56 protein-coding genes, 2 tRNA genes and 1 riboswitch (2 of these 59 running past the window's edge) are annotated in these 56,422 nt (G+C 66.2%); of the genes, 17 read left to right on the top strand and 41 right to left on the bottom strand.

All coding sequences use genetic code 11. The annotated features are described in order from the left end of the window. A protein-coding gene (locus IFS44_RS05195; protein WP_446740839.1) for a HoxN/HupN/NixA family nickel/cobalt transporter crosses the window boundary here: on the bottom strand, positions 1-639 show its 5' portion. Its footprint begins 399 nt before the window's first position; the window shows 639 of its 1,038 coding nt (coding positions 1-639); it begins with the start codon at positions 637-639; the stop codon falls past the left edge of the window. 179 nt (positions 640-818) lie between these two features. Further along, positions 819-1,031, bottom strand: a riboswitch (cobalamin riboswitch). A gap of 237 nt (positions 1,032-1,268) precedes the next feature. Between IFS44_RS05195 and IFS44_RS05190 the strand changes: the two genes are divergently transcribed. Both IFS44_RS05190 and lexA read left to right on the top strand, forming a co-directional pair. Continuing rightward, positions 1,269-2,453 carry a molybdopterin molybdotransferase MoeA gene (locus IFS44_RS05190; protein WP_192097731.1) on the top strand — a complete coding sequence of 395 codons (1,185 nt, stop codon included), beginning with the start codon at positions 1,269-1,271 and terminating at the stop codon, positions 2,451-2,453. A gap of 68 nt (positions 2,454-2,521) precedes the next feature. Then, the gene (gene lexA / locus IFS44_RS05185) at positions 2,522-3,247 is read left to right on the top strand and encodes a transcriptional repressor LexA (protein WP_056406218.1); all 726 of its coding nucleotides are present in this window, start codon (positions 2,522-2,524) and stop codon (positions 3,245-3,247) included. Positions 3,248-3,751: 504 nt separating this feature from the next. Here the strand turns inward: lexA and IFS44_RS05180 are convergent. Beyond that, positions 3,752-5,959: a ComEC/Rec2 family competence protein gene (locus tag IFS44_RS05180; protein WP_244649937.1), complete on the bottom strand. Its 2,208-nt coding sequence runs from the start codon at positions 5,957-5,959 to the stop codon at positions 3,752-3,754. Between the two features lie 19 nt (positions 5,960-5,978). Here IFS44_RS05180 and gltX point away from each other — a divergent pair, with 19 nt between their 5' ends. The 3 genes from gltX to IFS44_RS05165 are packed head-to-tail and all read left to right on the top strand — an operon-like array spanning position 5,979 to position 8,995. Then, positions 5,979-7,484 (top strand): glutamate--tRNA ligase, encoded by a 1,506-nt coding sequence (gene gltX, locus IFS44_RS05175; RefSeq protein WP_081877730.1) that lies wholly within the window; start codon positions 5,979-5,981, stop codon positions 7,482-7,484. A gap of 25 nt (positions 7,485-7,509) precedes the next feature. Then, positions 7,510-8,793 (top strand): citrate synthase, encoded by a 1,284-nt coding sequence (locus IFS44_RS05170; RefSeq protein ID WP_192097730.1) that lies wholly within the window; start codon positions 7,510-7,512, stop codon positions 8,791-8,793. A gap of 1 nt (position 8,794) precedes the next feature. After that, positions 8,795-8,995, top strand: a complete 201-nt coding sequence (locus IFS44_RS05165) for a hypothetical protein (RefSeq protein ID WP_031395754.1) — start codon at positions 8,795-8,797, stop codon at positions 8,993-8,995. Here IFS44_RS05165 and IFS44_RS05160 read toward each other — a convergent pair. From IFS44_RS05160 to IFS44_RS05145, 4 genes are all read right to left on the bottom strand, one after another. Further along, a complete protein-coding gene (locus IFS44_RS05160) occupies positions 8,951-10,369 on the bottom strand; it encodes a sensor histidine kinase (RefSeq protein WP_192097729.1) in 1,419 nt (472 codons plus the stop codon). The two genes, IFS44_RS05165 and IFS44_RS05160, sit on opposite strands and share 45 nt — an antisense overlap. After that, the gene (locus IFS44_RS05155) at positions 10,366-11,496 is read right to left on the bottom strand and encodes a DUF2336 domain-containing protein (protein WP_031394560.1); all 1,131 of its coding nucleotides are present in this window, start codon (positions 11,494-11,496) and stop codon (positions 10,366-10,368) included. The genes IFS44_RS05160 and IFS44_RS05155 overlap by 4 nt, the downstream gene beginning before the upstream one ends. Positions 11,497-11,530: 34 nt before the next feature. Next, positions 11,531-12,712: a hypothetical protein gene (locus tag IFS44_RS05150; protein WP_037527531.1), complete on the bottom strand. Its 1,182-nt coding sequence runs from the start codon at positions 12,710-12,712 to the stop codon at positions 11,531-11,533. Positions 12,713-12,792: 80 nt separating this feature from the next. Then, positions 12,793-13,086: an Hpt domain-containing protein gene (locus tag IFS44_RS05145; protein WP_192071237.1), complete on the bottom strand. Its 294-nt coding sequence runs from the start codon at positions 13,084-13,086 to the stop codon at positions 12,793-12,795. Between the two features lie 182 nt (positions 13,087-13,268). Here IFS44_RS05145 and IFS44_RS05140 point away from each other — a divergent pair, with 182 nt between their 5' ends. Continuing rightward, positions 13,269-15,464: a hypothetical protein gene (locus IFS44_RS05140; RefSeq protein WP_342366336.1), complete on the top strand. Its 2,196-nt coding sequence runs from the start codon at positions 13,269-13,271 to the stop codon at positions 15,462-15,464. Between the two features lie 23 nt (positions 15,465-15,487). Here the strand turns inward: IFS44_RS05140 and IFS44_RS05135 are convergent, their stop codons facing one another. The 26 genes from IFS44_RS05135 to relB form a co-directional block, all read right to left on the bottom strand. Continuing rightward, positions 15,488-15,769, bottom strand: a complete 282-nt coding sequence (locus IFS44_RS05135) for a DUF1467 family protein (RefSeq protein ID WP_031393778.1) — start codon at positions 15,767-15,769, stop codon at positions 15,488-15,490. A 4-nt stretch (positions 15,770-15,773) separates the two neighbouring features. Beyond that, positions 15,774-17,411 (bottom strand): ribonuclease J, encoded by a 1,638-nt coding sequence (locus tag IFS44_RS05130; protein WP_159512398.1) that lies wholly within the window; start codon positions 17,409-17,411, stop codon positions 15,774-15,776. A 63-nt stretch (positions 17,412-17,474) separates the two neighbouring features. Continuing rightward, the gene (locus tag IFS44_RS05125) at positions 17,475-18,251 is read right to left on the bottom strand and encodes a type III pantothenate kinase (RefSeq protein WP_192097727.1); all 777 of its coding nucleotides are present in this window, start codon (positions 18,249-18,251) and stop codon (positions 17,475-17,477) included. A gap of 72 nt (positions 18,252-18,323) precedes the next feature. Next, on the bottom strand, positions 18,324-19,091 hold the full coding sequence (locus IFS44_RS05120; protein ID WP_192097726.1) for a biotin--[acetyl-CoA-carboxylase] ligase: 768 nt from the start codon (positions 19,089-19,091) through the stop codon (positions 18,324-18,326). Then, the gene (gene nuoN, locus IFS44_RS05115; protein WP_192097725.1) at positions 19,058-20,503 is read right to left on the bottom strand and encodes an NADH-quinone oxidoreductase subunit NuoN; all 1,446 of its coding nucleotides are present in this window, start codon (positions 20,501-20,503) and stop codon (positions 19,058-19,060) included. Before nuoN ends, IFS44_RS05120 begins: the two co-directional genes overlap by 34 nt. Continuing rightward, the gene (locus tag IFS44_RS05110; RefSeq protein ID WP_192097724.1) at positions 20,503-22,035 is read right to left on the bottom strand and encodes an NADH-quinone oxidoreductase subunit M; all 1,533 of its coding nucleotides are present in this window, start codon (positions 22,033-22,035) and stop codon (positions 20,503-20,505) included. The genes nuoN and IFS44_RS05110 overlap by 1 nt, the downstream gene beginning before the upstream one ends. Next, the gene (gene nuoL / locus IFS44_RS05105) at positions 22,035-24,143 is read right to left on the bottom strand and encodes an NADH-quinone oxidoreductase subunit L (protein WP_192097723.1); all 2,109 of its coding nucleotides are present in this window, start codon (positions 24,141-24,143) and stop codon (positions 22,035-22,037) included. Before nuoL ends, IFS44_RS05110 begins: the two co-directional genes overlap by 1 nt. Before the next feature lie 5 nt (positions 24,144-24,148). Beyond that, positions 24,149-24,457, bottom strand: a complete 309-nt coding sequence (gene nuoK / locus IFS44_RS05100) for an NADH-quinone oxidoreductase subunit NuoK (RefSeq protein ID WP_031393835.1) — start codon at positions 24,455-24,457, stop codon at positions 24,149-24,151. Then, complete coding sequence (locus IFS44_RS05095) at positions 24,454-25,065, bottom strand: NADH-quinone oxidoreductase subunit J (RefSeq protein WP_031440949.1); 612 nt, start codon at positions 25,063-25,065, stop codon at positions 24,454-24,456. Before IFS44_RS05095 ends, nuoK begins: the two co-directional genes overlap by 4 nt. A gap of 119 nt (positions 25,066-25,184) precedes the next feature. Beyond that, entirely contained in the window at positions 25,185-25,670 is a 486-nt protein-coding gene (nuoI, locus tag IFS44_RS05090; RefSeq protein WP_031393837.1) for an NADH-quinone oxidoreductase subunit NuoI, read from the bottom strand. Next, positions 25,667-26,716 (bottom strand): NADH-quinone oxidoreductase subunit NuoH, encoded by a 1,050-nt coding sequence (gene nuoH, locus IFS44_RS05085; protein WP_031393838.1) that lies wholly within the window; start codon positions 26,714-26,716, stop codon positions 25,667-25,669. The genes nuoI and nuoH overlap by 4 nt, the downstream gene beginning before the upstream one ends. Continuing rightward, positions 26,713-28,707, bottom strand: coding sequence for an NADH-quinone oxidoreductase subunit NuoG (nuoG, locus tag IFS44_RS05080; RefSeq protein WP_192097722.1), 1,995 nt, complete (start codon positions 28,705-28,707; stop codon positions 26,713-26,715). The genes nuoH and nuoG overlap by 4 nt, the downstream gene beginning before the upstream one ends. Continuing rightward, entirely contained in the window at positions 28,707-30,008 is a 1,302-nt protein-coding gene (nuoF, locus tag IFS44_RS05075) for an NADH-quinone oxidoreductase subunit NuoF (protein WP_056050371.1), read from the bottom strand. Before nuoF ends, nuoG begins: the two co-directional genes overlap by 1 nt. After that, positions 30,008-30,676: a complex I 24 kDa subunit family protein gene (locus IFS44_RS05070; RefSeq protein WP_192097721.1), complete on the bottom strand. Its 669-nt coding sequence runs from the start codon at positions 30,674-30,676 to the stop codon at positions 30,008-30,010. Before IFS44_RS05070 ends, nuoF begins: the two co-directional genes overlap by 1 nt. Next, positions 30,676-31,887: an NADH-quinone oxidoreductase subunit D gene (locus IFS44_RS05065; protein ID WP_197975229.1), complete on the bottom strand. Its 1,212-nt coding sequence runs from the start codon at positions 31,885-31,887 to the stop codon at positions 30,676-30,678. The genes IFS44_RS05070 and IFS44_RS05065 overlap by 1 nt, the downstream gene beginning before the upstream one ends. A 20-nt stretch (positions 31,888-31,907) precedes the next feature. After that, positions 31,908-32,756, bottom strand: a complete 849-nt coding sequence (locus IFS44_RS05060) for an NADH-quinone oxidoreductase subunit C (RefSeq protein ID WP_056674793.1) — start codon at positions 32,754-32,756, stop codon at positions 31,908-31,910. Then, positions 32,753-33,322: a NuoB/complex I 20 kDa subunit family protein gene (locus IFS44_RS05055; RefSeq protein ID WP_037527518.1), complete on the bottom strand. Its 570-nt coding sequence runs from the start codon at positions 33,320-33,322 to the stop codon at positions 32,753-32,755. The genes IFS44_RS05060 and IFS44_RS05055 overlap by 4 nt, the downstream gene beginning before the upstream one ends. Then, positions 33,313-33,687, bottom strand: coding sequence for an NADH-quinone oxidoreductase subunit A (locus IFS44_RS05050; RefSeq protein WP_031393845.1), 375 nt, complete (start codon positions 33,685-33,687; stop codon positions 33,313-33,315). The genes IFS44_RS05055 and IFS44_RS05050 overlap by 10 nt, the downstream gene beginning before the upstream one ends. Before the next feature lie 251 nt (positions 33,688-33,938). Next, positions 33,939-34,751: an inositol monophosphatase family protein gene (locus IFS44_RS05045; protein WP_031393846.1), complete on the bottom strand. Its 813-nt coding sequence runs from the start codon at positions 34,749-34,751 to the stop codon at positions 33,939-33,941. 162 nt (positions 34,752-34,913) lie between these two features. Further along, complete coding sequence (gene efp, locus IFS44_RS05040; protein ID WP_037527514.1) at positions 34,914-35,477, bottom strand: elongation factor P; 564 nt, start codon at positions 35,475-35,477, stop codon at positions 34,914-34,916. Positions 35,478-35,550: 73 nt separating this feature from the next. Next, entirely contained in the window at positions 35,551-36,159 is a 609-nt protein-coding gene (locus tag IFS44_RS05035; protein WP_192097720.1) for a M23 family metallopeptidase, read from the bottom strand. Between the two features lie 4 nt (positions 36,160-36,163). Then, the gene (locus IFS44_RS05030; RefSeq protein ID WP_192097719.1) at positions 36,164-37,180 is read right to left on the bottom strand and encodes a L,D-transpeptidase family protein; all 1,017 of its coding nucleotides are present in this window, start codon (positions 37,178-37,180) and stop codon (positions 36,164-36,166) included. A 126-nt stretch (positions 37,181-37,306) separates the two neighbouring features. Beyond that, on the bottom strand, positions 37,307-37,993 hold the full coding sequence (gene thiE, locus IFS44_RS05025; protein WP_031440955.1) for a thiamine phosphate synthase: 687 nt from the start codon (positions 37,991-37,993) through the stop codon (positions 37,307-37,309). A 75-nt stretch (positions 37,994-38,068) separates the two neighbouring features. Next, positions 38,069-38,989, bottom strand: coding sequence for a class I fructose-bisphosphate aldolase (locus IFS44_RS05020; protein ID WP_192071250.1), 921 nt, complete (start codon positions 38,987-38,989; stop codon positions 38,069-38,071). Between the two features lie 13 nt (positions 38,990-39,002). Further along, positions 39,003-39,314, bottom strand: a complete 312-nt coding sequence (locus tag IFS44_RS05015; RefSeq protein ID WP_037527513.1) for a type II toxin-antitoxin system PemK/MazF family toxin — start codon at positions 39,312-39,314, stop codon at positions 39,003-39,005. A 14-nt stretch (positions 39,315-39,328) separates the two neighbouring features. Beyond that, positions 39,329-39,559, bottom strand: a complete 231-nt coding sequence (gene relB, locus IFS44_RS05010; protein ID WP_037527511.1) for a type II toxin-antitoxin system RelB family antitoxin — start codon at positions 39,557-39,559, stop codon at positions 39,329-39,331. A gap of 154 nt (positions 39,560-39,713) precedes the next feature. On the opposite strand from relB, the gene IFS44_RS05005 reads away from it, so the two are divergent. Then, the gene (locus IFS44_RS05005) at positions 39,714-40,223 is read left to right on the top strand and encodes a TlpA family protein disulfide reductase (RefSeq protein ID WP_446740837.1); all 510 of its coding nucleotides are present in this window, start codon (positions 39,714-39,716) and stop codon (positions 40,221-40,223) included. Here the strand turns inward: IFS44_RS05005 and IFS44_RS05000 are convergent. From IFS44_RS05000 to gap, 3 genes are all read right to left on the bottom strand, one after another. Then, complete coding sequence (locus IFS44_RS05000; RefSeq protein WP_192097718.1) at positions 40,220-41,410, bottom strand: phosphoglycerate kinase; 1,191 nt, start codon at positions 41,408-41,410, stop codon at positions 40,220-40,222. The genes IFS44_RS05005 and IFS44_RS05000 overlap by 4 nt on opposite strands. Continuing rightward, positions 41,407-41,817, bottom strand: coding sequence for an MOSC domain-containing protein (locus IFS44_RS04995; RefSeq protein ID WP_183936445.1), 411 nt, complete (start codon positions 41,815-41,817; stop codon positions 41,407-41,409). Before IFS44_RS04995 ends, IFS44_RS05000 begins: the two co-directional genes overlap by 4 nt. Positions 41,818-41,992: 175 nt before the next feature. Continuing rightward, a complete protein-coding gene (gene gap, locus IFS44_RS04990) occupies positions 41,993-43,003 on the bottom strand; it encodes a type I glyceraldehyde-3-phosphate dehydrogenase (protein ID WP_031396568.1) in 1,011 nt (336 codons plus the stop codon). Between the two features lie 144 nt (positions 43,004-43,147). Between gap and IFS44_RS04985 the strand changes: the two genes are divergently transcribed. From IFS44_RS04985 to IFS44_RS04970, 4 genes are all read left to right on the top strand, one after another. Next, positions 43,148-43,372, top strand: coding sequence for a hypothetical protein (locus IFS44_RS04985; protein WP_031396567.1), 225 nt, complete (start codon positions 43,148-43,150; stop codon positions 43,370-43,372). Further along, positions 43,372-43,680, top strand: a complete 309-nt coding sequence (locus IFS44_RS04980) for a cell division protein ZapA (protein WP_031440961.1) — start codon at positions 43,372-43,374, stop codon at positions 43,678-43,680. The genes IFS44_RS04985 and IFS44_RS04980 overlap by 1 nt, the downstream gene beginning before the upstream one ends. Positions 43,681-43,896: 216 nt before the next feature. Further along, positions 43,897-44,430 carry a 5-formyltetrahydrofolate cyclo-ligase gene (locus IFS44_RS04975; RefSeq protein WP_192097717.1) on the top strand — a complete coding sequence of 178 codons (534 nt, stop codon included), beginning with the start codon at positions 43,897-43,899 and terminating at the stop codon, positions 44,428-44,430. Next, positions 44,427-44,627 (top strand): DUF2842 domain-containing protein, encoded by a 201-nt coding sequence (locus IFS44_RS04970; protein ID WP_031396564.1) that lies wholly within the window; start codon positions 44,427-44,429, stop codon positions 44,625-44,627. Before IFS44_RS04975 ends, IFS44_RS04970 begins: the two co-directional genes overlap by 4 nt. Positions 44,628-44,699: 72 nt before the next feature. Here the strand turns inward: IFS44_RS04970 and IFS44_RS04965 are convergent. The 4 genes from IFS44_RS04965 to IFS44_RS04950 all read right to left on the bottom strand — a co-directional run bounded on the left by IFS44_RS04965 (position 44,700) and on the right by IFS44_RS04950 (position 48,099). Then, positions 44,700-44,776 (bottom strand) — tRNA-Asp (locus IFS44_RS04965). An 89-nt stretch (positions 44,777-44,865) separates the two neighbouring features. Then, positions 44,866-44,942 (bottom strand) — tRNA-Asp (locus IFS44_RS04960). A 55-nt stretch (positions 44,943-44,997) separates the two neighbouring features. Further along, positions 44,998-46,146: an AI-2E family transporter gene (locus IFS44_RS04955; protein WP_081874318.1), complete on the bottom strand. Its 1,149-nt coding sequence runs from the start codon at positions 46,144-46,146 to the stop codon at positions 44,998-45,000. Positions 46,147-46,389: 243 nt separating this feature from the next. After that, positions 46,390-48,099 (bottom strand): class I adenylate-forming enzyme family protein, encoded by a 1,710-nt coding sequence (locus tag IFS44_RS04950; protein ID WP_192097893.1) that lies wholly within the window; start codon positions 48,097-48,099, stop codon positions 46,390-46,392. A 187-nt stretch (positions 48,100-48,286) separates the two neighbouring features. On the opposite strand from IFS44_RS04950, the gene IFS44_RS04945 reads away from it, so the two are divergent. The 6 genes from IFS44_RS04945 (at position 48,287) to IFS44_RS04920 (ending at position 55,550) form a co-directional block, all read left to right on the top strand. Beyond that, complete coding sequence (locus IFS44_RS04945) at positions 48,287-49,516, top strand: serine hydrolase domain-containing protein (protein ID WP_192097716.1); 1,230 nt, start codon at positions 48,287-48,289, stop codon at positions 49,514-49,516. Between the two features lie 30 nt (positions 49,517-49,546). Continuing rightward, positions 49,547-51,577 carry a 3-hydroxyacyl-CoA dehydrogenase NAD-binding domain-containing protein gene (locus tag IFS44_RS04940; RefSeq protein WP_192097715.1) on the top strand — a complete coding sequence of 677 codons (2,031 nt, stop codon included), beginning with the start codon at positions 49,547-49,549 and terminating at the stop codon, positions 51,575-51,577. Between the two features lie 122 nt (positions 51,578-51,699). Further along, complete coding sequence (locus IFS44_RS04935; protein WP_192097714.1) at positions 51,700-52,881, top strand: acyl-CoA dehydrogenase family protein; 1,182 nt, start codon at positions 51,700-51,702, stop codon at positions 52,879-52,881. Positions 52,882-52,971: 90 nt separating this feature from the next. Continuing rightward, positions 52,972-54,099, top strand: a complete 1,128-nt coding sequence (locus IFS44_RS04930) for an acyl-CoA dehydrogenase family protein (protein ID WP_192097713.1) — start codon at positions 52,972-52,974, stop codon at positions 54,097-54,099. 73 nt (positions 54,100-54,172) lie between these two features. After that, a complete protein-coding gene (locus IFS44_RS04925) occupies positions 54,173-55,060 on the top strand; it encodes an acyl-CoA thioesterase (RefSeq protein WP_192097712.1) in 888 nt (295 codons plus the stop codon). A gap of 76 nt (positions 55,061-55,136) precedes the next feature. Next, positions 55,137-55,550 (top strand): BLUF domain-containing protein, encoded by a 414-nt coding sequence (locus tag IFS44_RS04920; RefSeq protein ID WP_192097711.1) that lies wholly within the window; start codon positions 55,137-55,139, stop codon positions 55,548-55,550. Between the two features lie 10 nt (positions 55,551-55,560). On the opposite strand, the gene IFS44_RS04915 is transcribed toward IFS44_RS04920, so the two are convergent. Further along, complete coding sequence (locus tag IFS44_RS04915) at positions 55,561-56,373, bottom strand: SDR family NAD(P)-dependent oxidoreductase (RefSeq protein ID WP_197977763.1); 813 nt, start codon at positions 56,371-56,373, stop codon at positions 55,561-55,563. Positions 56,374-56,386: 13 nt separating this feature from the next. Next, a protein-coding gene (locus IFS44_RS04910; RefSeq protein ID WP_192097710.1) for an SDR family NAD(P)-dependent oxidoreductase crosses the window boundary here: on the bottom strand, positions 56,387-56,422 show its 3' portion. Its footprint extends 729 nt past the window's final position; the window shows 36 of its 765 coding nt (coding positions 730-765); its start codon lies beyond the right edge, outside the window; it ends in the stop codon at positions 56,387-56,389.

The raw sequence follows: 56,422 nt of genomic DNA, 5'->3' as shown, positions 1-56,422 counted from the left end.
CGACAGGCCGAGGATCGCGACTTCGGTGGCGGTGTCGAACCCCAGCCCGAACAGGAAGCCGAGCGGCGCCATGTGCCAGCTGCGCGTGACCAGCCGGAACATCGGCCGGAACAGCCGCGCGAGCAGCCCGCGATTGCCGAGCAGCAGGTCGAGATCCTCCTCGACATAGCGCCCCCCGCCGCGGACATGGGCGAAGGTCCGCCACACCGATCGCAGGATGATCAAGTTCATCGCCGCGATCGTGAACAGGAACAGCGCGGATATCAGCGTCGCGATCACCCCGCCCGCCTGCTTGAACGCCTCGAACTGCGCCAGCGCACTCGCGGTCAGCGCGATGGCGACCGCGGCGATCAGGACGATCCCCGAATGGCCGACCGCGAACCAGAAGCCGACCCCGATCGGCCGTTGCCCGTCCTGCATCAGCTTGCGCGTCACATTGTCGATCGCCGCGATATGATCGGCGTCGACCGCATGGCGCAGGCCCAGCCCCCAGGCGAGCATCGCGGTGCCCAGCATCAATGGCTGCGCCTGGAACAGCGCGAACGCCCATCCCCAGGCGGCGATATTGGCCGCCACCAGCATCGCGAACATCCAGCCGATCCGGTGTCGCGTCGAACGACCGGCGGTCCGCCCGGTCATGATCTTGGTCATTGGCACATCCCCGGCGTCCGACGAGGACGGGGGCCTGCCGCGAACGACCGGGACGCGCGCCGACCGGACGCCCTGAGCGGCCGGCATGCGTCGCCGATGCGGCCCCCGCCGCATGGTCGTCGCTCAGACGGCGTTCACCGTGCCTCGGCCACCCCCTGGACCGGGACAAGAGCGACCAGACGCCGGCAGGTCTCCTGGCTCGCGGGTCAAGGCTCGACGCACACCTTCCCAGGCCATCGGCCCAGTGGCTGCCCCCGTCGCAGGGGGCGCGTGCGTGTCGCTCGCCGCTTACAGTTGCAGGGACAGCTGCGGTCTTGGGGCGAACCCCGCACCGCATTCCCATTCAAGCCCCGAGGGGCACCGACGCGATCTGTGCGGATCCGGCTTGCGTCGGACCTGCGCCATAGGGCTAGCGCGTTTTGCCTGCGCTGACGACAGGATTTGCGTGCGACGCAACGCAGGGCATGTCGTCCCATCTCACCGCAACGTCTGCCGCACCTCGTACGTTGACCACGTGACCGACCGGCCTCCCGCCGGTCGCGGCGTTGCCCGCTTTCCGCCCCGCGGCATTCGTGCGAGCAGCGCAGACCTTCATCGCCCCGCTGAACGGAGCCCGCATGCGCCCTCTCGTCCCCGTCGCCGAAGCCCAGTCCCGCCTCTTCGCCATGGCATCGCGCGTGCCGGCCGAAACCGTGCCGCTGCGCTCCGCGATGGGTCGCTGGGCGGCGGAGGACATTCTCGCCCGCCGCACCCAGCCTGCGACCGACCTTTCGGCGATGGACGGCTATGCGATCCGCTACGCCGATCTGCCCGGCCCCTGGACCGTCATCGGCGAGAGCGCGGCCGGCCGCCCCTTCGCCGGCACGCTCGCCCCGGGCGAGGCGACGCGCATCTTCACCGGCGCGGCGATGCCGCCCGGCGCTGATACCGTCCTTGTTCAGGAAGAGGCCGCGCGCGACGGCGACCGGCTGATGCTCGACGGCGAAGGCCCCGCCTTTGAAGGCCGCAACACACGCCGCAAGGGGCTCGACTTCGCGACCGGCACGCGGCTGATCGCGGCCGGCGATCGGCTGACGCCCGCGCGCATCGCGGTCGCTGCGACCGGCGGACACGGCACGCTGTCGGTCGGCCGCCGGCTGCGCGTCGCGGTCGCCGCGACGGGGGACGAGCTCGTTCCGCCCGGCTCGACCAGCGACCCCGTCCTGCTACCGGAATCAAACGGCATCATGCTCGCCGCGATGCTCGCCGACCTGCCCGTCGACATTATCGATCTCGGAATCCTCCCCGACCGGCTCGACACGCTGCGTGACGCCTTTGCCGGGGTCGACGCCGATCTGCTGGTAACCACGGGGGGCGCGTCGGTCGGCGATCACGATCTCGTCCGCCCCGCAATCGAGGCGGCGGGCGGCAGCATCGACTTTTGGCGGATCGCGCTGCGCCCGGGCAAGCCGATGATGGCGGGCGCGCTTGGCCGGACGATGCTGCTCGGCCTACCTGGCAACCCGGTCTCCGCCTTCGTCACCGCCATCCTCTTCGTCCGCCCCGTGGTCGCGCACATGCTCGGCGCGCGCGATCCCCTGCCGCAGACGACGCACGCGCTGCTCGGCGAGGATCTTCCGCCCAACCAGTCGCGGACCGACTATATGCGCGCCGAACTGCGCGAGGGTCGCGCCTATGCCTCGACCATCCAGGACAGCTCGATGCTGCTGACGCTCGCCCGCTCGTCCTGCCTGATCGTCCGCGACGGCGACGCGCCTGCGGCAAGGGCGGGCGACTCGGCGGAAATCCTCGTCATCGCGTGACGTCACCGCTTGACGAAGCTGCAAGTGTTCCATAGAAGTTCCTCGTCTGTTCCGGACGGAGAACCGTTATGCTCACGCGCAAGCAGCACGAGCTTGTCTGCTTCATCAATGACCGCCTCGCCGAGACGGGCGTGTCGCCCTCGTTCGAGGAGATGAAGGACGCGCTCGACCTGAAATCGAAATCGGGCGTACACCGTCTGATCAGCGCGCTTGAGGAGCGCAACTTCATCCGGCGCCTGCCCAACCGGGCGCGCGCGCTCGAAGTGCTGCGGATGCCCGAGCGTCCCGAGTCTGCAACAGGGCAGACGGCGGCGAAGTCGGGGCCGAAGGTGGCGGCATCGGCCGACACCGTATCTGCGCCGAACACGGCCAGCGCCACGCCCGCGTCGCCCGATCGCATCGCGGCGAACGACGTCGTCGAGATCCCGCTGCACGGCCGGATCGCCGCCGGCGTCCCAATCGAAGCCTTTGAAGGCAGTTCGATGCTGGCCGTTCCGGCCGCACTGCTTGGCACCGGCGAGCATTATGCGCTGGAGGTTTCGGGGGACTCGATGGTCGAAGCCGGCATCCTTGATGGCGATTACGCGCTGATCCGCCGCACGGAAATCGCACGCGACGGCGAAATCGTCGTCGCGCTGATCGAGGACAGCGAAGCGACGCTTAAATATTTTCGCCGCGAAGGCGCGATGGTCCGGCTTGACCCCGCCAACCGTGCCTATGACCCCCAGCGTTATGCGCCCGCACAGGTCCGGGTTCAGGGCAAGCTGTCGGGTATCCTGCGCCGCTACGACTGACGAATGCCGGGGAGCGCTGGCGGTCATCACCGCCGCGCAACCGGCTGGCGTGGCGTTCAGTGGGCCGCGACCAATGACATCGCCACGAAAAGCGCGCCGCCGACAAGCGTCGAATATTGGCGGACTTAGTAGCAGCTTGCTTTGCATAAGACCGGCATAATCCAGCTCCAACGTTGGCCACCGTCCCGAATACCCGGACGAAGCCAACGGTGGAGGCAGGTCGCACGCGCATTAAACCAGCAAGCCCCCGTCCCACCTCCCCCGTCATCCTGACGAAAGTCAGGATCGAGAGCCCGGCACGCAATCCTCGTGACCTTGGGCTCTAATCGCAGCCTGGATGACGGTTGGCGCGAAATACGTCTCGTCGAAACTACGGACTGACAGAGATGTCGATCCGACGCGCTGACCAACGGCCAAGCATCATCGTCCGCGCTCCTGAACCGCGGCTTCCCGAACCGGTGGCCACACCTTCGCGAAATCCTGACCCGACACTCCGGTCGCGGCCTATCGCTCTGACCACCCCCGAGCCGGCACCCGAAACCGGACCGACGCCGCACCCCCGGCCATCCCGCGCTGATCGCCCCCCGCCCCGAACCGACGCGCTGGCCGCGCCAGCGTCGGCGGATCGCGCCACGGGTGCCGATCCCCCGGATTGAGTACCGTCACCATCCGCCCCGTGGTCAACGTCAACGCGATCCCCCCGGTCCGCGCGAGCACCGATCGATCGAGCTTCAGCCATCGCGGCGTACAATCGCGCGGCAGCCCGCGCTCGCTGATGACGATGTCCGCGCGCCGGCAGGCGGCAACCATCTCCGCGATCGGCACCCGGTAAACGCTCCGCGTTGCCAGCACACGCCACGCCCGCCCCCGCGCGACGACATCGGTCAGGCACAGGTCGCGGCTGCACCGCGCGTCGGGCTGATCCGCGAGCAGCAGCGGCTCACCATCGACCCCGCCATTCTCCGCCAGTGTATCGCGGACATAATCCCCCGCCCGATCGCGAAGCAGCGCGAGCCCGGCGGCGGTCCGGACCGCGACATGGCGACCATCGCCCGTGACCAGTATATCGGGTGACGGCGTCGTCAGCGCCCAGATCGCGCCAATCGCCAAGGGCAGGATCCCGATCCGTCGCCACTGTGTCCGCCACAACGCGATCCACACACCGCCGCCGACCATCAAGGCAAACGCCCCATCGGGAACCGCCGGCAGCGCGCGGACCGCGCCCGGTGCATGCGCCACGCCTCGCGCGAGCCACAGCAGCGCGTCGAGCGCATGCTGGACCAGCCACCAGGCGGGCGCGCCAATCCCGATCGTGTCGAGCAGCAGCGCCAGCGCCTCGAACGGCATCACGACAAACGTGGTCAGCGGGATCGCGACGATATTGGCGACCGCGCCGTACAGCCCGGCCTTGTGGAAATGATAAACCGCGATCGGCATCAGCGCCGCCTCGACAACGAGCCCGGTCAGCAGCAGCGACGCGGCGCCGCGCAACAGGCGTCTGCTGCGGCCCTCGTCATGCGGCGTGAACGTGGCACGGACGACGGGATGCTCGTGCAGCGCGATGATCGCGGTGATCGCGGCGAACGACAATTGGAAGCTCGGCCCGGCGAGCGATTCGGGCAGCGCGAGCATCACCGCGATCGCTCCCGTCGCGACGAGCCGCAACGTCATCGCCTCGCGCCCCATCGCCAGCGCGACCAGCACCAGCAACGCCGCGACGCAGGAGCGGATCGTCGGCACCTGGCTGCCCGTCAGCACGGTGTAGCCGATCGCCGCTGCGGCACCGGCAAGCGCGGCGATCAGTGGCAGTCGCGTGTGCAGCGCGAGCCATGGGCTGAGCGCCAGCAGCCGCATCACGATCAGCATCGTCGCGGCGACCGCCGCGGTGATGTGGAGGCCGCTTACCGAAAGGAGATGCGCCAGCCCGGCGCGGCGCATCGCCTCCGCATCCGCGTCGCTGATCGCGCCGACGTCGCCGGTCGCCAGCGCCGCCGCGATCCCGCCCGCGCTCCCGTCAAGCTGCGCGACGATATGCCGCGACAGCGCCACCCGGACTCCAGCGCCGCCGCGGCCCGGCTCTGCTACCACCACAGGCGAAAAGCCCCGCCCCGTCGCGCCGATCGCGCCGAACCAAGCGACGCGCGCAAAGTCATAGGCGCCGGGCACCGCCGGCAAGGGCGGCGGCATGAGTCGCGCGCGAAGCTTTATGGTCGCGCCGATCGCGAGCGTCGCCGGCGCATCCGCCTCTGCCAGGTTGATGCGGACGCGGCCGGGCAACGCAACCGGCGCGCCATCGGCGTCCTGCCCCGGCCCGACCGGCCGCACCGTCAACCGCACCAGCCGACGCGCGACGAGCGGTTCGATCGTCTCGACCCGCGCGGACAGCTGCACGAATGTCGGCCCCGCGAGCACCGGTGCCGCCACCCGGTCCGATCGTACCCAGATCAGCCCGATGCCGAGCGCCGCCGCAATCGCGCCGATCGCGAGCATCCGCGCCGCGCGCCCGCCGCGCCCCGCCGCAAGTCCGGCCAACCCGCCAGCGACCAGCACCAGGATCGCGGTGCCCCATGCCGCGGGATCGGGCAGCACGAACCACAGTGCGATGCCGCCGCCAAGCCCGACCGGCAACCAGGTTATGAGCTGATCGCGCTCCGCCTCCAGCCAGCGTTCGATCGCCCGGCCCGGCTCCGCCATCCAGGGCGGCACGCCCATTTGTCGCCGCCGGGGACGCATGCTAGAGGCGGCGACGGCTGATCCGGCCATCGTTTCTACAGTCTGGGAGCACCCGCGGTTGGGCGCAATATCTGATACGGATGCCGTCGTTTCGGCCGCACCCGTGGTTACTCGTTTCGCTCCGTCGCCGACGGGGTTCCTGCATCTTGGCGGCGCACGCACGGCGTTGTTCAACTGGCTGTTCGCCAAGGCGAACGGCGGCAAATTCCTGCTGCGTATCGAGGATACCGACCGCGTGCGGTCGACCCAGCCGGCGATCGACGCGATCATCGACGGCATGCGCTGGCTGGGGATCGACTGGGACGGCGACGTCGTCATGCAGTTCGCCGGCGCCGATCGCCACGCCCGCGTCGCGCACCAGATGGTCGAGGCCGGCCACGCCTATCGCTGCTACATGACCAATGACGAGATCGCGGCGATGCGCGCGGAGGCGCAGGCGGCCAAGAAGCCGCTCCGCATCCGCAGCCCGTGGCGCGACCGTCCGGCAAGCGAGGCCCCCGATCTTCCCCATGTCGTCCGCCTGCGCGCGCCGCAGGAAGGTGCGGTCACGATCGAGGATCGCGTCCAGGGATCGGTGACGGTCCGCAACGAGGAAATCGACGATCTCGTCCTCCTCCGTTCGGACGGCACGCCGACATACATGCTCGCGGTCGTCGTCGACGATCACGACATGGGCGTTACCCACGTCATCCGCGGTGACGATCATCTCAACAACGCGTTCCGGCAGCTGCCGATCTACCGCGCGATGGACGCGATCGAGGGCGGCTGGCCCGATCCGATCTATGCGCACATCCCGCTGATCCACGGCCCCGATGGTGCCAAGCTGTCCAAGCGTCACGGCGCCGTCGGCATCGAGGCGTATCGCGACGAGATGGGCATCCTGCCCGAGGCGTTCGACAATTACCTGCTGCGGCTCGGCTGGGGGCACGGTGACGACGAGATCATCAGCCGCGAACAGGCGGTCGAGTGGTTCGACCTGTCGGGCGTCGGCAAGTCGCCCTCGCGCTTCGACCTGAAGAAGCTCGAGAATCTGAACGGCCACTATATTCGCGAGGCCGATGACGCGCGTCTGGCCCAGCTCGCCGCCGATCGGCTCGGCCATGCCCTGCCCGATGGCGGACTCGACCTTCTGACTCGCGCCATGCCGGTCCTGAAGCCACGTGCAGCGAACCTGAACGAACTCGCCGAAGGTTCGAATTTCCTGTTCAGCCAGCGACCTTTGGCGATGGATGACGCCGCAGCGAGCCTTTTGCAGGGTGAAGCGAGTGCGATTCTGACGAACGCGCATGCTGAACTTGACGCGCTCGACAAGTGGGATACGGAAGCGCTCGAAGGCGCGGTACGGCGCGTGGCCGAAGCGCGAAGCCTAAAGCTCGGGCAGGTTGCACAACCCCTTCGCGCCGCGCTGACCGGTCGCAAGACGTCGCCGGGAATATTCGATGTGCTCGACCTGCTCGGGCGTGACGAGAGCCTCGGTCGGATCGCCGACCGGATGGCAGACTGATAAGATTTCGAGGAAGGATACAAGCATGAGCGAGACCGCAAACCTCAAGGTCGACGGCAAGGAATTCGATTATCCGGTCATGTCCGGTACGGTCGGCCCCGATGTCATCGATATCCGCAAGCTGTACGCGCAGACCGACAATTTCACCTATGATCCGGGCTTCACCTCGACCGCCTCGTGCCAGTCGAAGCTGACCTATATCGACGGCGATGCGGGCACGCTGCTCCACCGCGGCTACACGATCGGCGAGCTCGCCGAACAGTCGAACTTCATGGAAGTCGCCTATCTGCTGCTGAACGGCGAACTGCCCAGCGAAGAAGAGCTGTCGACCTTCTCGAACACGATCACGCGCCACACGATGGTGCATGAGCAGCTCGCGCAGTTCTTCCGCGGGTTCCGTCGCGACGCGCATCCGATGGCGATCCTGTGCGGCGTCGTCGGCGCGCTGTCGGCCTTCTATCACGATTCGACCGACATCCACGATCCGGCACAGCGCGTCATCGCGTCGCATCGCCTGATCGCCAAGATGCCGACGATCGCCGCGATGGCGTACAAGTACAGCGTCGGCCAGCCGTTCGTCTATCCGGACAACACGCTGAGCTACACCGGCAACTTCCTGAAGATGACGTTCGCCGTGCCAGCGGAGAAGTACGTCGTGAACCCGATCGTCGAAAAGGCGATGGACCGCATCTTCATCCTCCACGCCGATCACGAGCAGAATGCGTCGACCTCGACCGTCCGTCTCGCCGGCTCGTCGGGCGCCAACCCGTTCGCGTGCATCGCGGCCGGCATCGCCTGCCTGTGGGGCCCCGCGCATGGCGGCGCCAACGAAGCCGCGCTCAACATGCTGCATGAGATCGGCACGGTTGACCGGATCCCCGAGTTCATCGCCCGCGCGAAGGACAAGAACGATCCGTTCCGCCTGATGGGCTTCGGCCACCGCGTCTACAAGAACTACGATCCGCGCGCGGCCGTCATGCAGACGACCGTTAAGGAAGTGCTCGGCGAGCTGGGCGTCACCGACCCCGTGTTCGACGTGGCGATCGAGCTCGAGCGTCTGGCGCTGAACGATCCCTACTTCATCGAGAAGAAGCTGTTCCCGAACGTCGACTTCTATTCGGGCGTCATTCTCTCGGCGATCGGCTTCCCGACCTCGATGTTCACCGTGCTCTTCGCACTCGCCCGCACCGTCGGCTGGGTCGCGCAGTGGAACGAGATGATCACCGATCCCGACCAGAAGATCGGCCGTCCGCGCCAGCTCTACAGCGGCCCGACGCAGCGCGACTATACGCCGATGGCGTCGCGCTGAGATGAAGCTCCGGCCGATCCTCATGGTCATCGGTGTGCTGTGCGCGCTGATGGGGTTCCTGTGGATCGGCCAGGGGCTTGGCTATGTCCATTGGCCGCGATCGAGCTTCATGCTCGATCAGCGGCCTTGGGCGGACCGCGGCGCCGCGCTCGCGGTATTAGGCCTGGTACTGATCCTGGCCGCGCGTCGCCTGCGTCGGTAACGACAACACGAACCGAGCCCCCTCGCCGATCGCGCTGTCGATCGTCAGGTCGCCGCCCATCGCCCGAGCCAGCCGCCGCGCGATATAGAGGCCGAGGCCGTTGCCGCCCGGCTCGGACGCGTCGACCCGCTCGAATTTCTCGAAAATCCGTGCATGATCCGCGGGCGCCACGCCCTTGCCGGTATCCGCGACGACGACGGTCACCTGGTCGCTCCCCGCATGCGCCGTCACCATCACCGCGCCACCCGACTGCGAATAGCGCACTGCGTTGCCGATCAGATTGACCAGGATCTGCAACACGCGCCGGAAATCGCCGTGCGCGACGACGCGGGCTTCCGCAGCGGGACGGGTGATCGTCACGTTCGCATTCCCCGCCCGCACCGCCAGCAGCCCGGCAGCACGCCGCGCAATATCGGCCATATCGATCGTCTCGAGAAGCAGCGCGAAGTCGGGTCGCTCGACCGCCTGAAGATCGACCAGATCGTCGACCAGCGCCAACAGATGGCGGCCGGCATTGGCGATGTCCGCGGCATAATCGGCATAATCGGGCTGCACCAAACCATCGGTCTGCGCATGGATACTGTCGGCGTTCGCAACGATGCGCGCTAGCGGTGTCCGCAGCGCACGATCTAGCCCGGCGGTGAAGGTCGGCGACAGCTGGTCTGCCCCCGCCGGCCGGGGCTTGGCGGCCGGCGATGGCACGTCCGCGGGATCGTCGATCAGTTGCCCGCTGCCGATGAACCCGGCAAAGGCGCGTTCCGCGTCACGGCGAACCACCGCGCTCAGCATGATCGCGCGGCCCGACCCCCGCAGTCGCGCGGGCTGTGCGTCGAGCGGCTGGCGGCGCGCGACCGCGTCGAGGATCGGCAGCGCGCCGTCATCGCCGCTGTCGAGCATGACGAGGCTGGTCAGCGGCTTGCCGAGCAGCGCCAGCGGGTCGACGCCCATGCGGGGCCCTGCGTCGGGCGATACGAATGTCAGGCGAAGTGCTGCGTCGGTTTCCCAGCGCCAGTCGGCACCACTCGACAGAAAATCGACGCCTGCACCGGGGTTCGGTGCCGCTGGACGCCACGGCTGGAGTTCGCGCCAGCCACTCACCGCAAGGCCGACTGTATCGCCCTCGGGCTGCGCACGGACCCACAGATCGAGATCGACGTCGTCATCGGCGATCACCACGCTGCGCGAAACCGCGATTCCCAGCCGGCGCGCCAGGCGTGCGATCATCGCGAGCTGCGGCACCGCGATCGGCGCGCCGATCACCCCCCCCGCGCGGCTGTTGAGCGCAAGAAGGATCGGATCCGCCGACAGCAACACGCCGTCCCCTGCCACTTCCGCCAGTGCGACCGCAGTATCGCCTGTCGTATATCCCGTCATCGTCGGTCTGCCCCGGCCAGCGCCCGCAACGCCGCGCGAAACTCGCGGTGCATTGCCAGCGGTGCGATCGCCGCGCGCGCATCGTCGACCGCGACGCTCGCGATGCTGTCGAGCGCGTCGGCGAAACTTTCGATATCACGGCGTGGATCGGCATCGGCCAGCGCCAGCCCGATCCGCGCGATCGTCTCCCGGTCGAGATCCGCCGCCCGCAGTGCCAGCCACAGTTGCTCTCCGTCGGGATCGAGTACGATCACCCGGACCTGTTCGGCATCGATCCCGATCGCATGCGCCAGCACCGCGACGAACAGGGTCAGACGCCGGTCGCCGAGCGCCTCGACCAGCAGCGCCGGCAATTCGTCGCGACGGGCATCGATCGCCGCGGCGAGGCGGATCGCGACCGCTTCGGGGCGCTCCGCGTCATCATGCGCGGCAAGGCTGCGCAGCGCCGCTTCGGTGATTGCCTGATCACTCTGGCCGCGGCCCTGCATCGCGACCATCTCGCCAGCGTCCTTCAAGGCATCGTCAAGCCCGTCGCGCACCGCTGCGGCAACCCACCAGACGAGGCGGCGATGCAGGTCGGCGGGCACGTCGCTTCCGGCGATCATTCCCGATTCATTGGCAGCACGACGCCGACTTTCCGCCGCGAGCAGCGCGCCGGCCGCGGTGGCGACGGTCGTATCCGACACCCCCGTCAGGCGGATCAACAGGCTCGGCTCCTCGGGACCGGCAATCGCGGCGGGAAGGGCGTCTGCGATCAGGTCGTGCCGGACGCGAGCGATCAGGTCCTTCATCAGGTCGCGATCGCGCAACACCCCCGACCGCGTCAGCCGCAGCAAGGCGCCGCCCTGCGTCAGGATCGCCTCCGCCCGCGTCGTCTCCCCCAGCCCGGCGAGAACGCGGGCGGCATGACGGCGGATATCCGCCTCGATCGCCCCGATGATCCCGCGCAGGACATGCGCCAGCATCAACCGCGTACGCTCCTCCAGCCGCGCATCGGCGGTCAGGAAAAAGTCGGTGATTGTGGTTTCCAGCCGGTCGTCGGCCCGCTGACGCGCACGCGCGGCGCGCGCGATCGCACTCGCGCGTGACAGCGCGGGATCAGGCAAGGGTTCAGAGCCAACCGACATGCGCCGTGCCTACCCCCTTATTGTTAAGGCGGTACTAAGGCTGAAGACGAAGATGCTCGATTGCCGCAGCCAGCGTGACCGTCGCGTACAGCCCGGCGATCGCAAGGCCCAACAGCGGAAATCCGAGGATCGCGACGATCGTGACGATCAGCAGATAGGCCGGCGCACTGCCCCACCACATGCGGCGCGCGCGCTCGACGATCGCGCGTTCGCCAAGCGCTGCGATCGCAAGCAGCGCGGCCGCCATGACAAGCGCGCTGTTGTCGGCCGAATAGCCCGCCCACAGAAAGGCAAACAGCAGAACGGCGAGCGCGCTGACGACGCCGATTCCGCGCGTCTGCATCGTCGCGACCGACTCATCGTCGCGCAGCCCGCTCAGCACCGAGCCGATCGCCAGACCGACACAGGCCGTGCTGGCAAGCACCAGTCCGGTCGCCAGCCAGCCGAACAGCATCGCGCCGAGCCCGGCGGCGGCAATACCCAGTGACGTCGCGCCGACGGTCGTGCCGGCAACGCTCTTATCGACCAGGAACGGCAGGCCGAGCCTGGCGATCGGCGCGAGCACGAAACGGTCGAACCAGCCGCTGCGCCCCGACACGATCGTCGCCAGCACGGCACGACCGCGTTCTTCCAGCGTCCGCGCCTCGCGCTCAATGCCGTGCCCGCTGCGAATTGCATCGGTCGGCAACAGGATCTGCACCGCGCGCGCCTGCACCGCGATCCGCAGCAGCGTCGATTGCAGGTCGTAATCATTGGGCAGGCCAGCGACTTCGGCGATCCGCGCGGGCTCCAGCCGGGCGACCCCGGCCCATGCCATCTGGCCGCCGACACGCTCGAACCCCGGTCCGGCATCGTCCTCCGGCACGACGAGCAGCGCATCGCCACCCTCGTTCGCCATCGCCGCAACGATGCTCTCGGTCGTCACCAGCCCGTCGCCGAGCATCAAGACGCGCGCCAGCGGATGGAGCTTTTCCATCGCCTCGGCCGCAGTCCGGACGGTATCGACCGCGACACCGCGGCGGTTGATGCGATTGATCGCGCCCAGCAACTCGGGCGTCAGCCGCGCGACGACAACGATGACCTGACGCACGCCGGCTGCAATCAGCAACCGCGCCTGATACTCGATCAGCGTGACGCCGCTGAACGGCAGAGTGGCAGCCAGGCGATCGGGACGATCGTCGGCATCGTGAATAGCAAAGAGAAGCCCGGCAAGCATCTGCGGCTGTTAGGCGTCGAAACGACGGATGCAAAGCCCGCGCGTCGGCAGCGCGTGCAGATCGACGCCCTGCATGCGCATCAAAGCTGCTCGACCGCGTCGCGCAGCCGGCGCAGCATGTCGTCGTCGCCGGGCAGGGTGTCGGCCGCCGCGCGCGCCAGCGTCATCAGCGGCATTGCGCCAAAGCTCGCCGCCAGCCCCTTCAGCCGCCATGCCGCGGCGCGCCAAGCGTCGGCGTCGGATGCGTCCACCATAGCGTCCAGCGCGTCGGCCGCGCTGTGGGTGAAGGCGAGGTGCAGGTCGGCGATCAGCAGCGGATCGTCCCCGACCGCGGCTGCCAGGGCGGCGTCGATTGCTCCGGGATCATAGGCCATGAGATGGGGCGTACACGCGACCGACTTAACGGGAGGTTGCGCTATTCGCTTTGTCAAAGCCGATTTCATGGTAAAACCCGGGCATGAACGGGGGTTCTTCCATCATCGGCCTGCGCGCGGACCCTGCCCGGGATCCGGACCTTGGCGACGTCCCACCACCGCCTTTGAAGGAACGCGCACCCGTGTTTATCGACGACTATATCCTGCCGGCGGACGACGACGACGCCGATCGCGGCCGGATCTTTGCAGGTGCGGCGATCGCCGCGGTCCTGCTCTGGCTCGCCGTCATGCTCTGGCTCGTCCGCGGCGAAATCGGTGCGATCGGACCGGTCGCGCTGGTCCAGCTCCTCGCAGCGCTGTGCGTCGTGCCTGCGCTGATCGGCATCATCTGGTTGCTCGCGATGCGGACGAGCCGGACCGAGGCGGCGCGGTTCGGCGCCACGGCGCGCGCAATGCAGGCGGAATCCGCCCGGCTCGAACAGGCGGTCGCCGCGACCGCGCAGACGATCGACCGCAATCGCCGTCATCTGGCGGATCAGGTCGACACGCTGATGACAATGGGCGAGACCGCGCATCAGTTTCTCGGCGCGATCGGTCAAGGCTTCGCGACCGAGATCGAACGCGCCGACGCACACACGCGCAGCCTCGTCGCCGCGGCCGACGCGACGCAGACGTCGCTCGGTGTCCTGCTTGCCTCGCTGCCGCGCGCGCATGCCGAGACGGAAGCGATGGCGGACCAGCTCGAGCGCGCCGGCCTTTCCGCCAGCGAGCATGCCGGTGCCCTCGATGCGCAGATCGGCGCGCTGGCGGCCCGTGGCCGGGAGGCCGATGCGGTGGCGAGCGGCGCGGCGCAGCGGCTGGCCGCACATATCATCCGGATGGAGGCGACCAGCGAAACCGCCGGCGCGCGGCTTGAGGCCGTCACCGAGACGATGTCCGAAGCGGTCGACGCGCTGCTCGGGCGCACCGCCGATGCGGTCGACGAGGCACGCAAGGGCATCGCCGCGCAGGGTGACGCGGTGCTGGCGATGGTCAGTGCCAATCAGGCTGCACTCGACGGCGCGACGCGCGCGAGCGCCGAGGCAATCGCCGACCGGATCGCCGGCGTCGATTCGGCGATCGCCCAGGTTGCCCGCCGCCTCGAGGATCAGCGTACAGCCGGGGAGGATATCCTCGGCTCGCTCGGTTCAGGCCTCGACCAGGTCGAGACGCGGATCGACACGCTCCACCATCATGGTGTCGAGCGGACCCAGTTGCTCGCTGCGTCGATCAGCGCGCTGGGCGGCTCGGCGGATGCGATGACCGAGGCGCTGCGCTCGGGCGAGGCGATGGCGGGGCGGACGATCGGCACGACCGAATCGCTGCTGATCGCCCTCGACGCCGCGGCGCGCGAGATCGACGAAACGCTGCCCGATGCGCTCTCACGGCTCGACCGGCGCGTCGCGGACAGCAAGGCGATCGTGGTCGCGGCAAAGCCCGAACTGCTCGCGCTCGTCACCGCGGCCGAAAGCACGCACGACGCGATCGAGGCGATCGCCGGGGTCATCGCCGAACAGCGTAGCGTGCTCGATCGCCTGTCGAACACCCTGCTCGACACGCTGGCCTCGGGACGCGCCAAGGCGGACGCACTCAGCCAGATGGTCGACGAGACGATCGACCGCACCAACAGCTTCTCCGAAGAGGCCGCACCCCGTCTCGTCGAGGCATTGCTGCGCGTCCGCGAGACCGCGACCGCGGCGGCGGATACCGCGCGCCACACGCTCGCTCAGGTCATTCCCGACGCCGCGCAGGCGCTCGAGCTCGCCAGCAGTGCTGCGCTGCGCCGCGCGACCGGCGACACCGTCGATCGACAAATCCAGGCGATCGGCGACGCGACCGACGCCGCGGTCGACGCGACGACGCGCGCGACCGAGCGGCTGGCGGCACAGGTCGAGGCGATTGCACAGCAGACCGCGGTCGTCGAAACCCGGCTCGAAGAGGCACGCAACGACCGCGAAACCGCCGATCGCGACACATTCGCGCGGCGGGTCTCGCTGCTCATCGAATCGCTGAACTCCGCCTCGATCGACATCGCCAAGGCGTTCGCGCCCGAAGTCGCCGACAGCGCCTGGGCGGCCTATCTCAAGGGTGATCGCGGCGTCTTCACCCGCCGTGCGGTGCGCATCCTCGACGCGAACGATGCCCGGTCGATCGCGAACCTGTATGACGACGATGCCGGTTTCCGCGAGATGGTGAACCGCTACATCCACGACTTCGAATCGATGTTGCGCGCGATCCTGGCACAGCGCGACGGCTCACCGCTCGGCGTCACCCTGCTCTCGTCGGATATGGGCAAGCTCTACGTGGCGCTCGCACAGGCGATCGAACGCCTCCGCTAATAGGGGCGCCCGCCCCGGTCGCGCTAGCGGCGGACCATGTCGCGTGTGTCGAACAGGTCGAACATCTGCGGCGTGATCCAGCCATAGGCGTAATTCAGCTGGAACAGCACGAACAGCGTCGTAGCGACGATCGTCACGCGCCAGGCGACGCGGCCGGCGTGGAAATCATGCGGCGCGCTCTCGGACTGGCCGGGGACGGTTTCGCCCCCGACCTCACGCGTCGTCCGAACACCGAATGGCAGGACCAGGAACACCGAGAACGCCCAGAACAGGACGTAGATCGCGAGTGCCGAGGTCCAGCGCATCGGCTCAGCCTTCGATCAGCAGAACGTCGACGATCGGCTTCTTGCCCGTCCAGCGCGTCGAGACCTTGCGGACTGCAAGCCGGACCTGCTCGCGCATCTTGTCGATATCGCGCTTGCCGCCCCGCACGGTGTCGGCAACCGCCTGGACCGCATCCGCGACGAACGCGGCACGATCTTCCTCCACCGGCACGCCCTGAACGCGGACCTGCGGCTGGCCGAGCATCCGCCCGTCCTTGCCGATCGCCACCGCGACCGAAATCTGGCCATTGATAGCCAGCTTGCGACGCTCGTTCAGCGTGGTGCCGTCCGCCGGCAGGATCACGTCACCGTCGAGGACCAGGCGGCCGACTGTCGCATTGCCGATCTTGACCGGCCCCTTGGGCGCCAGCCGGACGATGTCACCGTTGCTCTGCACCAGCGCACGGGGAATCCCCTGCTCCAGCCCGAAGCGCGCATGCTCCATCATGTGGCGCATCTCGCCATGCGTCGGGATCAGCATGTCGGGACGCAGCCACTCGTACATTTGCGCGAGTTCCGGCTGGCCGGGATGGCCCGAGACGTGGACGTGCGCCTGGCGCTCGGTCACCATCCGAATGCCCTTGGCGGCCAGCGTGTTCTGGATGCGGCCGATCTGGACCTCGTTGCCGGGGATCTGCTTCGACGAGAAGATCACCGTGTCATCGGCCTCGAGCGTGATCGTGTGGCTGCCATTGGCAACCCGCGCGAGCGCGGCACGCTCCTCGCCCTGCCCGCCGGTGGCGACGATCAGAACCTTGTTCTTGGGCAGCCGCATCGCGGTGTCGGGATCGATCGTCTCGGGGAAGTCCTTCAGATACCCCGTCGCACGCGCGACCTTGATGATCCGGTCGAGCGACCGTCCGGTGACGCAGAGCTTGCGGCCGGTTTCCTTCGCCACTTCGCCGAACGTGTGGAGCCGTGCGGCGTTCGACGCGAAGCTGGTGATCATCACCCGGCCCTTGGCCTTGCTGACCTCTTCGAACAGGCCCTTGCGGACCGTGCTCTCGCTGCCTGATGCGGTGGTGTTGAAGATGTTCGTCGAATCGCAGACCAGGACGTCGACGCCCTTGTCGCCGATCGCCATGAAGCCTTCGGGCTTGGTCGGATTGCCGATCACCGGGTTCTTGTCGAGCTTCCAGTCGCCGGTGTGGAACACGCGACCATAGGGCGTGTCGATCAGCAGCGCGTTCGCCTCGGGGATCGAATGCGACATTTCGACGAAGGTGAAGCCGAACGGCCCGAGCTGGAAGTTGCCGCCCATCGGGATCATCTTGAGCTTCACGCGGTTGGCGATCCCCTCTTCCTCGAGCTTGCCGCGGACCAGGCCCATCGTGAACGGCGTCGCATAGATCGGCACGCCAAGGTCTTCAGCGAGATAGGGCAGCGATCCGATATGGTCCTCATGGCCATGCGTGATCACGATGCCGAGCAGATCGTCGATCCGTTCCTCGATGAACGACAGATCGGGCAAGATGACGTCGACGCCGGGATATTGCGGATCGGCAAAGGTAATGCCGAGATCGACCATCACCCATTTGCCCTGGCAGCCATACAGGTTGACGTTCATGCCGATTTCGCCGGAGCCGCCAAGGCCACAGAAAAGGAGTTCGTTCTTCGGAGTCATTGATTACTTTCAGGATTACAGGGGAATGTGGCCCGCAGGCCGGTCGGCGCGAGCCCAATGGCCCTAGATATGGTGACGGTCCCACATCATCGCCAGCCCCTGGATCGTCAGGTCGGCTTCGATGACGTCGAACACGTCGGTCTGTTTTTCGAAGAGAGTGGCAAGTCCGCCGGTCGCGATGACCTTGACCGGTCGCCCGACCTCGGCCTTCATCCGCGCGACCAGTCCCTCGATCATCGCGACATAGCCCCAATAGATGCCGATATGCATCTGCGAGACCGTGTTCAGCCCGATCACGCTGGTATCGCCGGGTGCCTCGATCGCGATGCGCGGCAATTTGGCGGCAGCGGTGACCAGCGCGTCGAGCGACAGATTGATCCCCGGCGCGATGATGCCGCCCTTGTACGCGCCGCGATAGTCGACGAGGTCGAACGTCGTCGCGGTGCCGAAATCGATGACGATCAGGTCGCCGTCGTGCAGCGCGTGCGCGGCGATCGTATTCACCGCACGGTCGGCGCCGAGCGATGCCGGCTCGTCGACGTCGATCGCGATCCCCCATTCGACCGGCGCGCGGCCGGCGATCAGCGCCTCGGTCGCGAAATATTTCGACGCCAGCACCTGCAGATTGTGCAGCGCGCGCGGCACCACCGTCGCGATGATCACGCCGTCGACGGCACCCCGGTCGTGCCCGCCGAGCTGCATCAACTGGCTCAGCCACACCGCATATTCGTCCGCCGTGCGACGCGGATCGGTCGCGATCCGCCAACGCGCGACGATGACGCCCTTCTCGACGAGCGCGAACACGACATTGGTATTGCCGGCATCGATGGCGAGCAGCATGCGGGGACCTTCAACCTTTCCGTGCGGATAGTGCATAGTCGAGACCCACGGCGATGGCGATGACGCGCCGCATCACAGCAGGAATATGTCGGCGGCGTGGATGACACGGCGCTCGCCCGACGCGGTGCGCAGGATCAACGCGCCATCGCTATCGAGCCCCACGAACAGTCCCTCGATCGCGTCGCCGTCCGCGAGCCGCGCGGTCAGCGCGGTGCCCGCCGGATGCGCGCAATCGACCCAGCGCGCGCGGACCGGCGCCAGCCCCTCGGTCCGCCAACGCGCGACCCAGCGCGCAAAGCCGTCGGCAAGGATGCCGAGGAACGACGCGGGCTCAATGACGACGCCGTGCGCCGTGAGATCGGTCGTCTTGCGATCGGGCAACTCGGGATGGTGCGCGATGTTGACGCCGAAGCCGACCACGACCGCATCGTCCGCGCGCTCGAGCAGGATCCCCGACAGCTTGGCACCGGCAAGTAACAGGTCGTTCGGCCATTTGAGCAGCAGCGTCGCGCTTGAGTCCGTGGTTCCCTGTCGGATACCGGAGACGAGGAAGGTCGACACGGCCTCATACAACGCGACCGCCGCGACCAGCGCGAGGCTGGCGGCGGGCGGATCGCCCGGACGCAGCCGCACCAGCGTGCTCACATAGAGATTACCGTCGGGGGACGACCATTCCCGCCCTTGCCGGCCGCGCCCTGCAGTCTGCCGGACCGCCCTCAGCCAAAGGCCGTCATCGGCGCCGGTGCGGGCCAGCGCCAGCAGGTCGGCATTGGTCGATCCAGTCTCCGCAACGGTACGGATGATGCTCAGAACAACGCCCGCGCTGCCGCCATCGTCCATGCGCCAAGCACGGGGATGAGCAGATAGCCGGCCGGCGACACGAACACCGCTGCCAGCGCGATCAACCCGCCCTCGAGCTTGTTCTCCATCGGCGCAAAGGCGGGGGCCGGATCATCGAAGTACATCGTTTTGACGACGCGCAGGTAGTAATAGGCGCCGATCACCGAAGCCGCGATGCCGACCACGGCAAGTGGGAAGAGCCCAGCATCGACGGCCGCACTGAACACCGCGAATTTGGCATAGAAGCCGAACAGCGGCGGTATGCCGGCAAGGCTGAACATGAAGATCGCGAGTGCCGCAGCAAGCCCCGGCCGCGTCCGCGACATGCCCGCAAGGCTCGCGATCGTCTCGACTGGCTGCCCGTCATCGCCGCGCATCTGCAGCACGACCAGGAACGAGCCCAATGTCATCGCGACATAGATCGTCAGATACATCAGCACGCCCGACACGCCCTCGGGCGTCCCCGCAGCAAGACCGATCAGCGCGAAGCCGACATTGTTGATCGACGAATAGGCGAGCAGGCGCTTGACGTTGGTCTGGCCGATCGCGGCGACCGCGCCGAGGATGATCGAGGCGAGCGCCGCGAAGATCACGATCTGACGCCACTGGTCCGTCGCCGGCCCCATTGCCTCGATCGCGACGCGTACCGCCATCGCCATTGCCGCGACCTTGGGAGCCGAGGCGAAGAAAGCGGTGACCGGGGTCGGTGCGCCCTCATAAACGTCGGGCGTCCACATGTGGAACGGCACTGCGCTGATCTTGAATGCGAGCCCTGCGAACACGAACACCAGACCGAACAGCAAGCCAAGCGACTTGGTCCCGGCATAGGCGTCGGCGATGCCCGAGAACAATGTCGTGCCGCTGAAACCGTAGACCAGCGAGATACCGTACAACAGGATGCCGCTGGCGAGCGCGCCGAGCACGAAATACTTCAGACCTGCCTCGGCCGATCGCCCGTCGCGCCGCATAAAGCTGGCGAGGACATACGCCGCAAGGCTCTGCAGCTCGAGACCGACATAGAGCGTCAGCATGTCGCTGGCCGAGACCATGATGCCCATCCCGCAGGCCGACAACAGGATCAGCACCGGATATTCGGGGCGAAGATCCTCACCCTGTGACCGCGCAAAGAAGCTCGGCGCCATCATGATCGCGACCGCGGACGCGATGTAGATCAGCACCTTGGCAAAGGTACCGAACGCATCGGCACGGTAGAGGCCGTCGAACGCATAGCCGCCCGACGATGCCGGACCGACCAGCGCGATTCCGGCGCCGACCAGAACGAACACGGAGGCGATCGACACGGCGCGCGTCGACGTGTCCCCGCCCCAGGCTGAGACGAGCATCAGCGCGATCGCCCCCAGCGCCAGCACCAGCTCGGGCAGCGTCATTGCGATGTTAGCGGCGTATTCCATCAGTGTGCCTCCCCGTGCGCGGCTTCATGCACGGTGGCGGGCTTCCCCGCAGTTGGGTTCGAATCGCTGGCCGGCTTGGCGCGGTCGACGCGCGCGAGCAGGACGCTGACATCCTTGCGCATCGGCGCGAAGAAGCTCTCGGGATAGACGCCCATCCACAGCACGACGGCTGCGATCGGCGCGAGCAACCAGAATTCGCGCGCCGACAGGTCGACCATGCCGCGAACCTCGTCCGACTTGATCTCGCCGAAGACCACGCGACGGTAGAGATACAGCATGTACGCCGCGCCGAGGATGATGCTCGTCGTGCAGAGCAAGGCCGTCCAGGTCGAGACCTGATAGGTGCCCATCAGCGACAGGAACTCGGCGACGAAGCCGCTGGTGCCCGGCAGGCCGATCGACGCCATGGTGAAGAACAGGAAGAAGATCGCATAGCGCGGCATGTTGATCGCCAAGCCGCCATAGCGCGAGATCTCGCGGGTATGGAGCTGGTCGTAGATCACGCCGACGCAGAGGAACAATGCACCCGATACCAGCCCGTGGCTCAGCATCATGATCATCGCGCCTTCGATGCCCTGTCGGTTGAACGCGAACAGGCCGATGGTGACGATCGCCATATGCGCGACCGACGAATAGGCGATCAGCTTCTTCATGTCCGACTGCACAAGCGCGACCAGCGACGTGTAGATCACCGCGACCGCCGACAGGCCGAAGATCAGCCAGGTGAGCTGGCCAGAGGCTTCGGGGAACATCGGCAATAGGAAGCGCAGGAAGCCATATCCGCCAAGCTTGAGCAGCACGCCTGCCAGGATCACCGACCCTGCGGTCGGCGCCTGCACATGCGCGTCGGGCAACCAGGTATGGACCGGCCACATCGGCATCTTGACCGCAAACGACGCGAAGAACGCCAGCCACAGCCAGGTCTGCACATGCGCCGGGAAGTCATAGTTCAGCAGCGCCGGGATGCTCGTCGTGCCCGCGGTCTTCGCCATGTACAGCATCGCGATGAACATCAGGACCGAGCCGAGCAGCGTGTACAGGAAGAACTTGTACGACGCGTAGATCCGGTTCGCGCCGCCCCAGATACCGATGATCAGGTACATCGGGATCAGGCCGGCCTCGAAGAATACGTAGAACAGGAACAGGTCCTGCGCCGCGAACGTGCCGATCATCAGCACTTCGGTGAACAGGAACGCCGCCATATATTCCGGCACGCGGGTCGTGATCGAGCGCCAGCTGGCACCGATGCAGATCGGCATCAGGAACACGCTGAGCATGATCAGCATCAGCGCGAAGCCGTCGATGCCGAGCGACCAGCCGAACGGCCCGAAGATGCCGGGGGCATGCTCGACGAACTGCCACTGCGCGCCGCCGATGTCGAAGTTCATCCACAGCATAATGCCGAGTACGAAGTCGATCAGCGTTGCCGCCAGCGCGAGCATCCGGGCCGTGTTCGCCGAGACGAACAGGCACGCGATAGCCGCGATCATCGGGACCGCGATCAGGACGGAGAGGATAGGAAAGCCGGTCATCAATAGAGTCCGATCGCCCAGGTTACGGCGGCTGTCAGGCCGATCAGCATGACGAAGGCATAGGTGTAGAGATATCCCGTCTGGAAGCGGCCGGCGACGCGCGCGCCGACCTGGACCAGCCAGGCAGACCCGTCGGGGCCGAACCGGTTGATCGTCTTCTCGTCACCGCGGTGCCACAGGAAGCGGCCGATCGCGAAGGCGGGGCGGACGAAGATCAGGTCATACAGCTCGTCGAAATACCACTTATGCAGCAGGAAGTCGTAGAGCACGCCGAATTGCTCGATCACCTTGCCCGGGAAGGACGGGTTCTTGATATAGGCGTACCAGGCGGTCAGCAGGCCGAGCAGCATCGCGATCGTCGCCGACAGCTTGATGAACAGAGGCACGCCGTGCATCTCGTGCATCAGATGTTCGCGAAACGCGAGTGCGCCCTTCCAGAACTCTTCGCCTGCACTCGGCTCGATGAAGTAACCGTGGAAGACGAAGCCTGCTAGCACCGCACCAATCGACAGGACGATCAGCGGGATCAGCATCGGCAGCGGGCTCTCATGCGGGTGATACCCGCCATCGCCTTCTGCCGGCGCATGCACGGCATCGTGATGATCATGCGGCGCATGGCCTGCGTCCTCGGCCTTTGCCGGGTTCGCGTGGTGATCGTCGACATGATGCGCGTCATGCGCATGATCGTCATGACCGTGCGCGTCGTGGAGCGCATGCTGGATGTGCTCCGATGCGGCCCAGCGCGGCTTGCCCCAGAAGGTGAGGAACATCACACGCCACGAATAGAAGCTGGTGAGCAGCGCAACGAGCACGCCGACGAACCACACACCCGGCTGACCCGCGGCCCAGCTCGCCTCGATGATCGCATCCTTCGAATGGAAGCCAGCGAACCCGAATGCGGTGTTGCCGAAGATGCCGGGGATGCCGACGCCGGTGATCGCGAGCGTACCCGCCATCATGCCCCAGAACGTCACCGGGATCTTCTTACGCAGGCCACCATAATAGCGCATGTCCTGCTCATGGTGCATCGCATGGATTACCGAACCCGCACCCAGGAACAGCAGCGCCTTGAAGAAGGCATGCGTGAACAGGTGGAACATCGCCGCGCCGTACGCGCCGACGCCGGCCGCGAAGAACATGTAGCCGAGCTGCGAACAGGTCGAATAGGCGATGACCCGCTTGATGTCGGTCTGGACGAGGCCGCAGGTCGCGGCAAACAGGCAGGTCGCGGCACCGACCGAGGTGACCACGGTCAGCGCGACCGGGCTCATCTCGAACATCGGCGACAGGCGGCACACCATGAACACGCCTGCAGTGACCATCGTCGCCGCGTGGATCAGCGCCGACACCGGGGTCGGGCCTTCCATCGCGTCCGGCAGCCAGGTGTGCAGGCCGAGCTGTGCCGACTTGCCCATCGCGCCGACGAACAGCAGCAGGCAAAGCACCGTCATCGTATCGAAACGGTAGCCAAGGAAGCCGATCGTCGATCCGGCCATGCCGGGCGCGGCGGCCAGGATCTCGGGGATCGAGACCGTGCCGAACACCAGGAACGTGCCGAAGATGCCGAGCATGAAGCCAAGGTCGCCGACGCGGTTGACGACGAACGCCTTGATCGCCGCGGCGCTTGCCGATGGCTTGCGGAACCAGAACCCGATCAGGAGGTAGGACGCGAGGCCCACGCCTTCCCAGCCGAAGAACATCTGGACAAGATTGTTCGCGGTCACGAGCATCAGCATCGCGAAGGTGAACAGCGACAGATACGCGAAGAAGCGCGGCTGGTCGGGATCCTCATCCATATAGCCCCAGCTATACAGATGGACGAGAGCCGACACCGACGTGACGACGACGAGCATCACCGCGGTCAGCGCATCAACGCGCAGCGACCACGCGACGTTCATGTCGCCCGACTGGATGAAGTTGAGCAACGGCTCGACGGTCGCGCTGCTGGTGCCCGCCATGAAACCGAGGAAGATCGGCCAGGACAACAGGCACGACGCGAACAACGCGGCCGTGGTGACGATTTTCGCCGGCACGTTGCCGATCGCGCGATTGCCGAACCCGGCAACGATCGCGGCCAGTAACGGCAGGAAGACGATAAGCTGGATCAACCGTATTACCCCTTCATCCGGTTGACGTCGTCGACCGCAATGGTGCCGCGACCGCGGAAATAGATGACCAGAATGGCCAGGCCGATCGCGGCCTCACCCGCCGCGACCGTCAGCACGAACATCGCGAACACCTGTCCGACGAGATCGTTGAGGAAAGCCGAGAAGGCGACGAGATTGATGTTCACCGCGAGCAGGATCAGCTCGATCGCCATCAGGATGACGATGAGGTTCTTGCGGTTCAGGAAGATGCCGAGCACCCCCATGGTGAACAGGATCGCCGCGACGACGAGGTAGTGGACGAGACCGATCGTCACAATTCGACTCCCTGCCCGACGACCGGGCGCGTGTTGCGCGTTGCGTCCTGCGGACGGCGTGCGTTCTGACGGCTGATGTTCTGCGCCTTCACGCCGCCACGCTGGCGATGCGTCAGCACGATCGCACCGATCATCGCGACGAGCAGCACGAGCCCGGCCGCCTCGAACACGAACAGATAGCGCGTGTAGAGCAGGTTGCCGATCGCCTGGATGTTGGGCACCCGGGCATCTATCGGCGCCGCGCGCCGCGCGAGCTGGATTGGCCCGGTGCTCCACGCACCGATCGCGATCATCACCTCGGCGGCGAGTGCAACCGCGAGCGCCAGCCCGATACCGAAGTACCGCGCCACGCCGGCGCGCATCTCGGCAAAGTCGATGTCGAGCATCATGACGACGAACAGGAACAGCACCGCGACCGCACCGACATAGACGATGACGAGCAGCATCGCGATGAACTCGGCCCCGACGAGGATCATCAGACCCGCCGCGTTGAAGAAGGCGAGGATCAGCCACATCACCGAATGGACCGGGTTGCGCGACGCGATCGTCATGGCGCCCGACAGGACGACGACGAAGGCGAAGAGATAAAAGGCTAAGGCCTGGATCATGAGGTCCTCGTCACCCCAGCGAACGCTGGGGTCTCACGCCGCGCGGGCGCGCTCGGAAACGGGGAGATCCCAGCCTGCGCTGGGATGACGGAGTTAATCTGTGTCATCGCGGCGCTCGCTTAACGGTACGGCGCATCGGCGGCAAGGTTCGCCGCGATCGCGCTTTCCCAGCGATCGCCGTTATCGAGCAGCTTCGACTTGTCGTAGATCAGCTCTTCGCGCGTCTCGGTCGAGAATTCGTAATTCGGACCCTCGACGATCGCATCGACCGGGCACGCCTCGGCGCACAGGCCGCAATAGATGCACTTGGTCATGTCGATGTCGTAGCGCGTCGTGCGGCGCGAGCCGTCGTCTCGCGGCTCGGCCTCGATCGTGATCGCCTGGGCGGGGCACACGGCCTCGCACAGCTTGCACGCGATGCACCGCTCTTCACCATTGGGATAACGACGCAGCGCATGCTCACCGCGGAACCGCGGGGACACCGGGTTACGCTCGTACGGATAGTTGATCGTCGCCTTTTCCTTGAAGAAATAGCGAAGCGTCAACGCGTGCGCCTTCACGAATTCCCACAGGGTGAACGACTTGATGATCTGAGCAACGCTCATGAACCCACTCCAACGCGCGTCAGCATCAACACGCCCGACACGAGGAAAACCCAGAACAGCGAGACGGGCAGGAAAATCTTCCAGCCGAGCCGCATCAGCTGATCATAGCGATAGCGCGGCACGGTCGCCTTCACCCAGCTGAACAGGAAGAAGAAGAACAGGATCTTGGCGAACAGCCAGATGATCCCCGGCACGTAATAGAGCGGTGCCCAGTCGACCGGCGGCAGCCACCCACCCCAGAAAAGCGTTGCGTTGAGCGCGCACATCAGGATGACGTTGGCGTACTCACCCAGCCAGAACAGCGCGAATGCCATCGACGAATATTCGGTCTGGTAGCCGGCGACGAGCTCGCTCTCCGCCTCGGTCAGATCGAACGGTGCACGCTGCGTTTCCGCGAGGCTCGAGATAAAGAACATCACCGCCATCGGGAACAGCAGTGGATTGACGATATAGCCGTTGATGTGCAGCCCGAACATGTTCTGCTGCGCGGTCACGATGCCGGACAGGTTGAACGTGCCCGACCACAGCACGACCGAGATCAGGATGAACCCGATCGCGACTTCGTAGCTGACCATCTGCGCGGCCGCACGCAGCGCCGAGTAGAACGGATATTTCGAGTTCGACGCCCAGCCCGCGAGGATGATCCCGTAAACGCCGAGCGAAGACGCCGCGAGCACGTAGAGCAAGCCGACATTGATGTCCGCGAGCACGACGCCCGGCTGGAACGGGATCACCGCCCAGACGATCAGCGCGACCGTGAAGGTGATGATCGGCGCCAGCAGGAACAGCGCGCGGTTGGCGGCTGCGGGGACGATCGTCTCCTGCAGGAACACCTTCAGGCCGTCGGCAAAGCTCTGCAGCAGGCCGAAGGGACCCACCACGTTCGGACCACGCCGAAGCGCCATCGCCGCCCAGATCTTGCGATCGGCATAGATGATCATCGCAACCGCCAGCATCACCGGCAGCGCGATTGCGAGAATGTCGATGATCGTCGCGAGGAAGAACGCCCAGTCGTAACCGAGCGAGGATTCGAACCAGGAGATCATTCGGCTGCCTCCGCAAAGTCTTCCCCGTGGAGAAGTTCAGCCGAGCAGCGCTGCATCGTCGGCGATGCGCGGCAGATCGCGTTGGTCAGGTAGAAGTCCTTGATCGGATAGCCGGCCAGAACCCCCTCGCCTGCACCGTCGAGCGACGGCGGGCTCCACTCGAACGTCGCGAGCGCCTGGTGACGCAGAGCGGGAACGGCAGCGAACATCTCTTCGCGCAGCCCTTCGAAGCTGTCGAACGGCAGCGTGTGGCCGAGCGTGTCGGACAGCGCGCGGAAGATCGACCAGTCGTCGCGCGCATCGCCGGGGGCGAACACTGCACGCTCGCCGCGCTGGACGCGACCTTCGAGATTGACCCAGGTTCCCGACTTCTCGGCATAGGTCACGCCCGGCAGGATGACGTCGGCAGCCGCCGCACCCTTGTCGCCGTGATGCCCCACGAACACCTTGAAGCCCGCGAACTGGCTGAAATCGACCTCGTCCGCGCCGAGGAAGAAGCCGAGCTTCGCCCCCATCACGTCAGCGATTCCGCCCGTCTGCGCATAGCCGAGCATCAGCCCGCCCATCCGCGACGCGGCCATATGGACGACGTTGAAGCCGTTCCAGCCGTCCTTGACGAGGCCCAGCGTGTCGACGAGCTTCAGTGCGGCGCCGTGGCCACCCTTCAGCGCCGCGCCACCGACGATCACCATCGGACGCTCGGCCTTGCCGAACGCCTCGGTCACTGCGTCGGGCAGATTGCCGAGCAGGGCCAGATCGTCGCCGAGCCACTCGACCTTGTAGGTCAGCTCGGTCTCAGGGCCGATCGCGAAGACCTTCGCGCCCTTCTTGATCGCCTTGCGAACCCGCGTGTTCACCAGCGGCGCTTCCCAGCGCAGGTTGGTGCCCACCAGCAGGATCGCGTCGGCACGCTCGGTACCGGCGATCGTCGTGTTGAAATTGACCGCAGCGATGTTCGACGCGTCATAGGCCATGCCGGTCTGGCGGCCTTCGAGCATCGTCGAGCCCATCTTCGCGAGCAGCGCCTTGGCGGCGTACATCGTCTCACAGTCGACCAGGTCGCCTGCGACCGCGGCCACGCTCGACCCGGCATCAACCGCCTTGATCGCTGCAAAGGCCTCGTCCCACGTTGCGGGCTGGAGCTTGCCGTTCACGCGGACATAAGGCTTGTCGAGACGACGACGGACCAGGCCGTCGATCGCATGGCGCGTCTTGTCGGTCGCCCACTCCTCGTTCACGTCCTCGTTGATCCGCGGCACGCAGCGCAGCACCTGGCGGCCACGGCTGTCGAGCCGGATGTTGGTGCCGACCGCGTCCATGACGTCGATCGTCAACGTCTTGCGGAGTTCCCACGGACGCGCCTCGAACGCGTAGGGCTTCGACGTCAGGGCGCCTACCGGGCACAGATCGACGACGTTGCCCGACAGCTCGCTCTTGACCGCGTTTTCCAGATACGAGGTGATCTGCATGTCCTCGCCGCGGAAGATCGCACCGATCTCCTCGACGCCGGACACTTCCTCGGCAAAGCGGATGCAGCGCGTGCACTGGATGCAGCGGGTCATGACCGTCTTCACGATCGGACCCATGTACTTCTCGGTGACCGCGCGCTTGTTCTCGTCATAGCGCGAATGGCCGCGACCATAGGCAACCGACTGGTCCTGCAGATCGCACTCGCCGCCCTGATCGCAGATCGGGCAATCGAGCGGATGGTTGATCAGCAGGAATTCCATGATGCCCTCGCGGGCATTCTTCACCATCGGCGAGTTGGTGAAGATCTCCTGCTTGTCCGCGGCCGGCAGTGCGCACGACGCCTGCGGCTTGGGCGGACCGGGCTTCACCTCGACCAGGCACATCCGGCAATTGCCGGCGATGCTCAGGCGCTCGTGGTAACAGAAACGCGGGATCTCCTTGCCGGCAAGCTCGCACGCCTGCAGCACGGTGGCACCCTGCGGCACCTCGATCTCTACGCCATCGACTTTGACTAAGGGCATTACTCTGCGGCTTCCATCATCGGCGCGGTGTCACCACCACGTTCGCGGATACGGCGTTCCATCTCTGGGCGGAAATGCTTGATCAGGCCCTGGATCGGCCAAGCTGCGGCGTCGCCGAGCGCGCAGATCGAGTGACCCTCGACCTGCTTGGTGACCTGCTGGAGCATGTCGATCTCGGACAGCTCGGCATCGCCGGTGCGCATCCGCTCCATCACACGCCACATCCAGCCGGTGCCTTCGCGGCACGGCGTGCACTGGCCGCAGCTCTCATGCTTGTAGAAATAGGAGATGCGGCTGATTGCACGGACGATGTCGGTCGACTTGTCCATGACGATGATCGCCGCGGTGCCGAGGCCCGAGCCGACCGCCTTCAGGCCATCGAAATCCATCGCGCAGTCCATGATCTGCGCGGCGGGCACCAATGGCACCGATGAGCCGCCCGGGATCACCGCGAGCAGATTGTCCCAGCCGCCCCGAATACCGCCGCAATGCGTCTCGATCAGGTCGCGGAACGAGATGCTCATCTCTTCCTCGACGACGCACGGCTTGTTCACATGGCCGCTGATCTGGAACAGCTTGGTGCCGCGGTTATTTTCGGCGCCGAAGCTCGAGAACCAGGCCGCGCCGCGCCGCAGGATCGTCGGCGCGACCGCGATCGACTCAACGTTGTTGACCGTCGTCGGGCAGCCATAGAGCCCCGCACCCGCCGGGAATGGCGGCTTGAGGCGCGGCTGGCCCTTCTTGCCCTCGAGGCTTTCGAGCATCGCGGTCTCTTCGCCGCAGATATAGGCGCCGGCACCGCGGTGGACGAACACGTCGAAGTCGTAGCCCGACCCGCACGCATTCTTGCCGATGAAGCCGCGATCATAGGCCTCGGCGACCGCCGCGAACAGCGTCTCCGCCTCGCGGATATATTCGCCGCGGATGTAGATGTACGCCGCACGCGCACGCATCGCGAACCCGGCGATCAGCGCACCCTCGATCAGCTTGTGCGGATCGTGACGGATGATCTCGCGATCCTTGCAGCTGCCCGGCTCGGATTCATCGGCGTTGATGACGAGGAAGTTCGGCCGGTCGGGCTTCGGCTCCTTGGGCATGAACGACCATTTGGTGCCGGTCGGGAACCCTGCCCCGCCGCGGCCACGCAAGCCGCTCGCCTTCATCACGTCGATGATCGCGTCCTGGCCGAGCGCCATCAGGTCCTTGGTATTGTCCCAATCGCCGCGCATGATCGCCGCGTCGATGTTCCACGGCTGGAAGCCGTAGACGTTGGTGAAGATGCGGTCCTTGTCGGCGAGCATCAGGCCCACTCCCCCCGGTAATCGTGGTTCGCGTCGACCATCGCCTTGAGCGAGGTCGGGCCGCCTTCGGGGCAGCTCGCGCGGCGGCCGAATTGCGGCCCCGGCGTCGGCGTGCTGCCACTGGCAAGCGCCTCGAGAATCTCGGTCGTCTTGTCGTAGTCGAGATCTTCGAAGTTATCGTCGTTGATCTGCACCATCGGCGCATTCGCGCAGGTGCCCAGGCACTCGACCTCGGTCAGCGTGAACATGCCGTCGGGGGTCGTACCGCCCTTGACGAGACCACGGTTCTTGCACGCCGCCAGCACGTCGTCCGACCCGCGCAGCATGCACGGCGTCGTGCCGCAGACCTGCACGTGATAGCGACCGACCGGCGCGAGGTTAAACATCGTGTAGAAGGTCACGACCTCATAGACGCGCATGTACGGCACGCCGATCTGGCGCGCGACGAACTCGATCACCGGCACCGGCAACCAGCCCTGGGTCTGCGTTTCCGCACCGACCTGGCGCTGGGCAAGATCGAGGAACGGGATCGACGCCGACTGCTCGCGGCCCTTCGGGTAGCGCCCGAGGATCTCGTTCGCCTTCACCTGGTTCTCATCCGTCCAGGCGAACGATCCCCAGCGTGCGCGGGTCTCTGCCTCGTCGGGAATTTTCGGAGCTTCAGCCATCAGCGGTCACATTCACCAAAAACGATATCCATCGCGCCGAGGATCGCGGTCGTATCTGCCAGCATGTGACCCTTCGCCATGAAGTCGAAGGCCTGGAGATGCGAAAACGCGGTCGGGCGGATCTTGCAGCGGTACGGCTTGTTGCTGCCGTCGGCGACCAGATACACGCCGAATTCGCCCTTGGGGCTCTCGGTCGCGACATAGACGTCGCCGGCGGGCACATGGAAGCCCTCGGTATAGAGCTTGAAGTGATGGATCAGCGCTTCCATCGACTGCTTCATCTCGGCGCGCTTGGGCGGCACGACCTTGCGGTCGAGCGATGCGATCGGCCCCTCGGGCATGTCGCGCAGGCACTGCTTCATGATCCGTGCCGACTGACGCACTTCCTCGACGCGCACCATGAACCGGTCATAGCAATCGCCACGCGTGCCGACCGGCACGTCGAAGTCCATCTTGGCATAGACGTCATAGGGCTGCGACTTGCGCAGATCCCAGGCGATGCCGGAGCCGCGGATCATCGGGCCCGAAAAGCCCCATTTGATCGCATCGTCACGGCTGACGATCGCAATGTCGACGTTGCGCTGCTTGAAGATGCGGTTGTCCGCGACGAGCGAAATCGCATCCTCGAACAGCCGCGGCAGGCGCGTGTCGAGCCAGTCGCCGATATCGGCGAGCAGCTTGAGCGGTGCATCCTGATGCACGCCACCCGGACGGAAATAGTTGGAATGCATGCGCGCGCCGCTGACGCGCTCGAAGAAGTTCATGCAGTCTTCGCGGATCTCGAACAGCCACAGGTTTGGCGTCATCGCGCCGACGTCCATGACGTGGCTGCCGAGGTTGAGCATGTGGTTCGAGATGCGCGTCAGCTCGGCGAAGAACACGCGCAGATACTGCGCCCGCTCAGGGACTTCGAGGTCGAGCAGCTTCTCGACCGCGAGCACCCAGCTATGCTCCATGCACAGCGGCGAACAGTAATCGAGACGATCGAAATACGGGAGCGCCTGCGTGTAGGTCTTGTACTCGATCAGCTTCTCGGTGCCGCGGTGAAGCAGCCCGACATGCGGATCGACGCGCTCGACGATCTCGCCGTCGAGTTCCATGACCAGACGGAGCACGCCGTGCGCCGCCGGATGCTGCGGACCGAAGTTGATCGTGTAGTTCTGGATCGTGACGTCGCCGGTCGTGGGATCGGCCGCATCGCCCTCGCCCAGAAGCTCCTCTACATAGAGACTCACTGGTTCTGTCCTCCGCCCTTGGTCGGGATCACGTCCGACTCCACGGGCTTGTCCTGCTTCTGGTTGCCCGGATCGGGCTCGCCCGCACCGCTTTGCGTGGTGTTCTGGACGTCCTTCTTCGCATAGGGCTCGCTCGGCGCGTCGGGCGCCTTGGTCGCGCTCTGTGCGGCATCGGCCTTGACGATCGTATCGGCCGAGAGCGGCGTTTGCGCCCCCTTGGCCTGTGGCAGCGCGCCCTTCTCGTCACCCGGAAGGACGTATTCGGCGCCCTCCCACGGGCTCATGAAGTCGAACGTGCGGAAATCCTGTGCGAGCTGCACCGGCTCGTACACGACGCGCTTCGCCTCTTCCGAATAGCGCAGCTCGACATAGCCTGTCAGCGGGAAGTCCTTGCGCTGCGGATGGCCGCGAAAGCCGTAATCGGTCAGGATGCGGCGCAGGTCCGGGTTGCCGCTGAACAGCACGCCGTACATGTCGTACACTTCGCGCTCGAGCCAGCCGGCGACCGGCCAGATGTCGGTCACCGACGGCACCGGCTTGTCCTCGTCGGTCGCGACATGGACGCGCAGGCGGTGGTTCCGCGTCAGCGACAGCATGCAATAGACGACCTCGAACCGCTCGGCACGATCGGGATAGTCGACGCCGGCGATCTCCATGAGCTGCTGATAGGCAAGCCCCGGCGTGTCGCGCAGCGCGATCATCGCGTCGTACAGGTCTTCACGACGGACGTGCAGAGCGACCTCGCCGACCTTGTCGACCGCGTCGAGCAGCATGCCGCCGAGCGCCGCGCGGGCCGCGTCGATCACGCCGTCATTGGCGGCATAGGCTGGTGCGGGCGCCCTCACCGTTCGATGCTCCCGGACCGCCGGATCTTCCGCTGCAACTGCATGATGCCGTACAACAGCGCTTCCGCAGTCGGCGGGCAACCCGGGACGTAGATGTCGACCGGGACGATCCGGTCACAACCGCGCACGACGCTGTAGCTATAATGATAATAGCCGCCGCCGTTCGCGCAGGACCCCATCGAGATCACATATTTCGGCTCCGACATCTGGTCGTAGACCTTGCGAAGTGCGGGCGCCATCTTGTTGCACAGCGTTCCGGCGACGATCATCACGTCCGACTGGCGCGGCGACGCGCGCGGTGCGGCGCCGAAGCGCTCGAGATCGTAGCGCGGCATGTTGACGTGGATCATCTCGACCGCGCAGCAGGCGAGCCCGAACGTCATCCACCACAGCGACCCGGTACGCGCCCACTGGAACAGCTCCTCGGTCGAGGTGACCAGGAAACCCTTGTCGGTCAGTTCACCGTTCAGGCCGTCGAAAAAGCCCTGGTCGGGCGGCACGATCGCGCCACCGCCGGCGGGTGCCAGCAGACCGGAACCGGGCTGCGATGTGAGCTCTACTCCCAATCGAGTGCTCCCTTCTTCCATGCATAGGCGAGGCCGAGGGCCAGTTCGCCGATAAAGATCATCATCGAAATCCACGCGGTCCAGCCAAGCGTGAAGACCGAGACGGCCCAGGGAAACAGAAACGCCGCCTCGAGATCGAAGATGATGAAGAGGATGGCGATCAGGTAGAAGCGCACGTCGAACTGGCTGCGCGGATCCTCGAATGCGGGGAAGCCGCACTCATATTCGCTCAGCTTCTCGGGCGTAGGCTTGTGCGACCCGGTGAGCCTGGAGACAGCCATCGGCAGGAACACGAACGTGCTCGACAATGCGATGGCGACCCCGAGGAACAGGAGGATCGGAAGATAGTGCGACAGGTCGACCAAATGGCTTCTCGCAGATGCGAACAGATGGGGAGCCTTTAGGCCGATGGGCCCCGTGGGGCAAGGCTGGCGGCCCGTGAGAATCACTCGCAAGAGCTGTATGAGCCCCGTGGGAAACCTGCGTTACCTGCATGGTTCTGCAAGCAACGGCAGCCGCCGGGCGCCGGTCGTATCCCCCAGCAAGACCGTCACCCCAGCAAACGCTGGGGTAACGGACAATTGGCAGGCCGGCCCGGCTTACCGATCAAAATGCATCAGCGCAGCGCGCCGGCCACCAGCTTATGCAGCCGCGAATGCAGCGCATCATTCGCCGCGAGGAACTCGTTGCGCTCCATCGCGCGGTCGCCACCGCGGAAGTCGGTCACGTAGCCGCCGGCTTCCTTGACCAGCAGCATTCCGGCCGCGACGTCCCACGGCTTCAGGTTCGATTCCCAGAAGCCGTCGAACCGCCCGGCTGCCAGCCAGGCGAGATCGAGCGCCGCCGCGCCGAGACGGCGGATCCCCGCCACCTCGGGTGCGACCGCACCGAAGATGCGGCTCCACTGCGCGAAATCGCCATGACCGAGGAACGGAATACCCGTCGCGATCAGCGAATCGGCCAGATCGCGCCGCGACGACACGCGCAGGCGCTGGTCGGTCAGCCACGCGCCGCGGCCTCGCTCAGCCCAGAAGCTCTCATCGGTGAGCGGCTGATACACGAGCGCAGTCGTGACCTCGCGCTTGCCGTTCGGCATCGGCTCCTCGACCGCGATCGAGATGCAGAAATGCGGGATGCCGTGGAGGAAGTTCGACGTGCCATCGAGCGGGTCGACGATGAAGCGCGGCTTGTTGGGATCGCCCGCGACCTCGCCGCGCTCCTCCATCAACATGCCCCAGTCGGGGCGTGCGTGGCTCAGTTCTTCGAAGATCGTCTGCTCGGCGCGCTGGTCGGCCTGGCTGACGAAATCGGCGGGGCCCTTGCGGCTGACCTGCAGCTGCTGGACCTCGTTGAAATCGCGGCGCAGGCGCGGCGCGGCCTTGCGGGCGGCGCGCTCGATGACGGTCATGATGCCGGAATGGCTGGGCATTTCAATCCTTTCAGCCCCTCCCCTTCAGGGGAGGGGTTGGGGTGGGGCAGTGCCGCAGACCGAGGCCGCGGGCAAAGCCCGCGTCGTCGGCCGGGCCATGCCCGCCGGCCGGGCCGGCGGGTCGTGCGGATAGCTTAAGCTATCCGTCTCGGCCGCTCGGCCTTAATCAGCGCGACGTACGTAGGTCTGCTCATAGACATCGACCACGATCCGCGTGCCGGCACCGATGTGCGGCGGCACCATCACGCGCACGCCGTTCTCGAGCACCGCGGGCTTGTACGACGACGAGGCGGTCTGCCCCTTCACGACCGCATCCGCCTCGACGATCAGCGCCTCGATCGTGTCGGGCAGCTGGACCGAGATCGGCCGCTCTTCCCAGAGCTCCATCACGACATCCATGCCGTCCTGCAGGAACGCCGCGGCGTCGCCCAGGATGTCGGCATCAAGCGTGATCTGCTCGTAATTGACCTTGTCCATGAAGGTCAGCGCGTCGCCGTCGCGGAACAGATACTGGAAATCGACCGTGTCGAGCCGCACCTTCTCGACGCTCTCGGCGGAGCGGAAGCGCGTGTTGCTCTTGCGGCCGTCGATGAGGTTCTTCATCTCGACCTGCATATAGGCGCCGCCCTTGCCGGGCTGGGTGTGCTGAATCTTCACGGCGCGCCAGATGCCGCCTTCATATTCAAGGATGTTGCCGGGACGAATCTCGACCGCGTTGATCTTCATGACCGATTCCTGCTGGAAAGAGCTAGGGGCCGTCCGCCAGGCAAGGCCGTGCGGAAACCCGAAGCCGCGCGCTTTAGCGGGATGGCCGCGCGCGGGCAAGCAGCGGGTAGGGATTGACCTCTTCGCCCTGCCACCAGCGTTGGCCCGGCTGCATCCGGCTTACCCCGAAATGCAGGTGATAATTGCCTGCGCCCGCGTCGCCGGTGTCGCCGACATAGCCAAGCCGGTCCCCCGCCGCGATCGCCATCCCTTCGCGCACGCCCGGCGCATAGCCCGCGAGGTGCGCGTAATAATAGGTCCAGCGCCGGTCGGGCGACCGGACATAGACGGTGATCCCGCCAAGCGCGCTCTGAAACAGCTTCTCGATTCGTCCAGGCGCCGCGGCGACGACCGGTGTGCCGCCCGCAGCCATGATGTCGGTGCCGTGATGCCCGCGCAGCCCGCCGCCGCGCGGATCGTTCCAGCTGTTGCCGACCGCGGTGCGCTTCACGCCGAGCACCGGCATCGTCAATGCTCGCGGCGCATCAGCATTCTGGACCTCTGCCTCAGCCTTCGGAGAGGCTGGCGACGGTGTGCGCCACGCCACCGCCTGCCGCCCACCGTCGCCGAACGACAGCATCGAAGCGAACGCGCCGCCAACCGCGACGATCAGCGCGAGAATAACCCAGAACGTCCGCGTCATGCGATCAGGCCTGAAAGACCGCCTTGGTCCCCGGCTTGATCATCATCGACAGTCGCGCCGCATCCCAGTTCGTCAGGCGGATACAGCCATGGCTTTCGGCGCGCCCGATCGTCTCGGGATTGGGCGTGCCGTGAATGCCGTAATGATCCTTGGACAGGTCCATCCAGACGACGCCGACCGGACCGTTCGGTCCCGGCGGCAGCATCTCCTTCTTCTGTCCCTTCTTCGCATCCCAGAACAGCGCCGGGTTGAAGTGGAATTTGGGGTTATAATCGGAGCCCTTGATCGTCCATGTCCCCAGCGGCAGCGGGTCGTGGCTTGACCCCATCGTCGCGGAGAACTGCGCGATCAGCTTGTCGTTCGCGTCGAGCACCCGCAGCACGCCGTCAGACTTGTCGACGACGACGTGATCGGCCTGAGGCTGCTTCGCATCGACGTTCAGCATGTTGAGCGTCGCGCGCCAGTCGGGGCGGAACTTGGGATCATAGTCGCGCGACGTCGGGAGAGCGTTCGGGAACACCACCTTTGTCCCCGCCGACAGTTTGGTCGACGGCGAGTTGAGGGCCATGATTACCGCAGGCGTGGTGTGGAACATCTCACCCAGCTTCTCCATGATCGTCCGGTAGCCGATCGTCTGAAGCTCGGCCTGCTTCGCCGGGTCCTTGGGCAGCGGATTGACGAACGGCCCCGCGAGCATCTCGGGCGTCAGCGCGACCGTGACCGTCGGCCGTGCCGCACGATATGGATACAGCGCGCGCATCGTCTGCGTGTCGGGCTTGCCCGTGATCGGCAGCCCCTTGGCCTCCTGGAACCCCTTCAACGCCGCAACGAGCGACTGACCACCGCGTCCGTCTAGTACCCCGGGCCCAAAGCCCAGATGGTCGAGAATGACCTGTACATGCAAGACATTGCGATCGATCGGCACGGGCGTAACGGAGGTCGACTGTGCGGATGCAGACGTGGCCGCACCGAGCAGAACGGCGGCCAGAACCGAGGTCTTCTTCAGAAATGCTGTCGTCATGCCGTGATCCCAAACCGTTACGCCTGTGGATCAAACGGTCGGGACGTCTGTTGTTTCCAACGGCCTGGCGCAAGCACCGTCACAGGCTGGAAGTGCAGTCCTTGTAACACCAGTCCCGCATCAGGCTCAGCGCTTGGCGAGCACCTCGCCGAATGCCTTGACCGCAGCGACCTCGTCACCATTCCAGACGGCGCCCGACACCGCGATGAAATCGGCCCCCGCCGCCGCCAGCGCCGCGGCATTGTCCGGCGTGATCCCGCCGATCGCGACACACGGCATTTCGAACAGCGTCGACCACCAGGACAGGAGCACGGGCTCGGCCAGATGCTCGACGGTCTTGGTCGTGGTCGGATGAAAGGCCCCGAACGCGACATAGTCCGCGCCGGCCTCGCCCGCTTCCATCGCCAGATGCCGGCTGCCGTGACAGGTCACGCCGATCTGCGCATTGGGGCCGAGCTGCGCGCGCGCCTCGCGCGGATCGCCATCGCTCTGCCCGAGATGCACGCCGTCCGCATCGAGCCGCTTTGCCAGCCCGATATCGTCGTTGACGATGAACGCGACGTCGCGCTCGGCGCAGATCGCGCGCAGCGGGGCGCCGAGCGCCGCAGCGGCGTGCTGGTCGATGTCCTTCACGCGAAACTGGAACGCCGCCACCGGCCCGGCGTCGAGCGCGCGTGCCAGTCGTTCGGGAAAGTCGCCGCCGACGTCGAGCGGCGAGACGAGATAGAGCTGACATGGCGGCCGCCGCATGTCGCGACGGAAATTCTCGGCGAATGTCGGGTCGAGCGGGCCCAGCGGATCTTCTTCGGTCATTCCCCGCCCCTAGCGGGTCGCGCCGCGCCCGTCACCCCGGCGCAGAGCCGGGATGACGGACGGGCGAAGCCGCGCTTATTCCTCGTTCTTGTAGATCCGGATGATCCGGTCGAGCATCGCCAGTGCCTCGTCGCGCGGACGCTGGAAGGTGTTGCGGCCGATGATCGAGCCGTTGCCACCGCCGTCACGAATATCGCGTGCATCCTGGAAGACCGCATCGGCACCCTTGGACGCGCCGCCCGAGAACACGTTGATGCGACGCCCGGCAAAGCTCGACTGGACGACGTGGCGGACGCGATCGGCCTGCTTGGACCAGTCGGTGCCGGCATAAAGCGGCTTGGCTTCCTTCTGCTCGATATGATCGGTCGGCAACTTGGTCTTGATGATGTGCGCGCCGAGCAACGCGGCCATGTGCGCGGCATAGGCGCCGACGTCGAGTGCGAGCTCGCCGTCCTTGGTCAGCTCGCCGCCGCGCGGATAGGACCAGATCACGGTTGCGATGCCGACCGACTTGGCCTCTTCGCTCAGCTCGCGAATTTCCTCGACCAGGTCGAAGAACTGGTCCGCGCCCGGATAGATGGTAAAGCCGATTGCCGCCGAGCCGAGCCGCACGGCGTCCGCCACGGTCGCGGTCACCGCCTGGTCGATCGACGTCGCCCAGCTGTTCGAGCTGTTGCACTTCAGGATCGTCGGGATCTGCCCGGCGAACGTGTCCGCGCCCGCCTCGAGCATGCCGAGCGGCGCTGCATAGGCGCTAAGCCCGGCGTCGATCGCAAGCTGATAATGGTAATGCGGGTCGTACGCCGCAGGATTGACCGAGAAGCTGCGTGCCGGGCCGTGCTCGAAACCCTGGTCGACGGGCAGGATCACCAGCTTGCCGGTGCCGCCGAGCTTGCCCTGCATCAGGATGCGCGCAAGGTTCGCCTTTACGGCCGAACTCGTGGCCTCATACTTGTCGAGGATGGATTTGACGTGCGGTGTGATGGTCGAGGTCATGGTCATTCCTGTCTTAGAGTTCGAGCCAGCGGCGCAGCGCGTCGTCGACCCGGGTCATGGTGGTGATGGGTATCGTACCGATAATCTTGACGATGGCGTTGCGGTCGAGCGTGTCGAGCCTGTCAACCTGAATCTCGCTGTCGCAGAGAAGACCCGTCTCGGGCGACGCCTCGAGCGACACGCGAAAGAGGCTGGTGCCGGTGATGACGCTGGTGAGTGGGCACAGCGAGACCGTGCCATGATCAGCGAACAGGTCTGACTGAACGACGAGGAACGGTCGTGGCTTCCGGGAAGACTCCCCTTTGCCAGCCCCGATCACGACCATGCCCCGTGTAATTTTCACGTCAGGGACTCCGCGAACATGGCATCCCAGTCTTCGTCCTTCGCGTGTCGATCATGTGCGGCAGCGAGGAGCGATTGCCGCTTTGCCTCCGCAAGGAACGCTTCATCGTGGCGTTCGACGTAGCGGCGCACGGCTTCGCGTGCGATATCGCTCTTGCTGCGTCCTTGCGTGCGGGCGACCGCCGCGAGTCGTTCTTCGAGGTCGCTATCGAGCCTGACGCCGAGCATCCGAGTCTCCGTTTAACATGTTAAACATAGGCAAGGGGCGGCGCTGGATCAACCCCTGCCCGACCGCACTCGAACGCGCGCCAGGGACGGATTGACGCACGATCCCCGGACGCCGAGGATCGCGAAGGGAAAACCTCCGGGGGGAGAGCGGGCAATGACGGTTTCGACAACGGGCGTGGTCGCGAGCGCTCTGGCGCTCGCGATCGCGATGACGCCGTCTCACGCCACGGCGACGATCAAGGTCGGCGACCGGGCGCCAAGGTTCGAGATGACGCTGATCGACGGCAGCAGGATCAGCAGCACCGACCTGCACGGACAGGTCGTCATCCTCAATTTCTGGGCGACATGGTGCGGGCCGTGCAAGGCGGAACTGCCGCTGCTCGATACCTATTATCGGCTCCGCAAGGACAACGGTCTGCGCGTCTTCGCGGTCGCAACCGAAGATTCGCTCCCGGCGTACAAACTGAAACCGGTCTTCGCGGCGTTGGCGATACCATCGGCCCGGCGGATCAAGGGCGCGTTTGGCGTCATGGGCGCGCTGCCAACCAACTACATCATCGATCGCGCCGGGGTCGTCCGCTATGCGAAACCCGGCGCGTTCGACCTGGCCGACCTGAACAGGCTGCTCGTGCCCCTGCTCAACGAGCCGGCGCCGACGCCTTAACGGGTCAGCGCGGCGACGCCGGGCAGGTCCTTGCCCTCCATCCATTCCAGGAACGCACCGCCGGCCGTCGATACGAAGGTAAATGCATCCGCGACCCCGGCATGGTTGAGCGCCGCGACCGTATCGCCGCCGCCCGCGACCGAGACCAGCGAACCACCCTCGGTGAGTGCCGCCGCCGTTTTGGCGAGCGCGACCGTGGCGGTGTCGAACGGCGGCGTCTCGAACGCGCCGAGCGGACCATTCCAGACGAGAGTCCGGCAATTCTTCAGGACGTCGCCAAGCGATTCGACCGCGGCCGGGCCAACGTCGAGGATCATCTCGTCCGCTGCGACCTCGTGCACGTTGATCGTGCGCGTGCCGGGGTTCGGCTTGAACTCCTTCGCAACGACGACATCGTACGGCAGATGGACCGTGCAGTTCGCCTTGTCGGCAGCGTCCATGATCTGTTCGCAGGTGGCGGCGAGCTCATGCTCGCACAGGCTCTTGCCGACATCGACGCCGCGCGCCGCGAGGAAGGTGTTGGCCATGCCGCCGCCGATGATCAGGTGATCGACGCGCGTGACCAGGTGCCGCAGCACGTCGAGCTTCGACGATACCTTTGCGCCGCCAACGACTGCTGCCACGGGATGCTCCGGCGCACCCAGCGCCTTCTGGAGCGCGTCGAGCTCGGCCTCCATCGCACGGCCGGCAAAGGCGGGCAGGACGTGTGCCAGACCCTCGGTCGAGGCGTGCGCGCGGTGCGCGGCCGAAAAGGCGTCGTTGACGTAGAGATCGCCCAGGCTGGCGAAACGCGCGACCACCGCCGGATCATTCGTCTCCTCGCCGCCGAAGAATCGAGTGTTCTCGAGGACGGCGATATCGCCGGGTTCGAGCATCGCGACCGCGTCGTCCGCGCCCTCCCAGTCGACATAGCGAACCTCGCGGCCGAGCACGTCGCTATACGGCCGCACGACCTGCGAGAGCGAGAATTCCGGGCTCGGATTGCCCTTGGGGCGGCCGAAATGGGCGAGGATCAGGACGATCGCGCCCTTGTCGGCCAGCTCGCCGACCGTCGCGACGGTCGCCCGCAAGCGCGTGTCGTCGGTGACGGCGCCTTCGGCCATCGGCACGTTGAGGTCTTCGCGGACGAGCACGCGCTTGCCCCGCACATCGCCCATGTCGTCGAGCGTCTTGAATGGCTTGCTCATGGTTCTTCGATCCTGATCTCGTCACCGACGGCGATTCTGCCGCCCATCAAAACGCGGGTACACGCCCCGCCCCGCCAGTCGGGCGTGAGCGCGGCGAACAATCCTGGCGCCAGGGCCTCCATGCGTTCGCACGGATCGGTGTGGCGCGTCACCTCCAGCACCACGTCCGCGCCGATGCGAAGCCGGGTGCCAGGTATCTGGGGAAGGTCGAAGCCGTCGACGAGAAGGTTCGCGCGGCGTTCGTACCAGGGAATATCGCAGCCGACTTCGGCCATCGCGGCGTCCCAGTCGCCGCGTTCAAGCAACGTGACCTGGCGCCGTCCCCGGCCGCCGGGCTTCACATAGCCGCGAAAGTCACCGTGCAGGCCGGCCTCGATGGTGATCTCGACATGGTCGATGACCTCCATCGGAGCTTTCGCGCGAGCGTGACGCGCGATGCCGGCGATCGTGCCTGCGGCCCCGGCCTCTTTCCCGTTCGTGTCGAGCGCAGTCGAGACACCAGCTGTCACGAGCGGCGACTTCTCGACTTCGCTCGAAGCGAACGGCAAGGGAGGAAGCGGAACCGCATTCTCGTATTCTACCTCAGATGAACTTCGCCATCGCCGTGGCCGTGTCGACCATGCGGTTCGAGAAGCCCCATTCATTGTCGTACCAGCTGACGACGCGGACCAGCTTGCCGTCGATCACCGCGGTCTCCAGGCTGTCGATCGTCGACGAGGCCGGGGTATGCTGGAGATCGATCGAGACGAGCGGCTCGTCCGACCAGTCGAGCACGCCGACCAGCGGGCCGCTCTCGGATGCCGCCTTCAGCACCGCGTTCACTTCTTCGCGCGTCGTGTCGCGCGACGGGGTGAAGGTCAGGTCGATCAGCGAGACGTCCGGCACGGGCACGCGGATCGCCGAGCCGTCGAGCTTGCCCTTCAGTTCGGGCAGCACTTCGGACACGGCACGCGCGGCGCCCGTCGTGGTCGGGATCATCGACATCGCCGCAGCGCGTGCGCGACGCAGGTCCGGGTGGATCTGATCGAGGATCTTCTGGTCGTTGGTATAGGCGTGGATCGTCGTCATCAGGCCGCGCTCGATGCCGATCGCATCGTTCAGCACCTTGGCAACGGGGGCCAGACAGTTGGTCGTGCACGACGCGTTCGACACGATCGTGTGCTCGGCCGTCAGCTTGTCGTGATTGACGCCATAGACGACCGTCAGGTCGACATTCTTGCCCGGTGCCGAGATCAGCACCTTCTTGGCGCCGGCGTCGAGATGCTTCTGGCAGCTTGCCTTGTCGGTGAAGAAGCCGGTGCATTCGAGCACGATGTCGACGCCCAGTTCGGCGTGCGGCAGGTTGGCGGGGTCGCGCTCGGCAGTGACGCGGATGCGCTTGCCGTCGACGACGAGTTCATTGCCCTCGGCCGACACGTCGCCCGGATATTTGCCGTGAACGCTGTCGCGCTTGAACAGCCAGGCGTTCGACTTGGCGTCGCCGAGATCGTTGATCGCGACGAGTTCGAGTGCGCCGTTCGACTGCTCGAGAACCGCGCGGGCAACGAGCCGGCCGATCCGCCCGAAACCGTTGATCGCAACCTTGACCGTCATTGCTGTATCTCCGCTACGCCCGTGAGTCCGTTCCGGGCGCGCTGCCTTTGCGGGGCGGTGGGGCGCCCTGTCAACACCATGGACGGTGTACGGCACGGGCGAAAGCCGCTTGCCGCGCCCCCCGGCCATGCTATCTCGCAATCTATGCCAGATACTCTTCCCGACGCGCCGACGGCCGTCGACAGGCCTCCCGACGGTCCAACCGCGGTCGACAGGATCGACGCCGCTATCGGCCGGATCGAAGCCGCGATCCACGCACGCGCCGAAAGCGGCGACGCACTCGCCAGGCGGCATGCCGCGCTCAAGGCGCGCATGGCGGAGGCGGTCGCCGCGCTCGACGACGTCATCACCCGTGGGAGCCCCAACTGATGGCACAGGTCATGCTCGATATCGGTGGCCGCCCGCATGCGGTGGCGTGTCGCGACGGCGAGGAGTCGCGCGTGCGTCTGCTCGGCGCGATGCTCGCCGAACGCTGGCCGGTCGCGGACCGCGCCGCCGGGGGGCTCAGCGCCGAACGCGCGATGCTGTTCGTAGCGCTCATGCTCGCCGACGATCTCGACGAAGCCGCGCATCGGCCGCCCGAAGGATCGGCGGTCAGCGAGATCGCCCTGACGCGCATCGCCGATCGTCTCGAAGGACTCGCACAGGCCCTTGAGCAAAGCCCGCCGAGCGCCTAGATTGGCCTTGGCGGGTTCTGCCCGGTACGAGCCTTTATTATCCCTGAGGCTATTCATCATCCATAGGGGACTGTCCCTGTTAGGACCCTGGTCCGAAGCATATGGTCCCCACCTGACGTACCGTGCGTCAGTGGATAACCCGGCACACGGCCATGGTGGGCCCGCCACATCACCATTCCCGTCATCGGACGATACCCGCATGATCGATCCGCACCCGTGAGCGACAAGGCCGCGCTCCGCACCGCATTGCGGGCCGCCCGTGCGGCCGCCTCGCCGGTTGAGATCCGCGTCCCGGACGCGTTCCTGGCCCGGCTTTCGCCCGGTCTGACCATCGCCTCCTATGTTCCGATGGCTGGCGAGGCGGATCCCTCCCCCTTCGCACGCGCCGCTGTCGAGGCAGGGTGCGTCATCGCGCTTCCACACGTCGTGCGCCGCGACCAGCCGATGCGGTTTCTCGCGTGGGAGACCGAGGCGGCGCTGATCGCCGGCCCCTTCGGGCTTCACCAGCCCCCGGCCGATGCCGCCGCGCTCGCCCCCGACATCATCCTGACCCCACTGGTGGGGTTCGATCGCCACGGCAATCGCATCGGCCAGGGCGCAGGCTATTACGACCGCGCATTTCTCGCGCATCCCGACGCATGGCGAATCGGCATCGCGCTGGCGATCCAGGAGGTCGACGCGCTGACGCCCGACGCCTGGGACGTGCCGCTTCACGCCATCGCCACAGACAAGGACTGGATCACGCCATGACACCTAGCTGGCGCAAACCCGCCGGGATGCTCGGCATCCTGTTGCTGATCACCCTGTGGTGCGTCGCGATCGTCAGCCTGTCGACGATCGTCGGCAGCTGGCACTGGCTGGGCCAGCTGGCATTCTATCTCGTCACAGGGCTGATCTGGATAGCGCCGCTGAAACCCGTGCTGCGATGGATGGAGACGGGGCGCTGATCCCGGTCGCTAAGCGGACGGCATCTCGGGGCGGCTGATAATTTAATGGGGGTCTCGGCCACCCCTTAAGGGTGGCGCGAGTGACGGGACTCGAACCCGCGACCTCCGGCGTGACAGGCCGGCGCTCTAACCAACTGAGCTACACCCGCATTCCCAATGACGACCTCTGCACACTACCCGCAAACGGGTGTGGCGGTCGTCACCGTCGTAGACACTATCTCACACCATCGACGAACGATGGCGCGAGTGACGGGACTCGAACCCGCGACCTCCGGCGTGACAGGCCGGCGCTCTAACCAACTGAGCTACACCCGCTGAAACAGCGTGGAGGCGGCAACTAGGCGAGGGTTGGGATAGCGTCAACCCCCATTCAGCCGCCTGTTTCACGTTGGTCGTCGGACGCGTCCCCCCGGCGACGATTCCGCCCGCTTTTCTGCTGCACGAGCGTGCCGTGCTCGAACAGGAACCCCGCGATATCGGGCTTGCCCGCCGCGCCCAGCACGGTCTGAATGATGATCAGCAGCGGCACCGCCAGCAACGCGCCGAGCGTGCCCCAGACCCAGCCCCAGAAGCTCAGAGAGATCAGGATCAGCAGCGGGCTGATCGTCAGCCGGTGGCCGACGATGAACGGCGTGATCGCATTCGCCTCGACCAGATGCAGCCCGTACATCAATGCCGGGGGAAGCAGCGCCATCCAGATATCCGAAAAGGTCATCAACCCGCCCAGGCCGAGCAGGAAAGCGCCGATCACGGGTCCGAAATAGGGGATGTAGTTCAGCAGGGCGACGATCCCGCCCCACATCGCCGGATAGGGCATGCCGATCGCCCACAAGGCGGTGCCGGTCACGATCCCGAGCAGGACATTGATGACCGTGATCGTGCCGAGATAGGCCGAGACGTCGTCGACCACGTCCTGAATCACGCGTGCGGTCGCCATCGCCCCGTCGAAGCTCGTGCGGCCCGTGATCGTCTGCCGTCGCATGCCCGTCCAGCCGGACAGGAAGAAGAACACGATCAGGATCCCGAACAGCAGCTGGACGATCACCGCCGGCGCGGATGTCGCGGCGAATTCCAGGATCGAACTTGGCGCCGCGACGCCCGCGGTTGCAGGCTGCTTGATCGGCGTCGACGCGACCTGCCGCAGCGTCTTGTTCACATATTTCTCGAGGCTCGAATAGAGATCGAGCAGCGGCGCCAGATTGCTCTGGATCCGATCGAGCCGTGTCGGCAGCAGCCGAAAAAAGTCGGTTGCCGGCACGAGGATCGCGGCGATCGCGACATTGGCCGCGACCAGGAACACCAGAATGCACGCGAGCGCCGCGATCGGCGACGGCACGCCCCGCCGTTCGAGCCATTCGAGCACTGGAATCAGTGCGACGGCGATCACCAGCGCGGTCGTCAGCGGCAGGAAGAACTCCGCCCCTGCCTTCAACGCGAACGGCAACGCGATGACCAGCCCGATTCCGGCGGTCAGCGTCAGCGCGGCGAGCAGGCGATCGCGTCGCTGCGCGATCCGCATCGCATCCTCGACACCAACGCCGATCGGGGGTTCGAACACCCCTTCCGCGCTGGTTTCCGTGGTTGCCCCGCCCCTAGCGGGCGGCGGCCCTCCCTCATGGACGTCCGCCGTACCCGCCTGGGCCGTATAATCGTCGTTCGCCATGCCGTTACCCCTCGCTTGCCCTTCCCCTTGTCACAATCGGGGCGGCATTCAAGCGGTGTTGACACTCCGCCTGCGCGATGCAGGACGAATCGCCCTGAACTATGATGCCGTGGCCGGAATCCGATCCGCAAAAAGCGATTGCAGGTCCTTTTTCAGGATCTTGCCGTTCGCGTTGCGGGGCAAGGTCTCGGGCACGAAGCGGATGGCAACGGGCGTCTTGAACGCCGCGAGCCGTTCGCGCACCCAGGCCTGCAGTTCCGCCTCGCTTGCCCGCGCACCGGGGGCAAGGTGGACGACGGCGACCGGCTCCTCGCCCAGCGTGCGGTGCGGCAGTCCGATCAGCGCACAGTCGGTGACCGCGGGATGCGCATAGAGGACGTTCTCCACCTCCGACGAATAGATGTTTTCGCCACCCCGGATGATCATGTCCTTGGCGCGGTCGACGATGTAGCAGAAACCCTCCTCGTCGAGCCGCGCGAGATCGCCCGTCCGCACCCAGCCGTCGATGAACGTCGTCGCGGTCGCCTCCGGCTTGTTCCAATAGCCCTTCACGATCATCGGCCCGCGCGCCCAGAGCTCGCCGACCTCGCCGATCGGAAGCGCGGTGACGCCGTCCTCCGCGACGATCTTCAGGTCGACGACCGGCGCGGGGGGCCCCGCACTGCTCGGCCGGTTGAGATAATCCTCCGCGCCGTGATGCGTAACCGTCGCCATCGTCTCGGTCATGCCCCAGCCATTGCCGGGCAGCGCGCCGAGCTCGCTATGGATGCGCCTGACCAGCTCGGGGGCCGAGGGCGCGCCGCCATAGGCGATCGATTCGAGCGACGAGAGATCATAGTTGCCGCGGTCGGGATGCTCGATCAGCTGCCACGCGATCGTCGGCACGCCGCCGGTCACGTTCACCTTTTCGCGTTCTATGATCTCCATCGCACGGACGGTGTCCCACTTGCGCATGAAGATCATCGTGCTCCCCGTCGCGATCACGCCCATCATGCCCGCCGAGCAGGCGGTGACGTGGAAGAGCGGGATGACAGTCAGCGTCACGCGCGGGGTCGGCTCGGGCGGCGCCTCGCCGCGCCGCAAGGCCGAGCGCGCGCCCGAATAGCCCCCGGTCAGGATGTTCGACATCATGTTGCGATGCGTCCCCAGCGCCCCCTTGGGGGCACCGGTCGTGCCGCTCGTATAGAAGATTGTCGCATCGTCGTCGGGCGCGATCACCGCGTCGGGCAGCGGCTGATCGGGCAGCGCCGCCCAGTGCGAGGACGTCCCGATCACGCCCTCCAGCGGCCCTGCGATACCCGTCAGCGGCGCGACCGCGCGGCTGACCAGCACCTGCTCCAGCGACGGGATCGTCGCGTAGATATCCTCGAGCCGGTGATGGCGTTCATCGTCGGTGATCAGAACCCGGGCACTCGAATCGGCGAGACCATAGGCCATCTCCGCACCCGTCCACCACGCGTTCAACGGCACCATCACCGCGCCGATCGCGGTCGCTGCGAAGAACGCGACCGGCCATTCGGGCAGGTTGCGCATCGCCAGCGCGACGCGGTCGCCCGGCCCGATGCCGAGCGCCCGCAGATGCGCCGCCAGCGTCGTCACCGCGCGCCACGTCGCTTCATAGGTCACACGCTCGTCTTCATAGATGGTGAAGACCCGCTCGCCATGACCGCGCGCGGCCTCGATCAGGTAACGCAGCGACGGCGGCGCATTCTTCCACACGCGCGTCGCGACCCCGCCGATCGTCACGGTCTCCATCTCGAACTTGCCGCCCGGCGCGGTCAGACGCCGTTCGGTTTCCGCCATCGACATGACCGGCCAGTTGGGGTCCAGGGCGATGATTGGTTCATGAGCCAAGGCCAGCCTACTCCAAATATGAATTTCGGGTTTGGCTTATCCGCCAACCAGATGCACGTTTAGAGTTGATTTGCACGCCACTCAAGGCAATAGGAGTGCCCATGTTCGAACCGGGGGTATGGTGCATGCGGGGAAGCTGGCGATGACCGCCGCGTTCGCTGGGGCGGCTGAACGGAATGGCTTCGATCCAGCACGGCTCGCCGCGATCGATAGGCTGTTGAAAGACCGCTATATCGTCACCGGCAAGCTCCCCAATGCGCAGCTGCTGATCACGCGCGACGGCGAAACCGTGCATTTCTCGCATCAGGGCCTAGCCCGCGAGGGCGGCGCGCCAATCGACGAAACGTCGCTGTTCCGGATCGCGTCGATGACGAAACCGATCACCTCGGTCGCGTTCATGATGCTGGTCGAGCAGGGCCTCGTCGCGCTCGACACGCCGGTCCATCACGTCCTGCCCGCGTTCAAGGGGATCGGCGTTTATAACGGCGGCGGTGCGGGGGTCCCCTTTGCGGTGAAACCGACCGCCGAGCCGATGCGGATGATCGACCTGCTCCGCCACACCTCGGGTCTGACCTACGGCTTCCAGAATCGCTCGAATGTCGACGCCGCCTATCGCGAAGGCAAGATCGAGAATTGGCACGGCAATCTCGATCTTGACGGGTTCGTCGCCGCGCTGGGCGCGCTGCCGCTCGAATTCTCGCCGGGGACCGCGTGGAATTATTCGGTGGCCACCGACGTGCTTGGCGCGGTGGTCGAGCGCGTCTCGGGCGTCACGCTCGACACCTTCTTCACGACGCGGATCTTCGTGCCGCTGAAGATGGACGACACGGGATTCCAGGTTCCTGCCGACAAGACGGATCGCCTGACCGATTGCTACACGGTCGCACCGGGCAAGGGGCGCACGATGCTCGATCGCGGCGAGAAGAGCGCGTGGAGCCGTCCGCCGACGCTGTTGTCGGGCGGGGGCGGGCTCGTCTCGACCGCGCTGGACTATCAACGCTTCTGCCAGATGTGCCTCAACGGCGGCGAACTCGACGGTGCGCGGATCCTCGGCCGCAAGACGCTCGAACTCATGACGCAGAACCATCTGCCCGGCGGCGCCGACCTGACGACGATGTCCCGGTCGATGTTCAGCGAGGCGACGAATGCCGGCACCGGTTTCGGACTGGGCTTCGCGGTGACCATCGATCCCGTCCGATCGATGATGCCGGGGTCGAAGGGCGAATATTACTGGGGCGGGATGTTCTCGACCGCCTTCTTCATCGATCCGGTCGAACGCCTGTCGATGGTCTTCATGACCCAGGTCTCGCCCAGCAGTCTCTACCCCATCCGCCGCGAACTCAAGACGATGATCTACGCCGCCATGACCTGACCCGTCGGCGGCCGTTACCAGGAGAGAATAATGACCACCCCGATCCGCACCGAACGCCATGACGACGTTCTCGTCATCATCTCGAACAACCCGCCGGTCAACGCGCTCGGCGCGGCAGTTCGCCAAGGACTCGAAGCCGCGATCAAGGACGGCGTCGCCGACGCGAGCATCACCGCGATGGTGATCCGCTGCGACGGCCGTACCTTCTTCGCGGGCGCCGACATCACCGAATTCGGCAAGCCGATGGTCGAGCCCGGCCTGCCGACCGTCGTCGACATGATCGAGGCGTCGTCCAAGCCCGTCGTCGCCGCGATCCACGGCACCGCGCTGGGCGGCGGCTGCGAAGTCACGCTCGGCTGCCATTACCGCGTCGCCGTTCCCTCGGCCAAGATCGGCACGCCCGAGGTCAAGCTCGGCCTGCTACCCGGCGCGGGCGGCACGCAGCGCATCCCGCGCATCGCCGGCGTCAAGCTTGCGCTCGAGATGACCGCCAAGGGCGATCCGATCTCTGCGAAAAAGGCGCTCGACGCCGGCCTGATCGACAAGATCGTCGGCGAGGACAGCCTGGAAGCCGACGCGATCGCCTTCGCGCGCGAGATCGCGGCGAAGCGCCCCCTGCCCCGCGCGTCCGAGAAGACCGCGCAGGCCGATCCCGACGCGGTCGCCGCATTCAAGAAGGAGAACGCGCGCCGCTTCCGCAATTTCGACGCGCCCGCCGCCAACATCGCCTGCGTCGAAAAGGCCGCCGACGGGTCGAGCTTCGCCGACGGCATCGCGTTCGAGCGCGAACAGTTCATGGCGCTCATGATGGGCGTCCAGTCCGCCGCGCAGCGCCACATCTTCTTCGCCGAGCGCCAGGCCGCCAAGATCGACGACGTCCCCGCGGACACGAAACTGCGCGAGATCAAACGCGTCGGCGTGATCGGCGCGGGTACGATGGGCGGCGGCATCGCGATGAACTTCCTGTCCGCCGGCATCCCCGTCACGATCGTCGAGATGCAGCAGGAGGCGCTCGACCGCGGCACCGGCGTCGTCCGCAAGAATTACGAGGCGACCGCCGCCAAGGGCCGGATGAAGCCCGAACAGGTCGAACAGGCGATGGGCGCGCTGAAGCCCACGCTCGACTTCGCCGATCTCGCCGAATGCGACCTGATCATCGAGGCGGTGTACGAGACGATGGAGGTGAAGAAGGAGATCTTCACCAAGCTCGACGCAATCGCCAAGCCCGGCGCGATCCTCGCCTCGAACACCTCCTATCTGAACATCGACGAGATCGCGGCGTGCACGAAGCGTCCCGAGGACGTCGTGGGCATGCACTTCTTCTCGCCTGCCAACGTCATGAAACTGCTTGAGGTGGTCCGCGGTGACAAGACAGCTGATGACGTGCTCGCGACCGTCATGGCGCTCGCCAAGAAGATCAGGAAGGTCGCGGTGGTCGCGGGCGTCACCTATGGCTTCATCGGCAACCGCATGCTGATGCCGCGCCAGGTCGAGGCGACTAAGCTGCTGCTCGAAGGCGCGAGCCCCGAGCAGATCGACCGCGTCCATGTCGCGTTCGGCATGCCGATGGGCCCGTTCCAGATGAGCGACCTCGCCGGCGTCGACATCGGCTGGCACCGCGACCCGAGCCGGATCGAGAATATCCGCGATGCGCTGGCGGCGGAAAACCGCTGGGGCCAGAAGACCAAGGCGGGCTTCTACGACTATGACGAGAAGCGCACGCCGTCGAACTCCCCCCGCGTCGCCGAAATCATCGACGATTTCCGCGCCAAGTCGGGCGTTACCCCGCGCGAGATCAGCGACGAGGAGATCGTCGCGCGCACGCTTTACACGATGGTCAACGAAGGCGCGCTGATCCTCGAAGAGGGCAAGGCGCAGCGTTCGTCCGACGTCGATGTGGTGTGGATCTACGGTTACGGCTGGCCGGTCTATCGCGGCGGGCCGATGTTCTGGGCGCAGTCGGAAGGCTTGCCAAAGGTCGTAGCGGGGCTCGAGAAATACGGCTTCCCCGTTGCCAAGTCGCTCAAGGACGCCGCCGCGAGCGGTGGAAAGATCAAGTAAATTCTACGCCCTCTCCCCTCGGGGGAGAGGGCCGGGGTGAGGGGCAGCCAAGCCGTGCTCCGCCCCTGGCAGCCCCTCACCCCACCCTCTCCCCGCAGGGGAAAGGGAGAAAGGAAGACCCGATGACCGACCTCGACACCTTCCGCACCGAAACCCGCGCCTGGCTCGCGGAAAACTGCCCGCCCGAGATGCGCAAGCCCGTCCGCTCGGAGGACGATGTCTGCTGGGGCGGTCGCCAGTTCAAGCCATCGAGCCCCGCGCAGAAGGACTGGCTTGACCGGATGGCCGCCAAGGGATGGACCGTCCCCGACTGGCCCAAGGCCTATGGTGGCGGCGGCCTGTCGCCCGCCGAGACCAAGATCCTGCGCGAGGAAATGGCAGCGATCAAGGCGCGCAACCCGCTCAACAGCTTCGGCATCTCGATGCTCGGGCCGGCACTGCTGAAATATGGCACCGAGGAGCAGAAGCTCGATCACCTGACCAAGATCGCGCGCGGTGAGATCCGCTGGTGCCAGGGCTATTCCGAACCCAATGCGGGCTCCGATCTCGCCGGCCTCGCGACCTCGGCGGAGGACAAGGGCGACCATTATCTCGTCAACGGCCAGAAGGTCTGGACCAGCTACGCGGACAAGGCGGACTGGATCTTCTGCCTCGTGCGCACCGACAAGAGCTCGAAGCAGGGCGGGATCAGCTTCGTGCTGTTCGACATGGCGACCCCGGGCGTCTCGACCAAGCCGATCCTGCTGATCAGCGGCAATTCGCCGTTCTGCGAGACCTTCTTCGACAATGTCGAGGTGCCCAAGGTCAACCGCGTCTACGAGGAGAACAAGGGCTGGGACGTCGCCAAATATTTGCTCGGGCATGAGCGCGAGATGATCTCGGGGATGGGGCTCGCCTCGTCGGGCGGCAACCCGCTGATCGACGGGGCGATCGCCACGGTCGGGCTCGGCCATGACGGCCGCCTCGCCGACCCGCTGCTGCGCGCGTCGATCGCGCTGTTCGAGGTGCGCGCCAAGGCGTTCGGAGCAATGTCCGAACGCTTCATCGATGAACTCAAGGCAGGCAAGGCCCATCCCGCGCAGCCGAGCATGATGAAATATTACGGCACCGAGCTGAACAAGTCGCGCTACGAACTGATGATGGCGGCGGGCGGCTCGGACGCGCTCGAATGGGACAGCGACCGCTCGCGCGGCGGTGCGATCCCGCGCTCGTGGCTGCGCACCAAGGCGAACTCGATCGAGGGCGGGACGAGCGAGATCCAGCTCAACATCATCGCCAAGCGGATCCTCGAACTGCCGGCCTGAGCTCTACCGTTCTCCCGCGGAAGCGGGAGCCCAGAATCACGAACGCTGCGCGCGGGGCTCCTGGGCCCCCGCCTCCGCGGGGGAACAGAAATGCCACTCTATCTCGACGACGACCAGACCGTCCTTCAGGACACGATCCGCGACTTCGTGGCGGAACACGCCCCCGTCAGCCACATGCGCGCGCTTCGCGATGCCGAGGACGCCACCGGCTTCTCGCGCGACCTGTGGAAGCAGTTCGCCGAGATGGGCTTCACCGGCATCCTGATCGGCGAGGACCAGGGCGGGCTCGGGCTCGGCCATGTCGAGGCGGGCGTCGTGCTCGAACAGATCGGTCGCAACCTGTCGCCCTCCCCGTTCCTGACCACCGCCGTCGCCGCGGTCGAGGCGCTCAAGGGCACCGGTCAGGCCGAACGCTGGTTCCCCGGCATCATCGCCGGCGAGACCGTCGCCGCGCTGGCGATCGACGAGGCCGCCAAGCACCGCGACAGCATCGCGATGACCGCCGAACGCGCCGGCAACGGTTTTAAACTGACCGGCGCAAAGCGCTTCGTCGCGCATGGCCACACCGCCGACCTGATCATCGTCGCCGCGCGTACCGCAGGCGGCGCGGACGATGCCGACGGCATCACCTTGTTCGCGGTGCCGAAGGACGCCGCCGGGCTCAGCGCGAATGCCGAACGCCTCGCCGATGCGAGCCTCGCCGCACGGCTCGACTTTGACGGGGTCGAGGTCGATGCTGACGCGGTGATCGGCGAGGTCGATGCCGGCCGCGCGCCGCTCGACCGCCTGCTCCGCGCGGGTCGCACCGGCGCGTCCGCCGAGCTGCTCGGCGTCGGCGGCGGTGCGATGGACATGACGATCGGCTATATGAAGCAGCGCAAGCAGTTCGGCACGCTGATCGGCAGCTTCCAGGCGCTCCAGCACCGCGCCGCGCATCTCTATTCGGAGATGGAGGTCGCGCGCGCCGCAGTGCTCAAGGCCCAGCAGCTGCTCGATCTGGGCCACGACAAGGCCGACGAGGCCGTTTCGGTCGCCAAGGCGATGACCGCGCTCGCCACGACGCTCAGCGTGCAGGAAAGCGTGCAGATGCACGGTGGCATCGGCATGACCGACGAATATGACATCGGTTTCTACATGAAGCGCGCGCGCGTGCTGGCCGAACTGTTCGGCGACGCTAACTTCCATGCCGACAGGCTGGCCATCGCCGCGGGCTATTGACCCGAACTTGTACCCCCGCGAAGGCGGGGGCCCAGACTGGGCGCCCGCCGTTGCGGGAGACCAAGGAGGTCAAATGCCTGACGAAACTGCCGAAGTAACACCCCAAGCGCTCGCCCAGGGCCTCGTCGACCTGCTCGAGATCGACGAGGTCGACACCGACCTCTATGTCGGCAAGCGCCAGCCCGGCGGTGTCGGCCGCGTATTCGGCGGCCAGGTGATCGCGCAGGCGCTCCAGGCCGCGCAGCGCTCGACCGAGGCGCCCAAGGCGGCGCATTCGCTCCACGCCTATTTCATGCGGCCGGGCAACGAGGACTACCCGATCGTCTACCGCGTCGTCCGCGATTTCGAGGGCCGCAGCTTTGCCACGCGCCGGGTCATCGCGATGCAGAAGGGCCAGCCGATCCTCAACATGGCGGCGTCGTTCCAGACCCCCGAGGACGGGCTCCACCATCAAGACGCGATGCCCGACGTCGCGCCGCCCGAGGAGCTGCGCTCCGATCGTGACCTGCGGCTGGAGAATATCGACGGCATTCCCGAGAAGTTTCGTGCACACATGCTGCGCTGGCGCCCGATCGAGGTCCGCCCGGTCAACCCGCGCAGCTGGATCGATCCGCCCGCGCAGGCACCGAACCATGCCAACTGGTTTCGCATCGTCGCGCCGATCGGCGATGACCCGGCGATGCACCGCGCGGTCCTGTCCTATGCCTCGGACATGGCGTTGCTGGGAACCGCGCTGCTGCCGCACGCGATCAACTGGATCAAGCCGGGTCTGCAGACCGCCAGCCTCGATCATTCGCTATGGCTGCACGAGGATTTCCGCGCGGACGACTGGCTGCTCTATGCCTGCGATGCCCCCTGGTCGGGCCATGCGCGCGGTTTTAACCGCGGCAAGATCTTCTCCCGCGACGGACGGCTGGTCGCGAGCGTCGCGCAGGAGGGGCTGATCCGGATGCGAAAATAGCCTTGGTTTACGCGGGTTAACCCGGTCTTCGTAAACTCCCGTTAGTCCCGCGCGATCATTCTCCGGGATCATCGGCATGCAGCGCCTTCTCTATATCAGCACGTCGCGTAGCCGTGTGACACGGCCAGTCATCGACGAGATCCTGCGGGTCTCGCGTCGCAACAATGCCGCCGCGGGCGTGACCGGTCTGCTCATCGCTGGCGGCAACAGGTTTCTCCAGGTGCTCGAAGGCGATGATCTCGCCGTGTCGCGCACCTTCGATCGCATCCAGCGCGACGACCGGCATTTCGCGATGGTGCAGCTCGCGAAACAGACGATCACCGAGCGCAGCTTCGGCAGCTGGGCGATGGGATTTGCCAGCGGCGCCGCGCCTGGTGGTGGCGCGACGTCGCCCGCCGCCACGATCGCGGCGCTGATCGCACCGATCGAGGATCCGACGCTACGCGGCTATTTCACCGGTTTTGCCGACCTGCATCTCTCAGCCGCCTGAGCGGACTGCATCAGGCTGCGGTCTTGCCGTAATCCTGTCGCGTCACCGGATGGCTCGACGACAATCCGCCATCGACCACGATCGCCTGACCATTGACGTAGCTTGCGTCATCGGAGGCGAGGAACACCGCGACCCGGGCAAGCTCCTCGGGCTGCGCGCCGCGGTGGAGCGGGTTGAGACGGCCGACACGGTCCATCTTGTTGGCCTCGCGCGCATAGTCGAACACCGGCTTGGTCATCCCCGTCTCGGTCAGCCCTGGGCAGATCGCATTGACCCGGACGTTCGCACCCGACAGCTGCTGCGCCGACACCGCGGCCAGGTTAATCACCCCCGCCTTGGACGCGGAATAGGCCGGCGACCCTGCGCCCGACCGTAACCCGGCGACACTCGCGGTCAGGACGATCGCGCCGCCGCTGCCCGTCTCGGCCGCGCGCGCGACGATCCGTGGTGCCGCGTGCTTGATGGCGAGGAACGGACCGATCAGGTTGACCCGCAGCACTTCGGTGATCAGCGCGACGTCGGTGTCGAAGAGATTGGCCATGCCGCCCGAGATTCCGGCATTGGCGAACAGCACGTCGAGCCCGCCATATGTATCACAGGCGAGCGCGACCATGCGGATCACGTCCTCCTCCTCCCCCGCGTCGACGCGGATCGGGGTGGCGATGCCGCCGGCCTGGCTGATCAGATGCGCGGTCTCGTCCGCACCCTCGGTACGGTCCGCGACGACGATATGCCCGCCCTCCGCCGCGAACAGCAAGGCCGCCGCGCGGCCGATGCCGGATCCTGCGCCGGTGACGATGATCGACCTGTTCTCGAACCGCATGATGCCCTCCCCTTTAGATCGTGACGCCGCCGTCGATGACCAGCGTCTG

Origin of the sequence: Sphingomonas sp. CFBP 13706, from assembly GCF_014842355.1 — a bacterium.
GTDB classification, from domain to species: Bacteria; Pseudomonadota; Alphaproteobacteria; order Sphingomonadales; family Sphingomonadaceae; genus Sphingomonas; species Sphingomonas aerolata.
This window is presented reverse-complemented; position numbering and strand designations above follow the sequence as displayed.

Excerpts from the sequence above, each read along its gene's own strand:
- IFS44_RS05190 (WP_192097731.1), top strand. The coding sequence starts at position 1,269 with ATGCGCCCTCTCGTCCCCGTCGCCGAAGCCCAGTCCCGCCTCTTCGCC.
- lexA (WP_056406218.1), top strand. The coding sequence starts at position 2,522 with ATGCTCACGCGCAAGCAGCACGAGCTTGTCTGCTTCATCAATGACCGC.
- IFS44_RS05180 (WP_244649937.1), bottom strand. The coding sequence starts at position 5,959 with ATGGGCGTGCCGCCCTGGATGGCGGAGCCGGGCCGGGCGATCGAACGC.
- gltX (WP_081877730.1), top strand. The coding sequence starts at position 5,979 with ATGCTAGAGGCGGCGACGGCTGATCCGGCCATCGTTTCTACAGTCTGG.
- IFS44_RS05170 (WP_192097730.1), top strand. The coding sequence starts at position 7,510 with ATGAGCGAGACCGCAAACCTCAAGGTCGACGGCAAGGAATTCGATTAT.
- IFS44_RS05165 (WP_031395754.1), top strand. The coding sequence starts at position 8,795 with ATGAAGCTCCGGCCGATCCTCATGGTCATCGGTGTGCTGTGCGCGCTG.
- IFS44_RS05160 (WP_192097729.1), bottom strand. The coding sequence starts at position 10,369 with ATGACGGGATATACGACAGGCGATACTGCGGTCGCACTGGCGGAAGTG.
- IFS44_RS05155 (WP_031394560.1), bottom strand. The coding sequence starts at position 11,496 with ATGTCGGTTGGCTCTGAACCCTTGCCTGATCCCGCGCTGTCACGCGCG.
- IFS44_RS05150 (WP_037527531.1), bottom strand. The coding sequence starts at position 12,712 with ATGCTTGCCGGGCTTCTCTTTGCTATTCACGATGCCGACGATCGTCCC.
- IFS44_RS05145 (WP_192071237.1), bottom strand. The coding sequence starts at position 13,086 with ATGGCCTATGATCCCGGAGCAATCGACGCCGCCCTGGCAGCCGCGGTC.
- IFS44_RS05135 (WP_031393778.1), bottom strand. The coding sequence starts at position 15,769 with ATGCGCTGGACCTCGGCACTCGCGATCTACGTCCTGTTCTGGGCGTTC.
- IFS44_RS05130 (WP_159512398.1), bottom strand. The coding sequence starts at position 17,411 with ATGACTCCGAAGAACGAACTCCTTTTCTGTGGCCTTGGCGGCTCCGGC.
- IFS44_RS05125 (WP_192097727.1), bottom strand. The coding sequence starts at position 18,251 with ATGCTGCTCGCCATCGATGCCGGCAATACCAATGTCGTGTTCGCGCTC.
- IFS44_RS05120 (WP_192097726.1), bottom strand. The coding sequence starts at position 19,091 with ATGGACGATGGCGGCAGCGCGGGCGTTGTTCTGAGCATCATCCGTACC.
- nuoN (WP_192097725.1), bottom strand. The coding sequence starts at position 20,503 with ATGGAATACGCCGCTAACATCGCAATGACGCTGCCCGAGCTGGTGCTG.
- IFS44_RS05110 (WP_192097724.1), bottom strand. The coding sequence starts at position 22,035 with ATGACCGGCTTTCCTATCCTCTCCGTCCTGATCGCGGTCCCGATGATC.
- IFS44_RS05095 (WP_031440949.1), bottom strand. The coding sequence starts at position 25,065 with ATGATCCAGGCCTTAGCCTTTTATCTCTTCGCCTTCGTCGTCGTCCTG.
- nuoI (WP_031393837.1), bottom strand. The coding sequence starts at position 25,670 with ATGAGCGTTGCTCAGATCATCAAGTCGTTCACCCTGTGGGAATTCGTG.
- nuoH (WP_031393838.1), bottom strand. The coding sequence starts at position 26,716 with ATGATCTCCTGGTTCGAATCCTCGCTCGGTTACGACTGGGCGTTCTTC.
- nuoG (WP_192097722.1), bottom strand. The coding sequence starts at position 28,707 with ATGCCCTTAGTCAAAGTCGATGGCGTAGAGATCGAGGTGCCGCAGGGT.
- nuoF (WP_056050371.1), bottom strand. The coding sequence starts at position 30,008 with ATGCTCGCCGACAAGGACCGCATCTTCACCAACGTCTACGGCTTCCAG.
- IFS44_RS05070 (WP_192097721.1), bottom strand. The coding sequence starts at position 30,676 with ATGGCTGAAGCTCCGAAAATTCCCGACGAGGCAGAGACCCGCGCACGC.
- IFS44_RS05045 (WP_031393846.1), bottom strand. The coding sequence starts at position 34,751 with ATGCCCAGCCATTCCGGCATCATGACCGTCATCGAGCGCGCCGCCCGC.
- efp (WP_037527514.1), bottom strand. The coding sequence starts at position 35,477 with ATGAAGATCAACGCGGTCGAGATTCGTCCCGGCAACATCCTTGAATAT.
- IFS44_RS05035 (WP_192097720.1), bottom strand. The coding sequence starts at position 36,159 with ATGACGCGGACGTTCTGGGTTATTCTCGCGCTGATCGTCGCGGTTGGC.
- IFS44_RS05030 (WP_192097719.1), bottom strand. The coding sequence starts at position 37,180 with ATGACGACAGCATTTCTGAAGAAGACCTCGGTTCTGGCCGCCGTTCTG.
- thiE (WP_031440955.1), bottom strand. The coding sequence starts at position 37,993 with ATGACCGAAGAAGATCCGCTGGGCCCGCTCGACCCGACATTCGCCGAG.
- IFS44_RS05020 (WP_192071250.1), bottom strand. The coding sequence starts at position 38,989 with ATGACCTCGACCATCACACCGCACGTCAAATCCATCCTCGACAAGTAT.
- IFS44_RS05015 (WP_037527513.1), bottom strand. The coding sequence starts at position 39,314 with ATGGTCGTGATCGGGGCTGGCAAAGGGGAGTCTTCCCGGAAGCCACGA.
- relB (WP_037527511.1), bottom strand. The coding sequence starts at position 39,559 with ATGCTCGGCGTCAGGCTCGATAGCGACCTCGAAGAACGACTCGCGGCG.
- IFS44_RS05005 (WP_446740837.1), top strand. The coding sequence starts at position 39,714 with ATGACGGTTTCGACAACGGGCGTGGTCGCGAGCGCTCTGGCGCTCGCG.
- IFS44_RS05000 (WP_192097718.1), bottom strand. The coding sequence starts at position 41,410 with ATGAGCAAGCCATTCAAGACGCTCGACGACATGGGCGATGTGCGGGGC.
- IFS44_RS04995 (WP_183936445.1), bottom strand. The coding sequence starts at position 41,817 with ATGGAGGTCATCGACCATGTCGAGATCACCATCGAGGCCGGCCTGCAC.
- gap (WP_031396568.1), bottom strand. The coding sequence starts at position 43,003 with ATGACGGTCAAGGTTGCGATCAACGGTTTCGGGCGGATCGGCCGGCTC.
- IFS44_RS04985 (WP_031396567.1), top strand. The coding sequence starts at position 43,148 with ATGCCAGATACTCTTCCCGACGCGCCGACGGCCGTCGACAGGCCTCCC.
- IFS44_RS04980 (WP_031440961.1), top strand. The coding sequence starts at position 43,372 with ATGGCACAGGTCATGCTCGATATCGGTGGCCGCCCGCATGCGGTGGCG.
- IFS44_RS04970 (WP_031396564.1), top strand. The coding sequence starts at position 44,427 with ATGACACCTAGCTGGCGCAAACCCGCCGGGATGCTCGGCATCCTGTTG.
- IFS44_RS04955 (WP_081874318.1), bottom strand. The coding sequence starts at position 46,146 with ATGCGGATCGCGCAGCGACGCGATCGCCTGCTCGCCGCGCTGACGCTG.
- IFS44_RS04950 (WP_192097893.1), bottom strand. The coding sequence starts at position 48,099 with ATGTCGATGGCGGAAACCGAACGGCGTCTGACCGCGCCGGGCGGCAAG.
- IFS44_RS04945 (WP_192097716.1), top strand. The coding sequence starts at position 48,287 with ATGACCGCCGCGTTCGCTGGGGCGGCTGAACGGAATGGCTTCGATCCA.
- IFS44_RS04940 (WP_192097715.1), top strand. The coding sequence starts at position 49,547 with ATGACCACCCCGATCCGCACCGAACGCCATGACGACGTTCTCGTCATC.
- IFS44_RS04935 (WP_192097714.1), top strand. The coding sequence starts at position 51,700 with ATGACCGACCTCGACACCTTCCGCACCGAAACCCGCGCCTGGCTCGCG.
- IFS44_RS04930 (WP_192097713.1), top strand. The coding sequence starts at position 52,972 with ATGCCACTCTATCTCGACGACGACCAGACCGTCCTTCAGGACACGATC.
- IFS44_RS04925 (WP_192097712.1), top strand. The coding sequence starts at position 54,173 with ATGCCTGACGAAACTGCCGAAGTAACACCCCAAGCGCTCGCCCAGGGC.
- IFS44_RS04920 (WP_192097711.1), top strand. The coding sequence starts at position 55,137 with ATGCAGCGCCTTCTCTATATCAGCACGTCGCGTAGCCGTGTGACACGG.
- IFS44_RS04915 (WP_197977763.1), bottom strand. The coding sequence starts at position 56,373 with ATGCGGTTCGAGAACAGGTCGATCATCGTCACCGGCGCAGGATCCGGC.